This is a genomic window from Paenarthrobacter sp. NCHU4564 (genome assembly GCF_052156435.1).
Classification (GTDB): Bacteria; Actinomycetota; Actinomycetes; order Actinomycetales; family Micrococcaceae; genus Arthrobacter.
Map to the genome: position 1 here is coordinate 225971 of NZ_JBQLIS010000002.1, position 57671 is coordinate 283641.

General features: G+C 65.1%; 46 protein-coding genes (1 of these 46 cut by a window edge). 36 read left to right on the top strand and 10 right to left on the bottom strand.

Going from position 1 to position 57671, the window contains the following annotated elements; genetic code table 11:
• Positions 1–196 carry the 3' portion of a phosphoglucosamine mutase gene (gene glmM / locus ACSVIE_RS03565; protein ID WP_442423021.1) on the top strand. Its footprint begins 1169 nt before the window's first position, so 196 of the gene's 1365 nt are visible here — the last part of the coding sequence; its start codon lies off the left edge, out of view; the stop codon is at positions 194–196.
• Positions 197–261: 65 nt separating this feature from the next.
• On the opposite strand, the gene ACSVIE_RS03570 is transcribed toward glmM, so the two are convergent.
• Together ACSVIE_RS03570 and coaA are read right to left on the bottom strand one after the other, a co-directional pair.
• Entirely contained in the window at positions 262–1098 is an 837-nt protein-coding gene (locus ACSVIE_RS03570; protein WP_442423022.1) for a M15 family metallopeptidase, read from the bottom strand.
• Positions 1099–1102: 4 nt separating this feature from the next.
• Complete coding sequence (gene coaA, locus ACSVIE_RS03575) at positions 1103–2068, bottom strand: type I pantothenate kinase (protein WP_426003595.1); 966 nt, start codon at positions 2066–2068, stop codon at positions 1103–1105.
• Positions 2069–2213: 145 nt separating this feature from the next.
• Here coaA and glmS point away from each other — a divergent pair, with 145 nt between their 5' ends.
• The 8 genes from glmS to ACSVIE_RS03615 all read left to right on the top strand — a co-directional run bounded on the left by glmS (position 2214) and on the right by ACSVIE_RS03615 (position 15000).
• A complete protein-coding gene (gene glmS / locus ACSVIE_RS03580) occupies positions 2214–4097 on the top strand; it encodes a glutamine--fructose-6-phosphate transaminase (isomerizing) (protein ID WP_442423023.1) in 1884 nt (627 codons plus the stop codon).
• Positions 4098–4101: 4 nt separating this feature from the next.
• On the top strand, positions 4102–4449 hold the full coding sequence (locus ACSVIE_RS03585) for a holo-ACP synthase (RefSeq protein WP_018776647.1): 348 nt from the start codon (positions 4102–4104) through the stop codon (positions 4447–4449).
• Positions 4450–4467: 18 nt separating this feature from the next.
• Positions 4468–6045, top strand: a complete 1578-nt coding sequence (locus ACSVIE_RS03590) for an NAD(P)H-hydrate dehydratase (RefSeq protein ID WP_442423024.1) — start codon at positions 4468–4470, stop codon at positions 6043–6045.
• 70 nt (positions 6046–6115) lie between these two features.
• The gene (glgX, locus tag ACSVIE_RS03595; protein WP_442423025.1) at positions 6116–8458 is read left to right on the top strand and encodes a glycogen debranching protein GlgX; all 2343 of its coding nucleotides are present in this window, start codon (positions 6116–6118) and stop codon (positions 8456–8458) included.
• Positions 8455–10767 carry a malto-oligosyltrehalose synthase gene (treY, locus tag ACSVIE_RS03600; RefSeq protein ID WP_442423026.1) on the top strand — a complete coding sequence of 771 codons (2313 nt, stop codon included), beginning with the start codon at positions 8455–8457 and terminating at the stop codon, positions 10765–10767. Before glgX ends, treY begins: the two co-directional genes overlap by 4 nt.
• A 51-nt stretch (positions 10768–10818) precedes the next feature.
• Complete coding sequence (gene treZ / locus ACSVIE_RS03605) at positions 10819–12588, top strand: malto-oligosyltrehalose trehalohydrolase (protein WP_426003587.1); 1770 nt, start codon at positions 10819–10821, stop codon at positions 12586–12588.
• Positions 12589–12663: 75 nt separating this feature from the next.
• A complete protein-coding gene (gene mgrA, locus ACSVIE_RS03610; RefSeq protein WP_426003586.1) occupies positions 12664–13701 on the top strand; it encodes an L-glyceraldehyde 3-phosphate reductase in 1038 nt (345 codons plus the stop codon).
• 213 nt (positions 13702–13914) lie between these two features.
• A complete protein-coding gene (locus ACSVIE_RS03615; protein WP_426003585.1) occupies positions 13915–15000 on the top strand; it encodes an inositol-3-phosphate synthase in 1086 nt (361 codons plus the stop codon).
• A gap of 171 nt (positions 15001–15171) precedes the next feature.
• On the opposite strand, the gene ACSVIE_RS03620 is transcribed toward ACSVIE_RS03615, so the two are convergent.
• Together ACSVIE_RS03620 and mshA are read right to left on the bottom strand one after the other, a co-directional pair.
• Positions 15172–16860 (bottom strand): formate--tetrahydrofolate ligase, encoded by a 1689-nt coding sequence (locus ACSVIE_RS03620; RefSeq protein WP_442423027.1) that lies wholly within the window; start codon positions 16858–16860, stop codon positions 15172–15174.
• Between the two features lie 115 nt (positions 16861–16975).
• Positions 16976–18220 carry a D-inositol-3-phosphate glycosyltransferase gene (mshA, locus tag ACSVIE_RS03625; RefSeq protein WP_442423028.1) on the bottom strand — a complete coding sequence of 415 codons (1245 nt, stop codon included), beginning with the start codon at positions 18218–18220 and terminating at the stop codon, positions 16976–16978.
• A 104-nt stretch (positions 18221–18324) separates the two neighbouring features.
• On the opposite strand from mshA, the gene ACSVIE_RS03630 reads away from it, so the two are divergent.
• The gene (locus ACSVIE_RS03630; protein ID WP_442423029.1) at positions 18325–18837 is read left to right on the top strand and encodes a GNAT family N-acetyltransferase; all 513 of its coding nucleotides are present in this window, start codon (positions 18325–18327) and stop codon (positions 18835–18837) included.
• Between the two features lie 10 nt (positions 18838–18847).
• On the opposite strand, the gene ACSVIE_RS03635 is transcribed toward ACSVIE_RS03630, so the two are convergent.
• On the bottom strand, positions 18848–20221 hold the full coding sequence (locus ACSVIE_RS03635; RefSeq protein ID WP_426003580.1) for a family 4 glycosyl hydrolase: 1374 nt from the start codon (positions 20219–20221) through the stop codon (positions 18848–18850).
• Between the two features lie 46 nt (positions 20222–20267).
• Here ACSVIE_RS03635 and ACSVIE_RS03640 point away from each other — a divergent pair, with 46 nt between their 5' ends.
• From ACSVIE_RS03640 to tsaD, 6 genes are read left to right on the top strand one after another with little or no spacing between them, the layout of a single operon-like run.
• Positions 20268–21362, top strand: coding sequence for a carbohydrate kinase family protein (locus ACSVIE_RS03640; protein ID WP_426003579.1), 1095 nt, complete (start codon positions 20268–20270; stop codon positions 21360–21362).
• Positions 21363–21420: 58 nt separating this feature from the next.
• Complete coding sequence (gene alr, locus ACSVIE_RS03645; protein WP_442423030.1) at positions 21421–22662, top strand: alanine racemase; 1242 nt, start codon at positions 21421–21423, stop codon at positions 22660–22662.
• Positions 22659–23240, top strand: a complete 582-nt coding sequence (tsaE, locus tag ACSVIE_RS03650; RefSeq protein ID WP_442423031.1) for a tRNA (adenosine(37)-N6)-threonylcarbamoyltransferase complex ATPase subunit type 1 TsaE — start codon at positions 22659–22661, stop codon at positions 23238–23240. Before alr ends, tsaE begins: the two co-directional genes overlap by 4 nt.
• The gene (gene tsaB / locus ACSVIE_RS03655) at positions 23240–23911 is read left to right on the top strand and encodes a tRNA (adenosine(37)-N6)-threonylcarbamoyltransferase complex dimerization subunit type 1 TsaB (protein ID WP_442423032.1); all 672 of its coding nucleotides are present in this window, start codon (positions 23240–23242) and stop codon (positions 23909–23911) included. Before tsaE ends, tsaB begins: the two co-directional genes overlap by 1 nt.
• 7 nt (positions 23912–23918) lie before the next feature.
• Positions 23919–24422: a ribosomal protein S18-alanine N-acetyltransferase gene (gene rimI, locus ACSVIE_RS03660; RefSeq protein ID WP_442423033.1), complete on the top strand. Its 504-nt coding sequence runs from the start codon at positions 23919–23921 to the stop codon at positions 24420–24422.
• Entirely contained in the window at positions 24419–25537 is a 1119-nt protein-coding gene (gene tsaD, locus ACSVIE_RS03665) for a tRNA (adenosine(37)-N6)-threonylcarbamoyltransferase complex transferase subunit TsaD (protein ID WP_426003572.1), read from the top strand. The genes rimI and tsaD overlap by 4 nt, the downstream gene beginning before the upstream one ends.
• Before the next feature lie 39 nt (positions 25538–25576).
• Here tsaD and ACSVIE_RS03670 read toward each other — a convergent pair whose 3' ends face one another.
• Complete coding sequence (locus tag ACSVIE_RS03670; RefSeq protein WP_426003570.1) at positions 25577–26728, bottom strand: glutamate--cysteine ligase; 1152 nt, start codon at positions 26726–26728, stop codon at positions 25577–25579.
• Positions 26729–26903: 175 nt separating this feature from the next.
• Between ACSVIE_RS03670 and ACSVIE_RS03675 the strand changes: the two genes are divergently transcribed.
• Genes ACSVIE_RS03675 through ACSVIE_RS03685 form a run of 3 tightly spaced genes read left to right on the top strand, consistent with a single transcriptional unit; the run spans position 26904 to position 29070 of the window.
• The gene (locus tag ACSVIE_RS03675; protein ID WP_442423034.1) at positions 26904–28067 is read left to right on the top strand and encodes a GTP-binding protein; all 1164 of its coding nucleotides are present in this window, start codon (positions 26904–26906) and stop codon (positions 28065–28067) included.
• A 25-nt stretch (positions 28068–28092) separates the two neighbouring features.
• Positions 28093–28215 (top strand): type B 50S ribosomal protein L36, encoded by a 123-nt coding sequence (gene ykgO / locus ACSVIE_RS03680; protein WP_011693081.1) that lies wholly within the window; start codon positions 28093–28095, stop codon positions 28213–28215.
• Between the two features lie 42 nt (positions 28216–28257).
• Positions 28258–29070, top strand: a complete 813-nt coding sequence (locus ACSVIE_RS03685; protein WP_442423035.1) for a shikimate 5-dehydrogenase — start codon at positions 28258–28260, stop codon at positions 29068–29070.
• Here the strand turns inward: ACSVIE_RS03685 and ACSVIE_RS03690 are convergent.
• A complete protein-coding gene (locus tag ACSVIE_RS03690) occupies positions 29067–30314 on the bottom strand; it encodes a THUMP-like domain-containing protein (protein ID WP_442423036.1) in 1248 nt (415 codons plus the stop codon). The genes ACSVIE_RS03685 and ACSVIE_RS03690 overlap by 4 nt on opposite strands.
• A 68-nt stretch (positions 30315–30382) precedes the next feature.
• Between ACSVIE_RS03690 and ACSVIE_RS03695 the strand changes: the two genes are divergently transcribed.
• The 17 genes from ACSVIE_RS03695 (at position 30383) to ACSVIE_RS03775 (ending at position 55764) form a co-directional block, all read left to right on the top strand.
• Complete coding sequence (locus ACSVIE_RS03695) at positions 30383–30805, top strand: hypothetical protein (protein ID WP_442423037.1); 423 nt, start codon at positions 30383–30385, stop codon at positions 30803–30805.
• A gap of 193 nt (positions 30806–30998) precedes the next feature.
• Positions 30999–31295 (top strand): co-chaperone GroES, encoded by a 297-nt coding sequence (gene groES / locus ACSVIE_RS03700; RefSeq protein WP_018776625.1) that lies wholly within the window; start codon positions 30999–31001, stop codon positions 31293–31295.
• An 84-nt stretch (positions 31296–31379) separates the two neighbouring features.
• Positions 31380–32993 (top strand): chaperonin GroEL, encoded by a 1614-nt coding sequence (gene groL / locus ACSVIE_RS03705; RefSeq protein WP_426003562.1) that lies wholly within the window; start codon positions 31380–31382, stop codon positions 32991–32993.
• Positions 32994–33161: 168 nt separating this feature from the next.
• On the top strand, positions 33162–34799 hold the full coding sequence (locus tag ACSVIE_RS03710) for a LuxR C-terminal-related transcriptional regulator (RefSeq protein WP_442423038.1): 1638 nt from the start codon (positions 33162–33164) through the stop codon (positions 34797–34799).
• A 102-nt stretch (positions 34800–34901) separates the two neighbouring features.
• On the top strand, positions 34902–35291 hold the full coding sequence (locus ACSVIE_RS03715) for a hypothetical protein (protein WP_442423039.1): 390 nt from the start codon (positions 34902–34904) through the stop codon (positions 35289–35291).
• Entirely contained in the window at positions 35210–36343 is a 1134-nt protein-coding gene (locus tag ACSVIE_RS03720) for a flavin-containing monooxygenase (protein WP_442423040.1), read from the top strand. Before ACSVIE_RS03715 ends, ACSVIE_RS03720 begins: the two co-directional genes overlap by 82 nt.
• 316 nt (positions 36344–36659) lie before the next feature.
• Complete coding sequence (locus ACSVIE_RS03725) at positions 36660–38720, top strand: acyltransferase family protein (RefSeq protein ID WP_442423071.1); 2061 nt, start codon at positions 36660–36662, stop codon at positions 38718–38720.
• On the top strand, positions 38717–40750 hold the full coding sequence (locus ACSVIE_RS03730; RefSeq protein WP_442423041.1) for an acyltransferase family protein: 2034 nt from the start codon (positions 38717–38719) through the stop codon (positions 40748–40750). The genes ACSVIE_RS03725 and ACSVIE_RS03730 overlap by 4 nt, the downstream gene beginning before the upstream one ends.
• Before the next feature lie 222 nt (positions 40751–40972).
• A complete protein-coding gene (guaB, locus tag ACSVIE_RS03735) occupies positions 40973–42484 on the top strand; it encodes an IMP dehydrogenase (RefSeq protein ID WP_426003556.1) in 1512 nt (503 codons plus the stop codon).
• Positions 42485–42598: 114 nt separating this feature from the next.
• Positions 42599–44476, top strand: a complete 1878-nt coding sequence (locus ACSVIE_RS03740; protein ID WP_442423042.1) for an ABC transporter ATP-binding protein — start codon at positions 42599–42601, stop codon at positions 44474–44476.
• A 51-nt stretch (positions 44477–44527) separates the two neighbouring features.
• On the top strand, positions 44528–45664 hold the full coding sequence (locus tag ACSVIE_RS03745; RefSeq protein WP_442423043.1) for a GuaB3 family IMP dehydrogenase-related protein: 1137 nt from the start codon (positions 44528–44530) through the stop codon (positions 45662–45664).
• Positions 45665–45954: 290 nt separating this feature from the next.
• Positions 45955–47709: a glycerol-3-phosphate dehydrogenase/oxidase gene (locus ACSVIE_RS03750; protein ID WP_442423044.1), complete on the top strand. Its 1755-nt coding sequence runs from the start codon at positions 45955–45957 to the stop codon at positions 47707–47709.
• Positions 47710–47779: 70 nt separating this feature from the next.
• Positions 47780–48268 (top strand): PTS sugar transporter subunit IIA, encoded by a 489-nt coding sequence (locus ACSVIE_RS03755; protein WP_426003551.1) that lies wholly within the window; start codon positions 47780–47782, stop codon positions 48266–48268.
• Positions 48269–48338: 70 nt separating this feature from the next.
• The gene (locus tag ACSVIE_RS03760; protein WP_442423045.1) at positions 48339–49187 is read left to right on the top strand and encodes an SURF1 family protein; all 849 of its coding nucleotides are present in this window, start codon (positions 48339–48341) and stop codon (positions 49185–49187) included.
• The gene (locus ACSVIE_RS03765; protein ID WP_426003549.1) at positions 49184–49684 is read left to right on the top strand and encodes a DUF3817 domain-containing protein; all 501 of its coding nucleotides are present in this window, start codon (positions 49184–49186) and stop codon (positions 49682–49684) included. Before ACSVIE_RS03760 ends, ACSVIE_RS03765 begins: the two co-directional genes overlap by 4 nt.
• Before the next feature lie 121 nt (positions 49685–49805).
• A complete protein-coding gene (gene guaA / locus ACSVIE_RS03770; protein WP_426003548.1) occupies positions 49806–51395 on the top strand; it encodes a glutamine-hydrolyzing GMP synthase in 1590 nt (529 codons plus the stop codon).
• A 127-nt stretch (positions 51396–51522) separates the two neighbouring features.
• A complete protein-coding gene (locus ACSVIE_RS03775) occupies positions 51523–55764 on the top strand; it encodes a DUF4011 domain-containing protein (protein WP_442423046.1) in 4242 nt (1413 codons plus the stop codon).
• A gap of 22 nt (positions 55765–55786) precedes the next feature.
• Here the strand turns inward: ACSVIE_RS03775 and cpaB are convergent, their stop codons facing one another.
• From cpaB to ACSVIE_RS03790, 3 genes are all read right to left on the bottom strand, one after another.
• A complete protein-coding gene (cpaB, locus tag ACSVIE_RS03780; RefSeq protein ID WP_442423047.1) occupies positions 55787–56539 on the bottom strand; it encodes a Flp pilus assembly protein CpaB in 753 nt (250 codons plus the stop codon).
• Positions 56540–56605: 66 nt separating this feature from the next.
• Positions 56606–56881 (bottom strand): FmdB family zinc ribbon protein, encoded by a 276-nt coding sequence (locus ACSVIE_RS03785; protein WP_426003543.1) that lies wholly within the window; start codon positions 56879–56881, stop codon positions 56606–56608.
• 133 nt (positions 56882–57014) lie between these two features.
• Complete coding sequence (locus ACSVIE_RS03790; RefSeq protein WP_426003542.1) at positions 57015–57629, bottom strand: 5-formyltetrahydrofolate cyclo-ligase; 615 nt, start codon at positions 57627–57629, stop codon at positions 57015–57017.
• Positions 57630–57671: the final 42 nt, after the last annotated feature.

Consider the following 57671-nt stretch of genomic DNA (forward strand, 5'->3'; position numbering starts at 1 on the left):
CGTGGCGGCGGCTGTGGCCGCAGCCGAGGAAGAACTTGGCGAGACCGGCCGTGTGCTGCTCCGCCCGTCCGGCACCGAAGCCCTGGTTCGCGTCATGGTGGAAGCGGCAGACATGGAGACCGCTGAGCGGATCTGCAAGGGTCTCGCTGCCGTGGTCAAGGACCGCCTCGGCGCCAACAGCCAGCTCTCCGTCTAGGACAACCACAACGGCCCGTTTCCCGGCGTACCAGGGAAACGGGCCGTGTGCCTTTTAAACGCAGCTCACAGGTAGTCCGGTGCGGCTTCCAGCCCGAAGTACTCTTCCAGCGTGGAAATGCCCCGGGTGGCCATGTCGGTCGCGGCATCGACGCCGATGTACCGCAGGTGCCAGGACTCGTAGAAATAGCCCGTGGTGTCATGGAACATCCAGGGATACCGGACAACAAAGCCGTACTTGTACGCGTTGGCCTTGGCCCAGATCGCCGCAGGCTGGTCCGCGAAGCACGGTTGGAAGCTGCAGGCGCCGCCGCCGTCGGCAATGTCGAACGCCCAGCCGGTCTGGTGTTCGGAGAAGCCCGGGCGGGCCGAAGCGCGGTCCGCGGCGGCCTGGCCGCTGCCCGCCACATGGCCGTTGTACGTGGCGATCTGCGTTGTGTAGGAACGGTAGCCGGAGGCCAGGGTCATAACGACGCCCTCCGCTGCGGCAGCGCCAAACATCTTTTCTGCGGCAGCCGCCGTCGTACTGTTCACCATGCTGGCCTCGCCGCTGACGGCGAGCCGTACTGCGGGCTGGACCAGGTCCGCCGGCACGTAGTTCGGGGGATTGAGGGGGCGGTGCTTGTTGACCACCACCCACGGGCTGGCGGGATCGGTGAGGGAGAAACCTGTCGCGGCAGCGCTCGACGGCGGCGGGCTGGCCGGGGTGCTGGATGCGGCGGCCGCGGGGGTCACCGCGGCAGGCTCGGACGCCATCGCGGTACTGGGAGACGGGGTGGCCGTGGACACCTCCGGCGAGGCCGTGGAGCTTTCCGGAGTGCAGGCTGTGAGGGCGGCCAGGCCGGCCCCGGCGGTGAGGAAGCCGGCAAAGGCCCGCCGTGACGGCAGGGGACGGGACTGCACGGGGTCAGACCTTCCTGAGGAGCATGCGTCGGATGGAGTGGTCGGCGTCCTTGGTGAGCACCAGTTGCGCCCGGCCGCGGGTGGGCAGGACGTTCTCCTCCAGGTTGGGCTCATTGATGCGCTTCCAGATGCCACGCGCCGTGGATTCGGCATCGTCGTCGGACAGGGTGGCGTACCGGTGGAAGTAGGACTCCGGCTGCGCGAACGCCGTGGAGCGGAGCTTGCGGAACCTGTCGACGTACCATTCCTCGATGTAGGAGGTCTTGGCGTCCACATAGATGGAGAAGTCGAAGAAGTCGCTCAATGCGAGGCCCTGCTTGCCGTCAATGCGGGGACGCGCGGGCGCCAGAACGTTGAGGCCTTCGACAATGAGGACATCGGGACGGCGGACCACCACTTCCTTGCCGGGCACGATGTCATAGGTCACGTGCGAGTACCAGGGGGCACGGACTTCCTCGGCGCCGCCTTTGACTTCGGACACAAAACGCAACAGGGCGCGGCGGTCATAGGACTCGGGAAAACCCTTGCGTTCCAGCAGATGGCGGCGCTTCAGTTCGGCCAGCGGATAGAGGAAGCCATCGGTGGTGATGAGTTCCACATTCGGCGTTCCCGGCCAACGGCGCAGCATCTCGCGCAGCACGCGGGCAATGGTGGACTTGCCCACGGCCACCGAGCCGGCAACGCCGATGACGAACGGCGTGCGCTGCGTCTGTTCGCCCAGGAAGGTGGTGGTGGCGGCGTGAAGCTGGTGTGAGGCCTCCACATAAAGGTGCAGGAGGCGGGAAAGCGGGAGATAGACCTCCCGGACTTCCTTCATGTCAAGGGGGTCACCGAGGCCGCGGAGACGGAAAATGTCCTCCTCATTGAGGGGCTGCTCCATCTGGGCTGCGAGCCTGGACCAGGTCTGCCGGTCCAACTCAACAAAGGGGGAAGCGCCGTCGCCGTTTGCTTCGGTGCGTTGCAAAGTCACGCTCTCGATTCTGCCCTTAGCGCGGCGTAACAGGAAATGCGCGACGACCGGCAGATGAATTGTGGGTGATGCACGCCTCATGCTTGCGGCGGTGAGGGAGGACGTCCCACATCAGTTGTTTGCACCAGCCGCTAGGATTGTGCCCATGTGTGGAATCGTAGGCTATGTAGGCAATTCGTCTCGTCAGGGAGCTGGCCACAGCGCCCTTGACGTCGTTGTGGAGGGGTTGCGTCGTCTTGAGTACCGCGGCTACGACTCCGCGGGCGTCGCAGTGGTGGCTGACGGGACCATCTCCTCCCGGAAGAAGTCCGGCAAGCTGAGCAACCTGGTCAGCGAACTCGAAGCAAACCCGGTCCCGGAATCCCTGACCGGCATCGGCCACACCCGTTGGGCCACCCACGGCGGTCCCACCGACCGCAACGCCCACCCGCACCTGTCCGATGGTGGCCGCCTGGCGCTGATCCACAACGGCATCATCGAAAACTTCGCAGAGCTCAAGCAGGAGCTCATCGCCAAGGGCGTCACCTTCGAGTCCGAGACGGACACCGAAGTTGCTGCCGCCCTGCTGGGTGACATCTTCCGCAACCAGCTTAACGGCGACGCCGGCAACCTCACCCAGGCGATGCGCCTGGCCTGCCAGCGCCTGGAAGGTGCCTTCACCCTCCTGGCTGTCCACGCCGACCAGCCGGATGTTGTGGTTGCTGCCCGCCGCAACTCCCCGCTGGTGGTTGGTTTGGGCGAGGGCGAAAACTTCCTCGGCTCCGACGTCTCCGGCTTCATCGACTACACGCGCCGCGCCGTCGAACTGGGCCAGGACCAGATCGTCACCATCACCGCCGACTCGGTGGAAATCACCGACTTCTTCGGCGCTCCTGCCGAGGGCAAGGAATACCACGTCGACTGGGATCCGGCATCTGCGGAAAAGGGCGGCTTCAACTCCTTCATGGAGAAGGAAATCCACGACCAGCCGGACGCCGTTGGCCAGACGCTCCTGGGCCGCTCGGACCTCAACGGAAAGCTGACGCTGGACGAGCTCCGCATCGACCCGGAGCTGCTCAAGCAGGTGGACAAGATCATCGTCCTGGCCTGTGGCACCGCCGCTTACGCCGGCCTCGTTGCCAAGTACGCCATTGAGAACTGGTGCCGCATCCCCACCGAGGTGGAGCTTGCCCACGAGTTCCGCTACCGCGACCCGATCGTGGACGCCAAGACGCTGGTTGTTTCCATCAGCCAGTCCGGCGAGACCATGGATACCCTGATGGCTGTCCGCTACGCCCGCGAACAGGGCGCCAAGACGATTTCCATCTGCAACACCAACGGCTCCACCATCCCGCGCGAATCGGACGCCGTCCTCTACACGCATGCGGGTCCGGAAATTGCCGTTGCCTCCACCAAGGCCTTCCTTGCGCAGATCACCGCTGCCTACCTCCTGGGCCTCTACCTGGCACAGCTGCGCGGCAACATCTTCTCCGGCCAGATCAAGGATGTCCTCGCGGACCTGAACAAGATCCCCGCCAAGATCCAGACCATCCTGGACGAGTCCGGCCCGCTGCGCGAACTGGCCCGCAGCATGAAGGACGAGAAATCCGTGCTGTTCCTTGGCCGCCACGTGGGCTACCCCGTAGCGCTGGAAGGTGCCCTGAAGCTCAAGGAAATCGCGTACATCCACGCTGAAGGCTTCGCTGCCGGCGAGCTCAAGCACGGCCCGATCGCCCTGATCGACGAAGGCCAGCCCGTCTTCGTGGTGGTTCCGTCCCCGCGCGGCCGTGACTCCCTGCACTCCAAGGTGGTCAGCAACATCCAGGAAGTCCGCGCCCGTGGTGCCCGTACCCTGGTGATCGCCGAGGAAGGTGACGAGTCCGTCAAGGCCTACGCCGAGCACGTGTTCTACGTTCCCGAGACGCCCACCCTGCTCATGCCGCTCCTCACCACGGTTCCGCTGCAGATCTTTGCCGCTGAACTGGCCGGAGCCAAGGGTTACGACGTGGACCAGCCGCGTAACCTGGCCAAGAGCGTGACCGTAGAATAACGGCATGATTGTTGGCATTGGCGTAGACGTCGTAGACATCGAGCGGTTCGGTCGGCAACTGGAACGGACCCCCGGCTTGCGGGACCGTCTGTTTGTTCCTGCTGAACGGGAACTCAACACCCGGTCCCTGGCCGCCCGTTTTGCTGCCAAGGAAGCCGTCGCCAAAGTCCTGGGAGCCCCCGCGGGCATGAACTGGCAGGACTGCTGGATCGGACTCGACCAGAACGGCCCCACCATCCAGGTCAAGGGAACAGTGCTTGCTGTCGCCGAGGCCAAGGGCGTCAAGCGGTGGCACCTGTCCATGAGCCACGACGGCGGCATCGCCACGGCGACTGTCCTCGCCGAGGGATAGAACGGACACAACAGAATAATGATCAGCGCCTTCACCGGACAACAGATCAGGGATGCGGAAAAACCGTTCCTGGACGCCGGTGGGGGCGCTGTTCTCATGCAGCGGGCTGCCTACGGGCTGGCCCAGGCTGTGGTCCGGGAGGTGGGCAGGCGCCGAAAGCTGGCCGGGGCCGCCCTCACGGTCCTGGTGGGCAAGGGGAACAACGGCGGGGACGGCCTCTTCGCCGCCGCCATGTTGGCCCGCCGCGGGATGCGTACGACGGCGGTGCTCGCCTCACCGGAGGCGCACCCGGACGCTCTGGCTGCTTTTTTGGCCGCGGGTGGCCGGGTGTTGCACCTGCAGGGTGGCAATGCCGAGGAACTTGCCGTCGGAAGCGCCGGGGATGACGTAGTCATCGATGCCCTGCTGGGAACGGGGGCCCGGGGTGGCCTCCGCGGTGCGTCCGCTGAGCTCGTGGCGGCCCTGCAGGAACTGCGGCCCCGGTGCGTTGTGGCCTGTGATGTTCCCAGCGGATTGGATTCCAGTACAGGCGAAGTCCATTGGCCGGTGCTGCAGGCGGACCTCACCGTGACCTTCGGCGGGATCAAAGCGGGGCTCCTGACAGACCCCGGTGAGGGATGCGCCGGGCGGACCGTGCTGGTGGAGATCGGCATCGAGGACGCTTTGGCATCCCAGGCGCCTGAGCTGCGCCGGCTTAGAGCGCCGGATGTGGGTGCCCTCCTGCCGCATCCGCAACGCCGGTCACACAAGTACTCCCGTGGGGTGCTCGGCGTCGTCGCCGGGTCACCACGATTTGCCGGCGCCGCCGTGTTGAGCGTCCATGCCGCAGCCGTGGCCGGAGCCGGCATGGTCCGCTATGTAGGGCCTGAGGCGGCCGCACGGCAGGTCCTGGCCAGGACTCCCGAGGCCCTTTGGGAAGAGGAGACCTCCGGCAGGGTCCAGGCCTGGCTCCTGGGCCCGGGCGTTGACGGCCCCGGGCAGGAGGACCACGCCCGGACCGCTGCCCAGGCTGCCTTGGACGCCGGGCTGCCGGTCGTCGTCGATGCCGGTGCGCTGAAGCTCCTTCCGCAACGGTGCCCGCCGCAGTGGATCCTGACTCCCCATGCGGGCGAACTGGCCGTGTTGCTTGCCTCGCTCCCCTCCACGGGCGAGGTTGCCGTGACACGGGAGGACGTCGAGTCGCGGCCGCTCCACTTTGTACGGCAGGCCGCCCAACAAACGGGGGCCACCGTGTTACTGAAGGGCGCCACCACACTGGTGGCATCGCCGTCGGGCGTTGTCTTCAGCCAGTCCGACGGCACCCCCTGGATGGCCACCGCCGGAAGTGGCGACGTTCTGGCCGGGGTCCTGGGCGCCTTGCTGGCGCAGTCCACGGACGCCCTGATGGACGACGACGGAGCTTACGCCGCCTTGGGCCTGAAGCCCGAAGACCGCTGGGCTGCTGTTGCCGCGGCAGCGGCGGGGATCCATGGCCGGGCGGGTCGGGCGGCGTCGGAGGATTTTGCTGGAGGACCCCTTACAGCTTCGGCGATCATGGCTGCGGTACCCCGCGTCATTGGTTCGCTGATCGCGGAATGCGACCACGGAAAACCGTAAGGTTACTGTCCGTGTCGGGGGTCATGAGTAGGCTTGCAGCAGTTGTTCGCATCACCTAAGAGGAGAACGCATGGAAGTCTGGCCTGGATCGGCTTATCCGCTGGGCGCCACATTCGATGGCACCGGCACCAACTTTGCCCTGTTCAGTGAAAGGGCTGAACGGGTGGAACTGTGTCTCTTCGACGACGATGGCAGCGAAGTCCGCGTGGATGTCAAGGAAGTGGATGGGTACGTCTGGCACTGCTACCTGCCGCAGGTGCAGCCCGGGCAGAAGTATGGCTACCGCGTTCACGGGCCCTACGACCCCGACGCAGGCCAGCGGTTCAACCCCAACAAGCTGCTGCTTGACCCTTACGCCAAGGCAGTGCACCGGCAGATCGACTGGGATCCGTCCCTTTTCTCGTACAACCTGGGAGACCCGGACTCCCGCAATGATGAAGATTCCGCACCCCACATGATGCTGGGCGTGGTCATCAACCCGTTCTTCGACTGGGACGGGGACAAGCTCCTCCGCATCCCTTACCACAAGTCCGTGATTTACGAGGCCCACGTTAAGGGCCTTACCATGCTGCACCCGGAGGTGCCGGAAGAGCAGCGCGGTACCTATGCAGGCGTGGCGCATCCGGCCGTGATCTCGCACCTCCAGAAGCTCGGCGTCACCGCCATTGAACTCATGCCGGTGCACCAGTTCGTCAACGACGGCATCCTGCAGGACAAGGGCCTGAGCAACTACTGGGGTTACAACACCATCGGGTTCTTCGCCCCGCACAACAGCTACAGCTCAAAGGGCGATACCGGTCAGCAGGTCCAGGACTTCAAGGCCATGGTCCGTTCGCTGCACAACGCCGGTATCGAGGTCATCCTGGACGTGGTGTACAACCACACCGCTGAAGGCAACCACCTCGGTCCCACGCTGTCCTTCAAGGGCATCGACAACTCGGCCTACTACCGACTGGTGGAGGACGACCAGAAGTACTACATGGACTACACCGGCACCGGCAACTCGCTGAATGTCCGCAGCCCGCACTCCCTGCAGCTGCTTATGGACTCGCTGCGGTACTGGGTGACGGAAATGCACGTGGACGGATTCCGGTTCGACCTCGCTTCCACGCTGGCCCGCGAGTTCTACGACGTCGACAAGCTCTCAACTTTCTTCGAACTCATCCAGCAGGACCCGGTGGTGTCCCAGGTCAAGCTCATCGCCGAGCCGTGGGACGTCGGCCCCGGCGGTTACCAGGTGGGCAATTTCCCGCCGCAGTGGACCGAATGGAACGGCAAATACCGCGACACCGTCCGTGACTTCTGGCGCGGCGAACCGTCAACGCTGGGTGAGTTCGCCTCCCGCCTGACCGGATCGGCCGACCTCTACGAGCACTCGGGCCGCCGTCCTTTCGCGTCCATCAACTTCGTCACGGCGCACGACGGCTTCACGCTCATGGACCTGGTGTCCTACAACGAGAAGCACAACGAGGCCAACGGCGAGGACAACAACGACGGCGAATCCCACAACCGCTCCTGGAACTGCGGTGTTGAAGGGCCTACGGACGATCCCACGGTGCTGGGCCTGAGGGCGCGGCAGCAAAGGAACTTCATCGCGTCCCTTTTCCTGTCCCAGGGCGTGCCCATGCTGCTCCACGGGGACGAACTCGGACGCACCCAGCAGGGCAACAACAACGGCTACTGCCAGGACTCCGAACTCACGTGGATCAACTGGGACTCCGTGGACCAGCCGTTGATCGAGTTCACGGCCGCCGTCAGCGCCCTGCGCGCCAAGCATCCCACGCTCCGCCGCAGCCGGTTCTTCGATGGCCGCCCCGCTGTCCGTGGTGAGGGTGAGCGGCTTCCGGACATCGTGTGGCTGGACAAGGACGCAAGCACCATGACACCCGGGGACTGGGACACCGCCTTGGGCCGTTCGGTAGGTGTATTCCTCAACGGTGACGGCATCCGTGGGCTGGATCATCAGGGACGCCGGATTACCGACGTGAACTTCCTGCTCTACTTCAACGCCGACGTCGACGAAGTCGGATTCCGGATACCCTCGGACGAATACGCCGCAGCCTGGGACGTCATGATCGACACCGGGGGAGAAGGTGCGGAGGCTGACATCGTCAAGGCCGACCAGATCCTCATGGTGGCGGGCAAGTCCCTGGTGGTGCTCCGGGCACACAGCACTCCCGAGGTGGAACCGGACCACTCCGTGGCCGCTTCGCTGGCGGCGCTGACCCAGACCAGCACTCCGGAGACCGCCTCCATGACGGCGCCTGCAGTCACGTCGATTGCGTTGGGGTACAAGGACGACGAAGGCGCCGGAACCGGGGATACTGCCGGGGAGGAACCGGGTGGGGCGGACACTGCCGGTGCGGAGGCGGAAGCCGACTCTGAGGCAGACCAGAAGAAGGCGGACTCATGAGGACTCCAGTCTCCACATACAGGCTGCAGATCCGTCCGAGCTTCACCTTGCAGGATGCAGCGGAACTGACGGGCTACCTCAAGGACCTGGGTGTCGACTGGGTCTACGTCTCGCCCATCCTGACCGCCGAGGAAGGGTCCGATCACGGCTACGACGTCACCGATCCTTCCACGGTGGACCCGTCCCGTGGTGGGCCGGAAGGCCTGGAAGCCTTGTCCAAGGCAGCGCGGAAGGAAGGGCTGGGAGTCCTCGCGGACATCGTCCCCAACCACATGGGAGTAGCATCACCTGGCCAGAACGCCTGGTGGTGGCAGTTACTGAAGGAAGGGCGGTCGTCCAAGTACGCGGAAGCGTTCGACGTCGACTGGGACTTCGGCGGCGGCCGGATCCGCATCCCTGTGTTGGGCGGAGACGATGACCTTGACCAGCTCAGGATCGTCGACGGCGAATTGCACTTCTACGACCACCGCTTCCCTTTGGCCGACGGCACCTGGACCGAAGGGGACTCACCGCAGGACGTCCACAACCGGCAGCACTATGAGCTGGTCGGATGGCGCCGGGCCGACGCGGAACTGAACTACCGCCGGTTCTTTGCCGTCAACACCCTGGCCGGGGTGCGGGTGGAAGTACCGTGGGTCTTCGACGAAGCGCACCAGGAGATCGTCCGCTGGTTCCGTGAGGAACTGGTGGATGGACTGAGGATCGACCACCCGGACGGCCTGGCCGATCCCGAGGGCTACCTGGCCCGGCTGAAGGAGGCCACAGGTGGCGCGTACTTGCTGGTGGAGAAGATCCTGGAACCCGGGGAGAAGCTGCCGGAAACCTTCCAGTGCGAAGGCACCACCGGATACGACGCCCTGGCAGATGTGGACCGGCTCTTCGTCGACCCCGCCGCTGAAGAGTTCCTCGACGACCTCGACGCTCGGCTCCGGGACGAAGCCGAGCCTGCCAACTACCAGGTCATGATCCACGGCACCAAGCGGCGCATCGCCGACGGCATCCTCCGCTCGGAAATCCTGCGCCTGTCCCGCCTGGTGCAGGAAACCAGTGCGCTGCCGCGCTTGGACGTAGCCGATGCCCTCGCCGAGATCATCTGCTGGTTCCCCGTCTACCGGACCTACCTGCCGTACGGCCAGGAAATCCTGGAAGAATCGATCGAGCACGCGGCCAAGCACCGGCCGGAGCTGGCCGGAGTCCTGGAGGGACTTCGTCCGCTGCTGCTGGACACCACCGGCGAGCTTGCCCGGCGGTTCCAGCAGACCTCGGGCATGGTCATGGCCAAAGGCGTGGAGGACACGGCGTTCTTCCGCTACACCCGGCTCGGTACGCTCACGGAGGTGGGTGCCGATCCCACGGAGTTCGCCGTTTCTCCCGGGGAATTCCACCAGAGGATGGCCCGTCGCCAGGCGGAATTGCCGCTCTCCATGACCACGCTCAGTACCCACGACACCAAGCGCAGCGAGGACGCCAGGGCCAGGATTTCCGTGATCTCCGAGTCGGTCCCCGAGTGGGAACTCTTCCTCGGCACGGTCCAGGACCTGACGCCGATTCCTGACGGTCCGTTGTCCGCCTTGATCTGGCAGGCGATCGCCGGTGCCTGGCCGGCGGACCGCAGCCGTCTTCAGGTTTACGCCCTCAAGGCTGCCCGCGAGGCCGGCAACTCCACCAACTGGACCGACCCCAACCTGGAGTTCGAGCGGCACCTGGCTGCCGCCGTCGACTCCGTTTTCGATGTTCCGGAGGTCGGGGCCGCGTTGGAGAACTTCGTCGCGGAACTTGAGCCGTACGGTACGTCCAACTCCTTGTCCGCCAAGCTGGTGCAGCTGACCATGCCCGGCGTGCCCGACGTCTACCAGGGCACGGAATTCCGGGATGGTTCCCTGACGGACCCTGACAACAGGCGGCCTGTGGACTTCCAGGCACGGATTGATGCGCTCGCGGAACTCGATGGCGGCGCACGCCCGGCCAGGACGAACGAGGCCGCCAAACTCCTGGTGGTGTCCAGGGCCTTGCGGCTGCGGCGGGATCGTCCGGAGCTGTTCGGCGGGTACCAGCCGGTGGCTGCCACCGGCGCAGCGGCCGCCCACGTGGTGGCGTTCAGCCGTGGCGCGGACGCCCCGGGCGCAGTGACCGTTGCCACCAGGCTTCCCAAAGCCCTGGAGCGCAATGGCGGCTGGCGGGACACCGCTGTGGACCTTCCAGCCAAGAGCCGCGACGAACTGACGGGAACCACTTTCGACGCCGGTCCTGTCCCGCTGGCTACGCTGCTGGAGCACTACCCGGTGGCGCTGCTGGTCCCGGTTGACTGAAGCGCCGCGCCACACCGTTACTGCACACGCTTGAATGTATAGGGGAGCTTGATGGAGCACGCTGCTGGAAAAGAGCTTTTTGATGTGTGGGCACCGGACGCACGTTCGGTAAAGCTGCTCGCGGACGGCCGCGAGTACAGCATGGAGCAAAACAACGACGGCGGCGCGCAGGGTTGGTGGCGCGCCCCCGCCGGGGTGGCGGCCGGCGAGGCCGTCCCTTACGGCTACATCGTGGACGGCGAAGGGCCGTTCCCGGATCCCCGATCACGGCGGCAGCCCGACGGCGTTCATGGGTTGTCAGCGACTTTCGATCCCTCCGCCCACCAGTGGAAGGACCACAACTGGAAGGGCCGCAGCCTCAAGGGTGCTGTTATTTACGAGCTGCACCTTGGGACCTTTACACCGGAAGGCACCCTGGAAGCAGCCATCGGGAAGCTCGATTACCTGGTGGACCTGGGCGTGGACTTCATCGAACTGCTGCCGGTGAACGCCTTCAACGGCGTCCATAACTGGGGCTACGACGGCGTCCTCTGGTACGCCGTGCATGAGGCCTACGGCGGACCGGCGGCCTATCAGCGGTTTGTGGATGCGGCCCACGCGGCCGGGCTGGGAGTGATCCAGGACGTCGTTTACAACCATCTCGGACCCAGCGGCAACTACCTGCCCAAGTTTGGCCCGTACCTGAAGTCCGGTGAGGGGAACACCTGGGGCGACTCGGTGAATCTGGACGGTCCCGGCTCGGACGACGTTCGGCGCTACATTCTGGAAAACGCCGCCATGTGGCTCCGGGATTACCACGTGGATGGTTTGCGGCTGGATGCAGTTCATGCGCTCCGGGATGAGCGCGCCGTGCACATCCTGGAAGAATTTGGCGCACTCGGTGATGCCGTCGAAGCGGAAACCGGCATCCCGCGGACCATGATTGCCGAGTCGGACCTCAACAACCCGCGGCTGATCTACCCCCGCAGGGACAACGGGTATGGGCTCGAAGGCCAGTGGAGCGATGACTTCCACCATGCCCTCCACGTCAACCTCAGTGGCGAGACCACCGGCTACTACGGCGACTTCGATTCCCTGGCTGTTCTGGCCAAGGTCCTGGAACACGGCTTCCTGCACGATGGCAGCTACTCAAGCTTCCGCGGACGTCACCACGGCCGGCCCATCCGGCGGGACCTGGCACACCCCTCGGCGTTGGTGGTCTGCCTGCAGAACCATGACCAGATCGGCAACCGTGCGATTGGCGACCGCCTGACGGCATCGCTGTCCTACGGCCAGTTGGCCATCGGTGCCGTGGTCACCATGACGTCGCCGTTCACGCCCATGCTGTTCATGGGCGAGGAGTTCGGGGCTTCAACCCCCTGGCAGTTTTTCACCTCCCATCCGGAACCGGACTTGGGGGAAGCCACGGCGAAGGGCCGGATCAAGGAATTCGAGCGGATGGGATGGGACCCGGACGTGGTTCCCGATCCGCAGGACCCGGAGACGTTCCGCCGCTCAAAACTCAACTGGGAGGAAGCATCCGACGGCCACCACGCCAAGTTGCTGGCACTGTACCGCGATTTAGCACAGCTGCGCCGAAACAATCCTGTCCTGGCAGACGGTGGGTTCGCGGACACCTCCGTGGAATACGACGATGAGGAGCACTGGCTCGAAATGACCCGCGGAGACCTTCGCGTGGTGTGCAACTTCGGGTCGGAAACGCTCGATACCCCGGTGGAAGGGGCGATGCTGCTGGCAACGGACGCACAAGCAGCCCTGGATAACGGCACGTTGACGCTTCCCGGCGCCAGCGCCGCCGTCGTGCGCGTCAACCAAGGCTAGCTGCTCCAAAGGTGACGGCGCCCACATGACGGACGGCGCCGTCACCCGGAGCGACACGGTGGCAGGATGGTACGTATGACTTATTCGGCCGCGGAAAACCGCTACGAAACCATGCCCTACCGCCGCGTCGGACGCAGTGGACTGAAGCTTCCCGCGATCTCGCTGGGGCTTTGGCACAACTTCGGCGATGACAAGCGGTTCGACGAACAGCGCGCCATCCTGCGCCGTGCGTTCGACCTCGGCGTCAACCACTTTGACCTCGCCAACAACTACGGACCCCCGGACGGCTCGGCCGAGACCAACTTTGGCCGGCATCTGAAGGAAGACTTCAAGCCCTACCGCGATGAACTGGTCATCTCCACCAAGGCCGGCTACTACATGTGGCCCGGCCCGTACGGTGAGTGGGGTTCCCGGAAGTACCTCATTTCCAGCCTGGACCAGTCGCTGGAGCGCATGGGCCTGGACTACGTGGATATTTTCTACAGCCACCGGCCTGATCCTGAGACTCCGCTGGAGGAGACCATGGGCGCGCTCGATTACGCTGTTCGGTCCGGCAAGGCGCTGTATGCAGGCATCTCCTCCTACACTCCTGAGCAGACACTGGAGGCAGCCCGGATCCTGAAGGAACTCGGCACGCCATTGCTCATCCACCAACCCAGCTATTCCATGCTCAACCGCTGGACTGAGAACGGCAGCCCCAACCTTTATGAGGCCCTGGACCAGGTGGGCGCCGGGTCCATTGCCTTCTCGCCGCTGGCCCAGGGAATGTTGACGGACCGGTACCTCAACGGTGTGCCTGCGGATTCCCGTGCAGCCAAGGAAAGGTTCCTGTCGGAATCGGCTCTGACAGAAGACAAACTCGACCGGGTCCGCGGGCTGAACGCCATCGCGCAGGGACGAGGTCAGACGCTCGCGCAGATGGCGGTGGCCTGGATCCTGCGGGACCAGCCGAAGGGGTCGCCCGTCACTTCTGCGCTGATCGGCGCCTCCAGTGTCCGCCAGCTCGAGGACACGCTCAGCGCCATCAACAACCTGGACTTCACCGATGAGGAGCTGACGGCGATCGATGAATTCGCCGTCGAGTCCGACATCAACCTGTGGGCCCAGAAGTAACCAGCCCCACCCATCCACTCTCACGTCCCGCCGGGTGCCGTCGATTGGGTTTAAGCTGCTGACATATTGCGAGGGGCCAGCCGGGAATAACGGCGGCCCCTCGTGTGTTGGTTAGAATGCAAAAGTGTGCGCCGAATGGCGCCGTGCCAATCTGCCGCTCTCCGGGCTCAGCCGGGGCATCGCGTGGCACTGAGGTTTTCCCAAAGGAGTTCCGTGTCTTCACATCCGATTCGTGTTGCCATTGTCGGCGTAGGAAACTGCGCCGCATCGTTGGTCCAAGGTGTCGAGTACTACCGCGACGCTGACCCGAAGTCCACGATTCCCGGTCTGATGCACGTTGAGTTCGGCCAGTACCACGTCAACGACGTCGAGTTCGTTGCCGCTTTCGATGTCGACAGCAAGAAGGTTGGCCTGGACCTCGCCGACGCCATCGGGGCCAGCGAGAACAATACGATCAAGATCGCCGACGTTCCGGCCACCGGTGTGAAGGTTCAGCGCGGTCACACCCTCGACGGACTGGGCCGCTACTACCGCGAGACAATCGTCGAGGCTCCGGAAGAAGCCGTTGATGTCGTAGCAGCGTTGCGGGAAGCCAAAGCTGACGTCATGGTCTGCTACCTGCCTGTTGGCTCGGACCAGGCTGCCAAGTTCTACGCCCAGTGCGCCATCGACGCCGGCGTCGCCTTTGTCAACGCACTTCCTGTCTTCATTGCCGGCACCAAGGAATGGGCCGACAAGTTCACCGAGGCCGGCATCCCCATTGTTGGCGACGACATCAAGAGCCAGATCGGTGCAACCATCACGCACCGCGTCATGGCCAAGCTGTTCGAAGACCGCGGCGTCACGCTGGACCGGACCTACCAGTTGAACGTTGGCGGCAACATGGACTTCAAGAACATGCTTGAGCGCGACCGCCTGGAGTCCAAGAAGATCTCCAAGACCCAGGCCGTGACCTCCAACGTCGAGGCCGAATTGCACGCTGATGACGTCCACATCGGCCCGTCCGACTACGTGGCCTGGCTCGACGACCGCAAGTGGGCCTTTGTCCGTTTGGAAGGCCGCAACTTCGGCGATGCCCCCGTTTCGCTTGAGTACAAGCTCGAGGTCTGGGACTCCCCGAACTCCGCAGGCGTGATCATTGACGCCATCCGCGCCGCCAAGATCGGCCTGGACCGCGGCATTGGCGGTCCGCTGCTCTCCGCATCCAGCTACTTCATGAAGTCCCCGCCGGAGCAGTTCAACGACGACATCGCCCGCGAGAAGGTTGAAGCCTTCATCCGCGGCGACATCGAGCGCTAAACCGCCAAAGCGACGAGCGGCCCTCCTGGTAACCAACCACCGGGAGGGCCGCTCGCCTTTTAAGCGCCCCCACCTTCCCCGACGCTCTCTCACCTTTTACCCCCTTTTGGCGATCCCTCTCGCACCCGGTGAGAGAGGGATTGCCAAAAGGGGGATTTTGGTGAGAGAGGATCAGAAGAGGCCGGTGGGTTTGCCGGAAGCGTCCACGTCCATCCGCATGGCCGCCGGCTCCTTGGGCAGGCCGGGCATGGTCATCACAGCGCCGGTCAACGCCACGATGAAGCCCGCCCCCGTCTTGGGAATGAGCTCGCGGACGTGCACCTTGAACCCTTTGGGAGCACCCAGCCTGGAGGCGTCGTCGGTGAACGAGTATTGCGTCTTGGCCATGCAGACCGGAAAGCCGGACCAACCGTTCCGCTCGATCTCGGCGAGCCGCTTCTCCGCGGGGACGGAAAACTCCACGGTATCTGCGCCGTAGATTTCCTGGGCGATGGTCCGGATCTTGTCCTCCACCGGCATCCCGAGCGGGTACAGGTGGCGGAAGCTGGACGGGCCCTGGAGCGCGGCGGCCACCTTGGCAGCGAGCTCGTCGCCGCCGTCGCCTCCACCACCGCGTCCCCAGACATCGGCGACGGCGGCCTCCACGCCTTCCGCTGCGCACCAGGCGAGCAGCCATTCGAGTTCTTCCGGGGTGTCCGTGGCGAACCTGTTGATGGCCACCACCGGTGTGACGCCGAACCTCGCCACGTTCTGCACGTGCCGTTTGAGGTTTTCAACCCCGGCGGCAACAGCCTCCACGTCGGGGCGGGCCAGGTCCTCCTTGGGAACACCGCCGTGCATCTTCAGCGCGCGGATGGTGGCAACCACCACGACGGCGGAAGGCGCCACGTCTGCGAAGCGCGCCTTGATGTCCATGTACTTTTCGGCCCCGAGGTCCGCGCCGAAGCCGGCCTCGGTCACCACGATGTCCGCCAGTTCCTGCGCAGTCCGGGTGGCGATGATCGAGTTGCAGCCGTGGGCAATGTTGGCGAAGGGGCCGCCGTGGACGAGCGCCGGCGTTCCGGCGATGGTTTGGACCAGGTTCGGCTTGATGGCGTCCTTCAGGAGCAGGGTCAGTGCCCCCTGGACGCCAAGGTCGGCGACGGTCATCGGCCGCCGGTCGTGGGTGTAGCCGAAGGTGATCCTGCCCAGCCGGGTGCGGAGGTCTTCCAGATCCGATGCCAGACAGAAGATTGCCATAATCTCCGAGGCCACGGTGATGTCGAAGCCGTCCTGCCGGGGGACACCCTGTGCGGGACCGCCCAGGCCGATCACCACTTCCCGGAGCGCCCTGTCGTTCATGTCCAGGACGCGTTTGAACGTCATGCGGCGCGGGTCGATTCCCAGCTGGTTTCCCTGGAAGATGTGGTTGTCCACCAACGCCATGAGGGCATTGTTGGCCGAGGTGATGGCGTGGAAGTCTCCGGTGAAGTGCAGGTTGATGTCGTCCATGGGCAGCACCTGCGAGTACCCGCCGCCCGTGGCACCGCCTTTCATGCCGAGGATGGGCCCCAAGGACGGTTCCCGGAGGGCAATCATCACTTTGTGCCCGGCACGGGCCAGGGAATCGGCGAGTCCCACGGTGGTGGTGGACTTGCCCTCGCCGGCGGGAGTGGGGGACATGGCCGAGACCAGGACCACCTGTCCTGCAGGCTTCCCCGGTTCAGGGAGCAGCCGGGCGGGATCGACCTTCGCCTTGTACCGCCCGTACAGTTCCAGAGCATCCCGGGGTATTCCGGCCCGCTCAGCGACCTGTTCGATCGGCAGCAGCGTGGCCTGCTGGGCTATTTCAAGATCGGTCAGGACCTTGTTCTCAGACATCGTTGTCCTTCGGCTCGGTGGCGGTTCGGTGCGTGCCCGGGATGTGGGCCTGCGCCGTGCGCGCCAATCTACCAGCCGGGGCCGGGCATGCAGCGGAAGCCCTGCCGCCAAGACATCACCTGCCAGGTACCAGCAGGTCTGACACCGACTCCTTGTAGCTCTCCAGGGTGATGGCGGCGGTCCGCTGCCATCCGAACGACTCAGCGTGTGTTGCCGCAGCCCTGCCCATGTCTTCGCGCGTGCGGACGTCGTCGTACAGGTCCTCCAGGGCATCGGCCCAATCCGAAGGATCGTGCCCCTCGACCAGTATTCCGGTCCTGCCATCGGAGACGGCACGGGTCAGGCCGCCAACCTTGGTCGCGACCACAGGTGTGCCGCACGCCTGTGCTTCCAACGCCACGAGCCCGAACGACTCGCTGAAGGAAGGCATGACCACCACGTCCGCGGACCGGAACCAGCCGGCAAGTTCCGGGGCCACTACAGGTGGGCGGTGCGTGACGATGTCGCTGAGCCCTGCGTCCTGGATGACCTGCTGCAGGTTGAAGTCCTTGGCACCGCTCAACGAGCCGAGGATGGTCATCTCAAGATCGATGTCCGGACGGCGCTTGCGGAGGATTCCCGCCGCCTTGACGAATACCTGCGGTCCCTTGAGCCGTTGGATACGCCCGGCAAAAACAATGTGGAAGCTCTCAGGCCGGACACCCCGCTCCCTGCGCGCCTTCCGCCGGAACGATGGCGTGAACACGTTCAGGTCAACGCCGGGCGGCGCGACATCGATCCGGTCCGGGTCGGCGCCGTAGTGCGAGACCAGTTCTTCGGCCTCAGCGGGGGTGTTGGCAATCAGGCGGGACGCGCCGTCGACGATCCTTTGTTCCCCTTCTTCCCGCCGTCGGGGCTCGGGGCGCTCGCCGGACTCCAGGACCAGGTTCTTGACCTTCGCCATGGTGTGCATGGTGTGGACCAGCGGCACGTTCCACAGCTCCGCAAGTTCAAGGCCCGCCACGCCCGACACCCAGTAGTGCGAGTGGATGGCGTCGTACCGTCCGTGCGGCTGGCTGCGGCGGATGGCATCGATCTGCTCCACCATTTGGTGGAGCAGGGCGGGAAGTTCTTCTTTGGGCAGCTTCCGGCGGGGACCGGCCATGACGTTGTGGACGCAGACTCCGGGACCGGGATGTTCGACGGCGGGTTGCCCGGCTTTGGTGGAACGGGTGAAGATCTCCACCTCCACGCCGTTTTCCGCCAGCGCCATGGCCAGCGCACGGACGTAGACGTTCATCCCGCCGGCATCCCCGGCACCGGGTTGCTCCATGGGCGAGGTATGCAGGGACAGGAGCGCCACACGGCGAATCAACGGCACAGCGTTCCTCCTGCCTTAATCCCACACAGCTTTGCCTGCAGAAAACACTACTCCTGCCTTGGGCGTGGCGTGATCCCGGTGCCGGGGCTGCTAGCGTTTCCGCTGTGAGCCGCGACAAGAATTTCCACATCCGCCCCGCCGCCCCCGATGACTGGCCCGGCATCTGGGCCGTCATGGAGCCCGTCATCCGCGAGGGTGAGACCTTCACCTGGGACCGTGACACCGCTGAAGACGCAGCACGGGACAAATGGACCAAGGATGCCCCGGGCCAGACCTTCGTGGCTGTGGCTGACGATGGCGAGGTCCTGGGTACCGGGGAATTCCACGCCAACCAGGCCGGCGGCGGCAGCCATGTTGCCAACGCCGGCTACATGGTGGGGTCCAGGCATTCCGGCAGGGGCATCGCCCGCGCCTTGTGCGAGTACTCCCTGAAGGAGGCCAAAACCGCAGGGTTCCGTGCCATGCAGTTCAACGCCGTGGTGGAAAGCAATGTCCGGGCTGTGTGGTTGTGGCAGTCCATGGGGTTCCGGATCCTGGCCACCGTTCCCGAGGCCTTCAATCATCCCGAGATTGGTTTCGTAGGACTGCACGTCATGTACCAGGAGCTCAGGAAATAACCCGGCGACGTCACTTCCACAGCCCCCGGACTTCGGGAAAGGCCTGTTCGTAGCCTTCCACCAACCGCTGGCCGAGGTCCTCCGAACCCACCAGCGGGTGGGCGGCGAAGGCCCGGACCGCTGCGTCGCGGGAGCCGTCCCGGACGGCCTGGATGGTGAGCCGTTCAGCGTCCTTGACGTGGCGCATCAGTGTGAGGAAGCGCCCGCCGGGGCGGTCCTGCGGAAGCGGCAACGCGCCGTCGGGCGTCACAGAACAGGGAACCTCGACGACGGCGTCACCCGGCAACCCGGGCACGGCAACCAATGCGGGACCCGCCCCGGTGACGGCAACGGGGGAGTTGGGCACGTTGAGGATCAGCTCGGCCGGCCCGCCGCCAAACAGCGCCCGGATCACGGCCAGTGCCACCCGCTCGTAGCCACCGCCGGCGAGGTCTTCCTCGTCCCGCTGTCCGCCGTCGGTGCGTGCCTCGGCGAGGTAGCCTTCTTCCCGCGACCGCCTGGCTGCGTCCCAGCGGGCATAGGCGCCGGACGCGCCGGCGAGCTCCGGATACAGTGAGCGCTGCTGCTCGTGGATGGACGCGCCGCGGGTCTCCGTCTGGTCGCGGATCGCACCGGTCGCGTTTTCTGTGTCGTAGTAGTAATAGAGGTATTCGTTGGGCAAGGCCCGCACCCGCTGCAGGGTGTGCAGGGAAAACAGCCTGCCCTCCTCAAAAGAACGGAGCGCAGCTTCATCCGCCAGCAGTCCGGGCAGCAGGTCCCTCCCGCGCGGTGCCAGGCGGTAGAGCCAGCCGAGGTGGTTCAGCCCGAAGTAGCCCACGCCGTCGAGCTTTCCGTCCGGAAGGGGTGCACCCGCGGCCGCCGCGGCGCGCTTGACCAGGCCCCCGGCAGAGTCGCAGATGCCGATCACGCGGCGTCCCAAAACAGGAACCAATGCCTCGGTGACCATACCTGCCGGGTTGGTGAAATTGATGAGCCAGGCATCGGGACAGAGGCGGCGCATTGCGTGGGCCAGGCGCAGCATCTCCGGAATGGACCTCAACGCATAGGAGATTCCGCCCGCACCCGTGGTCTCCTGCCCCAGCAGCCCGAGGTCCAGGGCAACCCGTTCATCCACCACGCGCCCGGCCGTCCCACCGGGCCGGATCGCGGCAAAGACGGCATCGACGCCGGCCAGCGCCCGTTCCAGGTCAGTGGAAACAGTGACCTGCGGGGCCGGTCCGCCACCTGGCATGTCGCGCAGGACGGCCTCGATTCCGGCAAGCCGGGAAGCGTCCACGTCATACAGAACCAGTTCATCCACCAGCCCCGCGAAGGGACCCGAACGCAGGGCGCGGTAGACAAGGGGAACCCGGAATCCGCCGCCTCCGGCGATCATGAGCCGCATGCCTTGAGTCTATGCAGCCCAAGGCCTGCGGCGTAGTCTGCCGTGCATGGACGCCATGCCCCAGCGACGCTTCGACCCCCTTGCCTCCGTCCGGTCCGACGGCAGCAACCAGTGCGACCTCCTGCTCACCGGAACCGTCTTCCAGGACATCATCTTCACGGGACTGCCCCATTCGCCCGAACCCGGAACCGAAGTCTGGAGCGAAGGCATGGGAAGTTGCCCCGGGGGCGTGGCCAACCAGGCGATCGCCGCAGCCAGGCTGGGGCTCCGGACCAACCTGGCCGCCACTTTCGGCGACGACGGCTACGGCGACTACAACTGGCAGATCCTCGAAACCCAGGAGCACGTTGACCTGTCCTTGTCCCGCAGGGTTCCGGGATGGCATTCGCCGGTGACCGTTTCCCTGTGCGTGAACCAGGACCGCTCCATGATCACCCACGGGCATCCGGCACCGGTCAACACTTCGGAGTTGATCGGGAAGCCGCCCAGGGCGCTCGCCGCCGTCGCGGACCTGGGGGAGGAACTGGAACCATGGGCTCTTGCGGCAAAAGAGTCCGGGACCAAGTTGTTCGGCGTGGTGGGCTGGGATCCCAGCGGTGAATGGTCCCAAAAACGGCTTGAGCAGCTGGAACATTTCCACGCCTTCATCCCCAACGCCCCTGAAGCCATGGCATTCACTGGGAAATCCGATCCGTGGGCTGCGTTGTATTCGTTGGCGGACCGGGTACCGGTAGCCGTGGTGACGTTGGGAGCCCAGGGGGCCATGGCCGTGGATTCGGACACGGGCGAGGAAGAATGGGTTCCTTCCCTGCCGGTGTCTGCCTCTGATCCCACCGGCGCAGGCGACTGCTTTGACGCAGCCTTCATCGTCGGAAGCCTGGCGGGGTGGAAGCTGGGGGACCGCCTCAGGTTCGCGAACCTGTGTGCCTCGCTGGCCGTTCAGCAGGTGGGTGGATCGCTGGCGGCACCCGGATGGGGCGACATCGCGGATTGGTGGCAGCGCGCCAACGCCAGGAAGGAACGCCAGTCCAGCCAATGGCTGCGCCGCTTCGCCTTCCTGGAGCCGATCGTGAAGGATATTCCAGCCGAAGCCCAACGGCGTGCCCGCGCCACCATTGCCCACCTGTCAGACGCGCACTGACCTGCGGAGTGCCCCCTCCAATTAACCGGCCCTCACCGGCGCTACTAGAATCTCTTAGGTGACTTACGAAGCAGCGGCAGACATTGGGATCGGTTCCAGGCCCTCCATAGCAAAATCGGCAGTACTGGAACGATCTGCCGTGATCGACCTCGAAGCTATCCGGCACAACGTCCGCCAGTTCGTCGCCATCGCCTCTCCGGCCGCCGTCATGGCCGTGGTCAAAGCCGATGCCTACGGCCACGGTGCCGTGCAGGTAGCCCGTGCCGCCCTGGAGGCAGGAGCCCGCTGGCTTGGCGTGGCGCACATTTCGGAGGCCCTGGCCCTCCGCGCTGCCGGTATCGATGCCCCGTTGCTCGCCTGGCTGCACACCCGCGAAAGCAACTTCCAGGCGGCAGTGGCCGCCGGCGTCGACGTCGGAATTTCCGGGTGGGAGCTGGATGCTGTTGTGGCTGCGGCCCGCGAGCAGGAACGCCCCGCCCGGGTCCACCTCAAGGTGGACACCGGCCTGGGCCGCAATGGCTGCACCATGGCTGACTGGGACCAACTAGTGGGACAGGCCATGGAATACCAGGATGAGGGCCTGCTGCGCGTAGTGGGGATCTTCTCGCACCTGGCAGTGGCGGACGAGCCGCAACGGCCGGAGACCGACCAGCAGTTGCAGGTGTTCCGTGAAGCACTGGCCATCGCCGAAGACGCCGGCGTGGACACCGAAGTCAGGCACATCGCCAACACGCCCGCAGCACTGTCCAGGCCGGATTCGCATTTCGACCTCATCCGCGTGGGGCTTGGGATCTACGGATTGTCGCCTTTCGCCGGCGCCACCTCCACCGAACTCGGCCTGCACCCCGCCATGACCGTGCGGACCCTGCTGTCCAACTGCAAGAAAGTCCCCGAAGGCCAGGGGGTGTCCTACGGTCTCCACTACCACACCAGCGAAGAGAGCACGCTGGGCCTGGTACCGCTGGGCTACGCTGACGGGGTACCGCGGGTGGCTACCGGCGGACCGGTCCGCGTCAACGGCGTCAACTACCCCGTGGTGGGCCGGATCGCCATGGACCAGATGGTGATCGACCTGGGCCCCCTGACGGCTGAGCAAACAGCTCAACTCAAGGGCAGCGAAGCCGTGATGTTCGGTGATGGCGCCGACGGCGGACCCACCGCAGACGACTGGGCGGCGGCCGCGGGAACCATCAACTACGAGATCGTCACCCGCATCAGCCCCAGGGTACCGCGCAGTTACGTCAATGAAGCTCCCTCCGGCACCGATGCCCAGGTGGAACCGGAAGCGGCGGCGCTGTGAGCGGGCCCCAGTGGGAGCGCACCCTGAGAGTTACGACGGCGGAGGAGACCCACGCCGTCGCGGCGGCACTGGGCGGTGTCCTTGAGGCGGGCGACCTCTTGGTGCTCAGCGGCGAACTGGGTGCCGGGAAGACGACCTTCACGCAAGGACTCGGCGAGGGACTCGGTGTGCGTGCCGGGATCATCTCGCCCACTTTCGTCCTGGTGCGGATCCACCCGAACCTTCCGGACGGTCCGCGGCCAGGCGGGCCGGACCTGGTCCATGTGGATGCCTACAGGCTGGAATCGTCCGCGGAGATCGACGACATCGACCTGGAAAACACCATGGACACGGCCGTGACCGTGGTGGAGTGGGGCCGTGACCGGGTGGAGCACCTTTCCGCCAGCAGGCTCGACGTGGAACTGCACAGGGCTGTGGGCGGGGGTGCCCCCGGTGCAGGTGGCACCACCACCGACGCCGTGCTGGACTTCGATACCGAAGACGACGACGAGCCACGCACCATCATTTTCCGCGGCTTTGGTCCCCGCTGGGCCGAAGCCCCGCCCATGCTCGAAACAAGCCAGGAAGGAGACCGCTGATGCTGATCCTCGCCATCGACACCTCCGCCGTGGCCAGCGCTGCCCTGATCTCCGATGCCGCCATGGAATCGGTGGTCGATTCCTTCGCCACCGAGGACACCCGAAGCCATGCCGAGGTCCTGGCGCCGGGCATCGACAAGCTCCTGGCCGGTGCGGGCGTCACCGGTGCGGACATCGATGCGATCGTGACCGGCGTGGGACCGGGACCCTTCACCGGACTTCGGTCCGGGATCGCTACCGCGCGCACCTTGGCGTTTGTCTGGAACAAGCCCTTGTACGGCCTGATGAGTCTGGATGCGATCGCGCTGGAAGTCGCTGAGTCCACGGCCGCTGTCCCGGAATTCCTGGTCGCCACGGATGCACGGCGCAAGGAGGTCTACTGGGCCCGCTACACGCTCCCGGATGGGCAGCTGCCGCAGCTGGCCGACGGCCCGCATGTGGGCTTCGCGTCCGGCTTGCCGGACCTTCCGGTCTTTGGTGCCGGTGCCGGGCTTTACGCTGACGATCTCAATGCCGTGGAAGATTTTGCGCTGGCGCAGCCGGACGCTGCGTCCCTGGGCCAGTTCGCCCTGGCGAAGCTGGCGGCGGGGGAGCAGCTCCTGGACTCCACGCCTTTGTACCTGAGGGAATCCGATGCCCAGGTTCCCGGGCCCCGCAAGCGGGCGTTGTGAGGTGGCAGTGAAGCTCTCTCCCAGGCTTGAAAGCGCGGGGATCTCCCTGCGGGACATGACCGAGGCCGATATCCCGGCCGTGGAGGCACTGGAGCGCCGGTTGTTTCCGGTTGACGCATGGCCGGTGCAGATGTTTTTCGACGAGTTGTCCCAGCCGGAAACCCGCCGCTACGTGGTGGCGGAGGCAGCCGGCCGGATCGTGGCGTATGCGGGCTTGATGTGCATCGAGCCCATAGCGGATGTCCAAACGATCGCCGTCGTTCCTGAATACGAAGGCAAAGGGATCGGCTCCGCGGTCCTGACCGAACTTATCGAGGAAGCCCGGCGCCGCCGCGCGGCAGACGTCCTGCTGGAGGTCCGGGCTGACAATCCGCGGGCCCAGCAGCTGTACCTGCGTTTTGGGTTTGAACAGATCCATGTCAGGCCCCGGTACTACCGCGACGGCACCGACGCCTTGATCATGCGTCTGCCCCTCACCGAACCACACCTCACAGAAGGAACCGAAGCGTGAGCGTTTCCTCCCCGCAGCATCCGTTGGTCCTGGGCATCGAGTCCTCCTGCGACGAGACCGGCGTCGGGATCGTGCGCGGAACCACGTTGCTGACCAACACGGTGTCTTCCTCCATGGATGAGCACGTCCGCTTTGGCGGTGTGATCCCCGAGATCGCCTCCCGGGCCCACCTGGACGCTTTCGTGCCCACGCTGCGGGAGTCGTTGCAGGAGGCCGGCGTAACCCTGGACGAGATCGACGCGATCGCAGTCACCTCCGGGCCGGGCCTGGCGGGAGCGCTCATGGTGGGCGTGTGCGCAGCCAAGGCGCTCGCGGTGGCCACGGGCAAACCGCTGTACGCCATCAACCATCTGGTGGCCCACGTGGGTGTGGGGCTGCTGGACAAGGCGCCCGACGCCGGTGCTGCCGCCGGCCTGGGTGCCGGCGACCTGCCGGAGAACCTTGGAGCACTCCTGGTGTCCGGGGGCCATACGGAGATCCTGCGCATCCGGAGCATCACTGACGATGTTGAGTTGCTGGGTTCGACCATTGATGACGCCGCAGGCGAAGCGTACGACAAGGTCGCCCGCATCCTAGGACTCGGTTACCCGGGCGGTCCCGCGATCGACAAAATGGCCCGGCAGGGAAACCCGAAGTCCATCCGCTTCCCGCGTGGATTGACGCAGCCCAAGTACATGGGAACGGCCGGGGAGCATGGCCCGCACCGGTATGACTGGTCCTTCAGCGGCTTGAAGACCGCTGTGGCACGGTGCGTGGAGCAGTTTGAAGCCCGGGGCGAAGAGATCCCCGTGGCTGACATCGCAGCGGCTTTCCAGGAAGCCGTGGTGGACGTCATCAGCTACAAGGCCGTGCTCGCGTGCAAGGAGAACGGGATCACCGATGTCCTGCTCGGGGGCGGCGTTGCGGCCAACTCGAGGCTCCGGGAGCTGACTGGCCAGCGCTGCGCTTCTGCGGGCATCAAACTGCACGTGCCGCCGCTGGGCTTGTGCACGGACAACGGTGCCATGGTCGCGGCACTGGGCGCCCAGCTGATCATGGCAGGGATCGGACCCAGCGGCCTTTCCTTCGCCCCGGATTCATCGCTGCCCGTCACCACGGTGTCAGTACCTGCCTGATCCGGACGTGGGCGTGCTGCCCATGTCCGGTTGGCCGGATCAGGCGTCGGGACCTTTGCGCATCTGCTGGACCAGGTCCATCACCACTGCCTGGAGATCGCCGTTGTGTTCGGCGGCTACGCGGCGCTGGCGCTGGTAGCTGGCGCCCCGCTCGATGATCCTGGTGACGTCGGCCAGTTCCTCGGAGCACCCGAGCTTTGCTGCCACGGGTTCCAGCCTCTTGATGGTTTCGGCCAGGTGGTCGGTGACCAGCTGTTCGTTCCCGGCGGCGTCGAGGATGATGATGGCTTCCATCCCGTAGCGGGCGGCGCGCCACTTGTTTTCCTGGACGTGCCATGGCGGCATGGTGGGGATGGTTCCGCCGGCGTCCAGGATGGAGGAGAACTCGTCCACCAGGCACTGGGTGAGCGCCGCGATGGCGCCGACTTCCTCCAGCGTGGCCAGGCCGTCACAGATCCGCATTTCAATGGTTCCCAGTGCCGCGACCGGGCGGATGTCCCAGCGGATCTCTGAAATGGCATCGATCACGCCGGTGGTGAACATGTCCTGGACGTAGGACTCGTAGGCTTCCCACGTATCGAACTGGAAGGGCAGGCCCGCCGTGGGGAGCTGCTGGAACATCAGTGCGCGCTGGGATGCGTAGCCGGTCTCTTCCCCCGCCCAGAAGGGGCTGGAAGCGGACAGAGCCTGGAAATGCGGGAAGTAGTTCACCAGGCCGTCCAGGATGGGAAGGACTTTGTCCCGGCGGTCAATGCCCACGTGGACGTGGACGCCGTAGATCACCATCTGCCGGCCCCACCACTGGGTGCGCTCGATCAGCTTGGCGTAGCGTTCCTTGTCGGTGACCGGCTGGAGCAGGGGAGGGCTGAACGGGTGGCTGCCTGCGCAGAAGACCTCCACGCCCAAAGAGTCGGTGACCGAGCGGACGGCGGAGAGTGACCGGTTGAGGTCCTCCTTGGCCTCCTTGACCGTGGTGCAGACGCCGGTGACGAGTTCCACCGTGTTCAGCAGTAGTTCGCGCTTGATGTGCGGGTGTTCGTCGTCCTCGTTGAGGCCTGGGTGGTTGGCGGCGACGCCCTTGAGGACCTCGTTGGCTACAGAGACCAGTTCCCCCGTTTGTGCATTGACCAGCGCCAATTCCCATTCCACACCCAGTGTCGACTGCCTGGATGGCGCAAACTCAATCTGCACGTAGTCCCCTCGTTGTGTCTTCAGGCCGGGGGAGTCCCGGCCCGGCGTTGCCCCGCTGCGGGGCCGCCAGCGGTCGGCACAAGTCTAGTGCAGCGGAGCGGCCCGGCATGCGGCGGCGCCGGACATTAAGTCCGATTGAATTGATAATGCGAATGATTCGCAATAGACTGCCTGCATGCACCTCACCATCGTCAGCTCCCTCGACAGCCAATGCCGTGAAGCCGCCGCTGCGCGGCTGGGAAACACGCATGCGAACTCCGCCGTCGTCCTCCATGACCTCCTCGATGGTTCCCTGGTCCTGCGCCGCGTCTACAGGGACGGCAAGCTCTTCGAGCGTGAAACCACGGTGCTGGAACACGGCTGCCTCAGCTGTACTGTGCGCCTGGACGTGGTTCCTACGGCAGAACGCCTGGCCTCCTGCGGCTTCGACCACGTAGTCCTGGGCCTCCCGCCCGGAGTGGCTTCCGGGATGGCTGTGACCGAGTTGCGGCAAGGACTCAGCAGGCCTGCTGTGATCGACAATGCCGTCCTGTCCCTCGATCCCGCAGACCTGGACGACCACATCTGGGACCGCCACACCCTGTTCGAGTCAGGCTTTACGTCCATGCAGCAGGACGACCGGACCAGCGGCGAGTTCCTGATCGGTGAGTTCGGGCAAGTGGATACCGTCATGATGCATGCAGGCCTCGGTGCCGAGCTGACAGGACATGCCGGCAGCGGATCCGATGCCTGGCGCAGCGGCATGGAACTGCTGGGACAACTGGCACCGCACGCCGCCGCCGTGGGAACCGGCGACGACTTCCTGCCAGGATGCTTCGATGACGCAGGGGCCCAGGCAAGAACCAGGCCCGGAACCGTGCGCCTGCCGTTGACCGATGCCGTGGGTTCCTACCGCACCGTGCTGCACAAAGCCCCCAGGCCGCTGCACCCCGGTCGCTTCCGTGACGCCCTGCCCAAGCTGGCGGCGGGAAGCCACTGGATGCGGGGACGACTGTGGATCGCCTCGGCAGCCACTACGCGCATCGCCGTCCAAGGCATCGGCCCCCGTGTTTGGCTGGAGAGCACCGGCACCTGGCTGGCCGACGCCCAGGCCACAAGCTCAAAGGCGGGTCGCACCGCACTGGTGCCGCCCGGCGTCGAACCCGTCCTGGACTGGCATCCCGAGTACGGCGACCGTGGCACCGTACTGGCGGTGACCGGACGCTCGGAGGACGTCGATCCCGCGGAAATCGGGCGCCTGCTGGAAGGCTGCCAGCTCAGCGACGCCGAGATGGCACGCGACGGCGCGGTCTGGGAGGACCCGCTGGACCTCAGCGACGCCCTCCAAAGCCCCCATTGATGGAACCAAAGAAAAGGAGCACCACATGAAGGTCCGGAACTCGCTGCGAGCCCTGAAGAAGATCCCCGGCGCCCAGATTGTCCGCCGCCGCGGCCGCACGTTCGTCATCAACAAGAAGAACCCCCGGATGAAGGCCCGCCAGGGCTGACCGTTGCGGGCCGGGCACTGCCGGACGCTGTTTAATGGGTTCATGCCCATCCTGAACAAAGACATGTCCCTGTGCATATCGCTGGCGGCCCGGCCCAGCAACATCGGAACCCGGTTCCACAACTACCTCTACGATCTGCTGGGCCTGAACTTTGTTTACAAGGCATTCGCCCCCGCGGACATCACCATGGCAGTTGCCGGCATCCGTGGCCTGCCTATCCGCGGCGCAGCTGTTTCCATGCCGTACAAGGAAGCCGTGATCCCGCTGGTGGACGTCATGGACCCCTCGGCGCTGGCCATCGACTCCGTCAACACCATCGTCAACGACCACGGCGTGCTGACCGCCTACAACACGGACTACATCGCCATCGCCCGGCTCCTGGCGGACCACAAGGTCCCCTCAACGCACTCAGTGCTCCTCCGTGGAGCCGGCGGCATGGCCAAGGCCGTCGCCGCGGCGCTCCGGGATGCCGGTTTCACCACGGTGACCATCGTGGCCCGCAATGAAGCCAAAGGCAGGGCGCTCGCGGATCTCTACGGTTTCGGCTGGCAGGACGATGTCAACGGTTCCACGGCGGACCTCATCATCAATGTGACACCCCTGGGAATGGCCGGCGCCGACGAGACCGCCCAGTCCTTCAACGACCCGACCATCGCCGCGGCCCAGGTGGTGTTCGACGTCGTGGCCCTGCCCGCTGAGACTCCGCTGATTTCGGCTGCGCGGTCGGCAGGCAAGCCGGTCATCACTGGCGCGGAAGTGATCGCCATCCAGGCAGAGGAACAGTTCGTCCTGTACACAGGCGTCCGTCCCACGCCGGAACAGGTACGCGAGGCATCGGAGTTTTCCCGGCGCTAGCCTGCCTGCTGTGCGTGCGTTGCCGGTTCCACCACGATTGCCACTCTGTCCTCGCCGATCCGGGTGAGGACCAGGGTGGCTGTTTTGCCGCCCTTGGACTTTGCGGCGGGTTTGCCGGGCAGCAACTGCTTCCTCAGTTCCTCCGGGGTGACTGCTGTTCCCCGCTTCTTGATGTCCAGCACGGTGATGCCATTCGCTTTTACCCAGGCCTTCAGCGCCTTGACGTTGTACGGCATGGTCTCGATGACTTTGTAGGCGCGGGCGAACGGTGAGTCGTGCAGTTCCGGGGCGAAGATGTAGGCGATGTGTTCATCCGCCAGGTGCCCGCCCAGCCGTTCGGCGACGTCGGCCACCAGTCCTGCGCGGATCACCGCACCGTCCGGTTCGTACAGGTAGCCTTCAACAGGCCCGACGGCGGCTGCCGGACCGCCGTCGAAATCCTCGCCGCTGGTGATCTCCGCGGCGCCCTGCGGCCCGATCACGAGGGCGGCCCGGCGTACCCCGGGGCGGGCGACGGCGTTGAACCACAGGGTCACCTCCGTGACGTCACCGCTTACCGAAACCCACTGGGCCTCGCAGCCCTCAGGGACCGAATCATGCGGAATGCCCGGGCCCATCTTGACTCCCACGGATCGTCCGGTGGAGGCAAGGTGTTCCACGAACGACAGTGGGGGAGAGAAGGCCTCAGGGTCCCAGATCCTGGTGGTGCCGGACGTGGAGGTGGTGCGCCGGGCGGGATCCAGCCAGACACCGTCCACTCCATCCAGCTCAACGGAGGCAGCGTCGGCGTGCACCACCACTGCGTGGGGGAACGGCATGAGGTTGATGGTGGCACAGGCGGCCGTGGTTTCATCCATCTCCACGGCGGTAACTGCGATATCCATCGACGCCAGGGCCAGGGAATCGGCTCCGAGCCCGCAGCCCAGGTCGGCAACATGGGTGACACCGGCCTTGGCGAAGCGCTCGGCGTGGCGCGCGGCGACATTGAGGCGCGTAGCCTGTTCCAGGCCTGCCTGGGTGAAGAGCATCCGGTGGGCGAACTCGCCGAACTTCGCCTCGGCCTTGGTGCGCAGGCGGGACTGGGTCAGGACGGCCGCCACGAGTTCGGGGGAGTGCCCGGCCTTGCGCAGATCCGCGTTCAGGGCCAGGGCGTCGGCTTCCCGGTACGGTCCGAGCGACGCCAGGAGCTCCCATCCTTCGGTAGTCAGCAAAGGTGCAAGGTGTTCCTGGGGAGCGTTGGGCATGGCATCCAGCCTAACGTTTTCGCGTCCCGGACCGGGACGATGGTGATCAGCCCGATAGGGTTGATTTCATGGAAGACACCGCAGCTCCGCAGCCCTCCGACACCAACAACACCGGCGGAAACCAATCCGTCCGGCCCGGAGCCGATGGACATTCCGCCGGCCGGTCCCTTTCCACTTATGCCCGTCCTGCCCTGATCGCCGGCGTGGTGATCGCCGTGATCTGCATCGGCCTGCTCATCGTCATTTTTGCCTTGGATTCCTTTAATGCCGCCGCCTACTCGGTGACGGGCAAGAGCGTCAACGATGCCACCGACGAGGCCCGTGACATCCGGGAGTTGTATACGGGTGCCCGCACGGGCGGGACCATCGGCCTGGTGGTTTCCGGCGTCGTGGCTGTTTCGTCGGGGATTGCGCTGTACCTCAACCGCGGGGCTGCGGCGGTGGACGGCGATGACGAGGATTACGATCTGGACGATCTCCGGGACCAGTAGCGGGTTCACCCATGACGAAATGCTGGCACTCGCCTTGACCGAGTGCTAACGGCTTACATAGAGTCTGTGTTAGCACTCTCCCCGTGAGGCTGCTAACCACGCCAGGTAAGCTGCCGGCACCGCGACGACGGTTGCACGCCTCGGCACCCTTGTACTTAGTCCATGAATCAGCTCATGAAAAGGAGAGATCCGAGTGTCGGTCTCGATTAAGCCTCTTGAGGATCGTATTGTTGTTCGCCCGCTCGAAGCAGAGCAGACCACGGCTTCCGGCCTGGTCATTCCGGACTCCGCACAGGAGAAGCCGCAGGAAGGCGAAGTTGTTGCAATCGGCCCCGGCCGCTTCGATGACAACGGCAACCGCGTTCCGGTTGACGTAGCTGTTGGCGACGTCGTCATCTACTCCAAGTACGGCGGAACCGAAGTCAAGACCGGTGGCAGCGAGTACCTCGTTCTGTCCGCCCGCGACGTCCTCGCGATCGTCGTTAAGTAACTTCCTGGATTCCCGCACCGCAGCCACTTTGGAAACACTCCGAGCCGCCGCGGTGCGGGTTTTCCGTCTTGAAAGGACACAACCATGGCAAAGCAGCTTGCATTCAACGATGCTGCCCGCCGGTCTCTTGAGGCCGGTATCGACAAGCTCGCCAACACTGTCAAGGTGACGCTGGGCCCGCGCGGCCGCAACGTCGTACTGGACAAGAAGTGGGGCGCGCCCACGATCACCAACGACGGCGTGACCATCGCCCGTGAGGTGGAGCTTGACGACCCGTACGAGAACCTTGGCGCACAGCTGGCCAAGGAAGTAGCCACCAAGACCAACGATGTCGCCGGTGACGGCACCACCACGGCCACCGTCCTGGCCCAGGCCCTGGTCAAGGAAGGCCTCCGCAACGTCGCAGCCGGCGCAGCTCCGGGCGAGATCAAGCGCGGCATCGAGGTTTCCGTGGAAGCCATCGCCGCCCGGCTCCTGGAGAACGCCCGCGAGGTCGAAGGCACCCAGGTCGCCAACGTTGCCGCCATCTCCGCGCAGAGCGATGAGGTTGGAGAGCTTCTTGCAGAAGCTTTCGGCAAGGTGGGCAAGGATGGCGTCATCACCATCGAAGAGTCCTCCACCACCCAGACCGAACTGGTCCTCACCGAGGGCATGCAGTTCGACAAGGGCTACCTGTCGCCGTACTTCGTCACGGACGCAGAGCGTCAGGAAGCCGTCCTCGAAGACGCGCTGATCCTGATCAACCAGGGCAAGATCTCCTCCCTGCAGGAATTCCTGCCGCTGCTGGAGAAGGCCCTCCAGGCTTCCAAGCCGCTCTTCATTATCGCCGAGGACATTGAAGGCGAAGCCCTGTCCACGCTGATCGTCAACCGTATCCGCGGAACGCTCAACGTTGTGGCCGTCAAGGCACCGGGCTTCGGTGACCGCCGCAAGGCCATGCTCCAGGACATCGCCACCCTCACCGGTGCGCAGGTTGTCTCCCCGGACCTGGGCCTCAGCCTGGACACCGTTGGCCTTGAGGTGCTGGGTACTGCCCGCCGCATCACGGTTACCAAGGACAACACCACCATCGTTGACGGCGCCGGCACGGAGCAGGACGTGGCCGACCGCGTTGCACAGCTCCGCGCAGAGCTCGCCCGCACCGACTCCGACTGGGACCGCGAGAAGCTGCAGGAACGCCTGGCCAAGCTGGCCGGCGGCATCGGCGTGATCAAGGTTGGCGCAGCCACCGAGGTTGAGCTCAAGGAAAAGAAGCACCGCATCGAGGACGCTGTGTCCTCCACGCGTGCTGCCCTCGAAGAAGGCATCGTCTCCGGTGGCGGCTCCGCCCTCGTCCACGCCCTGAAGGCACTGGATGAGTCCCCGGAGGTCAAGGCACTGGAAGGTGACGCAGCTGCCGCTGTCGGCATCGTGCGCCGCGCTCTGGTCCAGCCCCTTCGCTGGATCGCCCAGAACGCCGGCTTCGACGGTTTCGTGGTTGTTTCCCGCGTGTCCGACCTTGAGGCCAACCACGGCTTCAACGCCAAGTCCGGCGAGTACGAGGACCTGATCGCCGCAGGCGTGATCGACCCCGTCAAGGTCACCCGCTCCGCACTCCGCAACGCCGCTTCCATTGCAGCCCTGGTCCTCACCACCGAGACCCTGGTTGCCGAGAAGCCGGCCGAGGAAGAAGACGCACACGCAGGTCACCAGCACTAAGCTGACTGCATCAAAGAGCCCCGGTCACGTGCGCGTGGCCGGGGCTTCTTGCTGCCTTCACCCGGGTGCGCTGCCGCTATTGTGAGCGTCCGACGGCGGCGGTACCCTGTCGCTTATACGGCGGCTTGGGCGGGCCAATCCCGGCTGCTTGAGGCCGCGGGGTAAGTCATGTCAGTACCGGCCACAGCCTTGGACCAGGGCCGCTCAGCGTATTCGGAACACCGCTGGAGCGAGGCCTTGGAGTGCCTTGCCCGGGCGGACGCAGAGGGCGGCCTTCCTGCCGAGGACCTCGAAACGTTGGCATCGGTGGCCATGCTGCTGGGCAAGGACTCCCAGGGGGAGGAATACCTGACCCGGGCCCATGATGACTTTCTGGCCATGGGGGATGTACCGGGGGCCGCGAGATGCGCCGCCTGGATGGTCCTCTACCTGATGGACATCGGCGAAAGTTCCCACGGTTCAGCGTGGATGTCCAGGGCCACGCAACTGGTCGAGTCAATGAACGGTGCCGGCCCGGCGGAGGGTTACCTCCTGATTCCGTCGGCGCTCGGGGCGCTCTACCACGGGAGCCCGGCGAAGAGCGAGGAACTCTTTACCCGCGCCTTGGGTATTGGACGGCGTTTCCAGGACCGGGACCTCATGGCCTTGGGGCAGCTTGGCCTGGGCACGGCCCGGTTGACCCTGGGTTTTCCCGACGAGGGGCTGCAGCTCCTGGATGGGGTGATGTTGTCTGTCACCGCGGGCGGGATATCCCCGATTCCCACCGGGATCATTTACTGTGCAGTGATCGGCAGTTGCCGGCTTGCCTACGATGTGCGCCGGGCCCGGGAATGGACCACGTCGCTGGAGCGCTGGTGCGGGGACCGCCCGGATATGGTGATGTTCAGTGGCCAATGCCAGAACCACCGGGCTGAGCTGTTTATCCTCCACGGTGCATGGGACGACGCCCTTGATGCCGCCCGCATCGCGCAGGACCGCTCGCGCCGGGGAGATCCTGAAGCCCTCTACGGGGCGTGGTACCAGCAAGGCGAGGTGCTTCGGCTCAGGGGAGATTGGGAAGCAGCCGAAGCAGCGTACGCAAAAGCCGGGGAAACAGGGTTTGAACCGCTGCCGGGCTTGGCGCTGATGCGGGTTGCCCAGGGCAGGATTTCCCAGGCGCAGGCCATGATGCGCCGCGCGGTTGCCGCAGCCGATCCAGCCAACAGGTACCGCCTGCTGCCGGCGCTGGTGGAAGTGGAACTCGCTGCGAAGGACGCCGGAGCGGCAAGGGAAGCCGCCGATGAGTTCTCAACCCGGGCGGGGGAGTCCGTCAGGCCGTTGGAGCACGCCTTGGCAGCGCAGGCGGAGGCCGGGGTGTTCCTGGCCGAAAGCCGCCCGCTCGAGACGTTGGCGGCGGCACGGAAAGCCTGGCGGATCTGGTACAGCCTGGAGGCGCCCTTCGATGCCGCCCGTTGCCGCGTCTTGGTAGGACGCGCCTGCGCCGGGCTTGGCGACCAGGATTCAGCGGCGATGGAGTTCGAGGCAGCCAAGGCCGAATTCTCCGGGCTGGGCGCTCATCCTTCCCTCCGCGACGTCCTGGAGGTCAGCGCATCTCCGGCTGGCTCCGGCACCTCGCCGCTGAGCGCCAGGGAGTTGGAAGTCCTGCGGCTCGTTGCCGGGGGCAATCCCAACAAGGCCATCGCCCGTTCGCTCTACCTGAGCGAAAAGACCGTGGCTCATCACGTCAGCAACATCCTGACCAAGTTGTCCGTGCCGTCCCGTGCGGCGGCCACCAGTTACGCCTACGAGCACCGGTTGCTGGACTGACGCCCCAATACCGGGCTATGGGCATAAGTACCCATGCCCTGACGGGAAGGATGGGTCATGCTCCCGAGGCGGTGTCCCGGGCTGGAACCATAGCGTGGCTGTATGAACATTCCACTGCTGGCCGGGACCGTCTCCACGGTGCTCTTCGCAGCCAGCATGCTCCCCATGCTGGCCAAGGCCGTCCGCACCAAGGACCTGGCCTCCTACAGCCTGGGCAATATTGCCCTGACCAACGTCGCGAACGCCGTTCACTCTCTGTACGTCTTCGATCTGCCGGCTGGACCGGTATGGCTGTTGCACTCCTTCTATGTGGTTGCTTCGGCGCTGATGCTGGCCTGGTGCTTGCGGTACCGGAAATCAACACGTGAAGCGAAAGGGACCGGACGATGGAACCGGAAAATAGCAAAGCTGTGGAAACGATCATCGTGGGAGGCGGGCAGTCAGGGCTTGCGCTGGGCTACTGGCTGGCGCGGTCAGGCCACGACTTCCTGATCCTTGACGAGCACGCCAGGAGCGGTGACGCCTGGCGGCAGAGGTGGGATTCCTTGCGCCTCTTTACCCCGGCCAAGTATGACGGCCTGCCCGGAGCACCCTTCCCCGGAGACAGGGTGGCCTTCCCTTCCAAGGACGAGCTGGCGGACTACCTCGAAAAGTACGCCCGGACCTTCAATCTTCCCGTTGAGCACCGCACCCGGGTAGAGGGGATTGAAAAGATGGAAAACCCTGCGGGGACCGGGCCGCACGGGTCCCGTTTCACGGTGCGCTCGGGTAGCCGTACGTGGCATGCCCGGAACGTGGTGATTGCCACCGGCGGGTACGGGATCCCCCGGCGTCCGGAGTTCGCGGACGCCCTCCACCCGGGAATCCACCACTTCCATTCGGTCGATTACAGGAACCCCGCGCAACTCCAGCCGGGTGGGGTGCTGGTGGTGGGGCTCGGAAATTCCGGGGCGGAAATTGCCCTGGAGGCAAGCCGTACGCACCCCACGTCGGTGGCAGGGAAGCCCGGCGGTGAGATTCCGGTGCGCCACGGACGGTTCGCTGCCCGCACCGTGCTGCCTGTCATACGGTTCCTGGGGATGTACGTCCTGACCGTGGATAATCCCGTTGGCAGGAAGGCCGCTGCAGCCTTCCACTCCATGGCCACGCCCTTGATCCGGACCCGAACCAAGGAACTCCGCGCAGCCGGCGTCAACGTCTTGCCCCGTGTAGCGGGGACACACCATGGGCGGCCGGTGCTGGCGGACGGGCGCGTCCTGGACATCGCCAACGTCATCTGGTGCACCGGCTACCGGGAGGACTACTCATGGGTCAAGCTGCCCCGGGGCGTGCAGCTTGAAGGCCTGATCGGTCGACGGGGAGTGGTGGACCCGGTCCCGGGTCTTTACGTCCTCGGCCGGGAGTTCCAGTTTGCTGCTGCATCAGCCACGCTGCCCGGCATCGGGCGGGACGCCCGGTACACGGCGGAGCATCTCTTGAGGGCCCAACACGATTCCTCCCACAGTGTGATACCTCACACCGAGTCCTTGGGGGCGGCCGGCTGAACGGGCCGCTCCCGGAGCGGGCCCAGGTACTCCAGGCAGCCCATCGGAGCGCCGACGGCGGTTGCGCGCTTAATCGCCCTGTGGCCTGCAGGGACGTAACGTGGCGACGCACATCCGAACAGGGGAGGGGACGTCCCGCGACAGGCGCCCGGCCACAGCCCGCACACAGGTCAGGGCAGGGAAATTCACAACCCGGTATGGGCTGATTGAACCCTGGACAGCGGCGAAAACGGTACTTTTGACTGGGTCGCATGCTCGAAACCGCATATGATGGATGCTTTGTAATGAGCCTTATGAGGAACCGCCTAACGTGACTATGCCAACGATCCCCACGCCCGCCCGGCCAACCAGGCGGGCTTCAGGACCCGTTGCCAAGTCAAAGTTCCGCCCCGAAATCCAGGGTTTGCGGTCGCTTGCCGTGCTCATGGTGGTCACCTACCACGTCTGGATCGGGCGGGTGTCCGGGGGCGTGGACGTTTTCCTCCTGATCTCCGCATTCCTCATGACCCTGCAGTTCACCGGACGCTATAAGCAACGGCGCTCCATGGACCTGCTGCGGCACTGGCTGCATCTGTTCAGGCGCTTGCTGCCAGGGGTGGTGGTGGTCCTTCTCGGGACCATGGCGGCAACTTTTGCCTTCCTTCCGCCCACCCGGTGGGTGGAAGTGGTCCACCAGGCCTGGGCATCCCTGTTCTACTTTGAAAACTGGCTCCTCCAGACGCTGGCGGTCAATTACTACGCCACGGACCACAGCCTTGCCAGCCCCCTCCAGCACTTCTGGTCGTTGTCCATCCAGGGCCAGGTGTTCATCCTTTGGCCTGTGATCTTTGCCGTCATGGCAGTGGTCTGCCGGAAATTCGATCTCCGGTACCGGGCGTCCCTTGCCTACGTCTTCGCCCTGATTTTTGTGGCGTCGCTGGCGTACTCCGTCATTTTCACGGCAACCAACCAGGCTGTGGCGTACTTCGATACATTTGCCCGGCTCTGGGAATTCGCGTTGGGCTCCTTGGTGGCCCTGATCCTCCCTGCGCTGAACTTCTCCAGGCCCGTTCGCGTGGTGATGGGCTGGGTGGGCGTCGTGGCCATGCTGAGCTGCGGCATCCTCCTCCAGGTCCAGACCGCCTTTCCGGGATTCGTTGCACTGTGGCCGACCCTCGCGGCCGTTGCCGTCATCGCCGCCGGGCAGACCGGCAGCCGCTTCGGGGTGGACCGCATCCTGAGCTCCCGGTTCCTGGTCCGCCTGGGTGACAACTCCTACGCGCTCTATCTCTGGCACTGGCCGATCCTGGTCATTGCCCTGGCCTGGAGCGGCAAGGACCACGCCGGTTGGTTGTCCGGAACAGTGATCATTGCACTGTCCCTGGTTCTGGCCTTCCTGACCACCAAGTATGTGGAGAAGCCGTTCCGCGAGTGGGCGTGGCCTGAAGTGAAGCGCCGCCGTGCTGCCGTCGCCATTGCCGTATGCCTGGCCGTGGCGTGCACACCCCTCCTTGGCTTCCAGTACAAGCAGTATCTGGACCAGAAAGCGGCCGCCACCCAGGCTTTCAACGACAACCCCGGCGCCCACGCCCTCCTGCCCGGGTACGTGGATCTTGTCAGCGCTGACGCCAAGACCCTGCCCACGGCCGAACAGCTCCCCGAAGACTGGGCCCGGCTTTCGGGCCCGTGCGAGGGAGGCGCCAAGCCCGACGAGAAGATCCTGCAGGAGAATTGCCAGCAGAACAGCGTTCCGGACGAAGAATCGGTCAAGGACATCGTGGTGCTGGGCGACTCCCACTCACAGCAGTGGCTCGCCGCGCTGGGACCCCTCGCCGAGGCCCAGCGCTGGAAAGTGACCGCCCTCCTCTTGGGCGGATGCCATTTCATGCCGGACAACGCCGACGCCGACGAGGGCTGCAACGATTTCAATGCGGAGGCCGCCAAGTACGTTTCCGCCCAGGGCCCGGATGCCGTGTTCATGGTCGGCACCCAGGCATCGCCGTCGTCGCCCGATGAACAGCTGGTCTACGGCTTCGAACAAACCGTGACCAACTTCAATGACCTCGGCATCCAGGTGGTGGCCATCCGGGACAATCCGCGGTATGACTACAACGTCACCGAATGCGCCCTGGCCAAGGGCGTGGACAGCGCCGACTGCAAGTCGGACCAGCAGGATGTGCTGGCAGCAGAAAGCCCGTTCGCAGCGGTGCAGGGCATGTTCGGGAACGCAGCATTCCTGGACATGACGGACCTGCTCTGCAACGGCGTCCAGTGCCCCAGCGTCGTGGGCAACATGTTCGTCTACCTGGACGACAACCACCTGTCCCGGACTTACGTCACCAGCATGGGGGACATGTTTGCCGAGAGGTGGTTTGCCGCGACGGGGTGGGCCCGATGAAGCCCGCACGCACTTTCCGTCCCGAGGTGCAGGGCCTGCGGGCCCTGGCAGTGCTCATGGTGGCGGCCTACCACATCTGGCTCGGCCGGGTTTCCGGGGGAGTGGATGTCTTCCTGCTGATCTCGGCCTTCCTGCTGACGCTCTCCTTCACGCGGAAGCTCGAAGACGGCAAACCGCTCAAACTGTTGCGGCACTGGCTGCACGTTTTCAAGCGGCTGCTGCCCGCCGTCGTCGTGGTCCTCCTGGCGGTCCTGACCGCCACGTGGGCCTTCATCCCGCAGAGCCGGTGGCCCGACGTTCTGGCCGAGGCGTGGGCGTCGCTGTTCTACCGGCAGAACTGGCAGTTGGCGGAGTCGGCCGTGGATTACTACGCGCAGGACCATTCGGGGGCCAGCCCCTTGCAGCACTTCTGGTCGCTGTCCGTCCAAGGGCAGGTGTTCATCCTGTGGCCGTTGGTGTTCGCCGCGGTGGCAGCGCTCCAGCCGTTGCTGCGGCGGTGGTTCCCCCGCAGCCGGGCCGTCAGCCACCGTGCGATGCTCACAGCGGTTTTCGCGCTGGTTTTTGTGGTCTCCCTGGCCTATTCGATTGAACAAACGGCCAGCAACCAGGAGTTCGCCTACTTCGACACCCGCACGCGGCTGTGGGAGTTTGCGCTCGGTTCCCTCCTGGCGCTGGTGCTGCCCTACCTCAGGCCGGGCCGTATCCTCCGCGTCGTCCTCGGCTGGACAGGTATTGCCGCCATGCTCGCCTGCGGACTGCTGCTCACCGTGGACCGCTCGTTCCCTGGCTTCGTGGCGCTGTGGCCAACCCTTGCCGCCGCGGCTGTGATCGTCGCCGGACAGAGCGGCAGCAGGTTCGGCGTCGACCGCCTGTTGGGCTCCAGGCCGCTGGTTGCCGTGGGAAACAACTCCTACGCGCTCTACCTGTGGCACTGGCCTGTCCTGGTGTTCTTCCTCCTGGTGACGGAGACCAGTGCTCCGAACCTCCTCCAGGGCCTCGGCATCATGGCGGTGTCCCTGGCGCTGGCCGTCGCCACTACCCGCTTCGTCGAGCAGCCGCTGCGCCGCTGGGAGTGGCCGGACGTCCGGTCCTGGCGTGCCGCCGTCGTGATTGCTTCCTGCGGGGCGCTGCTGGCTCTGCCGGTCACCGCCTGGCAGGGCGCCATTGCGGCCGAAGGTGCGGCGATTGCCGAACAGCCGCGGGAGCTGACCCCGGGTGCTGCAGCGTTGGCACCGGAATACGCGGGCCAGCCCACCCCGGAAGCCATGATCATTCCCGCGCCCGCTGCGATGAACGATGAGTGGGCTGACATCGACGGCCTGTGTACCGGCGACAACGTACCGACCGATCCTTTGCTGCAGGGCTGCCTGCAGAACGAGGAGCCTGAGACGGTCACCAAGGAGATCGTGGTCCTGGGGGATTCGCACGCCCAGCAGTACATGGCGGCCCTGGGGCCGATTGCCAAGGCACACGGCTGGGAAGTGGTGACCCTGCTCAAGGGCAGCTGCCGCTTTGGTGCGGAGTCTGCCGAACGCAATGACGAATGCAACGAATTCAACAAGGCAAGTGCCGCGTACGTCATGGAGCATAAACCCGATGCCGTCTTTACGGTCGCGTCCCTGACGCATGTTTCGGCGCCCTTTGAGACCGAGGTTCCCGGCTACCTGGAAGGCATCAAACCCTTCACGGACGCCGGAATCGACGTGGTAGGCATCCGGGACAACCCCCGCTTCACCATCAACATGCCTGAATGCGTCCAGAAGAAGGGCGCCGAATCGCCCGACTGCAACGCCTCGCTGGAAGAATCCCTCGCGGCGTCATCACCGCTTGACGATTACGTGGGCAAGGTTGACCGCCTGCACCTGATGGACATGAGCGACTTTATCTGCGGGCAGGGAACCTGCCCCGCAGTAGTGGGCAACGTCTATGTCTACAAGGACGACAACCACCTCACCAAGACGTACGTGCAGAGCATGATTCCCATGTTCGAGGAGCGGCTGCTGGCAGCCACCGGCTGGGCCGGCCGCTAGGAGGCGGCACCTTCCGGACGGGCGGCCCGGGTACGTGGGGTACGACGGCGGCCTGCCGCCAGTGCTGTTGCTCACACTCAGGGGGCGCGGAATATGGCGACGGGCGCGAAGGTTCTAGTATTTATCCAACACCTGCACAGGCCAGTCCCGTAATGACGGGCTGGTCATCAGTTGCAACCCCTACCAGCTACAGCCCGCAAAACCCAGGTAAGAGGCGCACTCATGACCCAGCCCGAACACGATCCCTTTGGCTTCGTAGGCCTGACCTACGACGACGTCCTGCTGCTTCCCGGCCACACGGACGTTATTCCGTCGGAAGCCGACACTTCTTCCCGCATCTCCAAGCGCATCACGGTCCAGACCCCGCTGCTGTCCGCGGCCATGGATACCGTCACCGAGTCCCGCATGGCCATCGCCATGGCACGCCAGGGTGGCTTGGGCGTGGTGCACCGCAACCTTTCCATTGACGACCAGGCCGAGCACGTGGACCGCGTCAAGCGCAGCGAATCGGGCATGATCACCAACCCGCTGACGATCAACCCGGAAGCCACGCTGCAGGAACTCGACGAGCTGTGTTCCCGCTACCGCGTATCCGGGCTTCCTGTGGTGGATCCCGATGGCCGCCTGCTGGGTATTGTCACCAACCGCGACACCCGCTTCATTCCGGAGTCGGAGTTCCCAACCCGCCGGGTCAGCGATGCCATGACCAAAATGCCGCTGGTTACCGGCCACGTGGGCATCAGCCGCGAAGAAGCCTCGCACAAGCTGGCCACCAACAAGATCGAGAAGCTCCCGCTGGTGGATGACCAGGGCCGCCTCAAGGGCCTGATCACCACCAAGGACTTCACCAAGGCTGAGCAGTACCCGCTGGCCACCAAGGACGAGGAAGGCCGCCTGCGCGTCGGTGCTGCCATCGGCTTCTTCGGTGACGGCTGGGAACGCGCCATGAAGCTGATCGACGCCGGCGTGGATGCCCTTTTCGTCGACACCGCCAACGGCCACTCGCAGGGTGTGCTGGACATGATCTCCCGCCTTAAGTCCGATCCCGTGGCTGCCCACGTGGACATCATCGGCGGCCAGGCCGCCACCCGCGAGGGTGCACAGGCGTTGATCGACGCCGGCGCCGACGGCATCAAGGTGGGCGTCGGACCCGGTTCCATCTGCACCACCCGCGTGGTGGCCGGTGTGGGCGTTCCGCAGATCACGGCCATCTACGAATCCGCCAAGGCTGCCATTCCGGCCGGCGTCCCGCTGATCGCCGACGGCGGCCTGCAGTACTCGGGCGACATCGGCAAGGCGCTGGTGGCAGGCGCGGATACCGTGATGCTTGGCTCCCTGCTGGCAGGTTGCGAAGAATCCCCGGGCGACCTGATCTTCGTCAACGGCAAACAGTTCAAGAGCTACCGCGGCATGGGATCCCTGGGCGCCATGCAGTCCCGTGGCAAGAACACGTCCTATTCCAAGGACCGTTACTTCCAGGCCGACGTGTCCGGTGATGACAAGCTCATCCCGGAGGGCATCGAAGGCCGGGTGGCCTACCGCGGCCCGCTGGCCTCCGTGGCCTACCAGCTGGTGGGCGGCCTCCGCCAGACCATGTTCTACACGGGCGCACCCACCATCGGTGAGCTCAAGGCACGCGGCAAGTTCGTCCGCATCACCCCGGCCGGGCTCAAGGAATCGCATCCGCACGACATCCAGATGACGGTCGAAGCGCCCAACTACAACTCGCGCTGACGTTTTCCGGCAGACGGTCCGTGGCATGTCCACGGGCCGTCTGCTTTTTTCTGCGCCCCGCACTCCTCAACCTGCGCAGGCCATAATGTCGGTGCCGGGGAATAGGCTGGGGACATGTCCGAAAAGCCAGCCCAGCCGCGGCACCCCGAGTCAGTCCGGGTGACCAAGGCACCGCCCCGCAAGCTGGCGCTCCGCCCGTATGCACGCGCCGTCGGGCAGGTCCTCAAGGTGAGTTTCAAGGCCTCGCCCGCGGCAGTCATCATGAAGGTGGCCGGTTCCCTGATTTCGGCCACCCTTCCGCTGGTGACCACCTACTTTGCGGCCCTGACCACCACGGAACTTGCCGCCGGCTACGCGGGAGACCCGGGGGCCGGTCCCCGCGCCATCCTGTACGTGGTCATCACGGCCGCTTTAGGGCTCTTTTGGGGTGGGTTTACCAGCGTGGACCGCTACATCCAGCAGCTCATGAGCTTCAAAGTCGGCGCAATCGTGGGCGACATGATGTACCAGAGGTTCCTGGCCCTGGAGTTCTGGCGCTATGACGACAAGGAAACGGTGGACCTCTACGACCGCGCCAAGCGGTTTTCCGACTCCTACGCCCGGGTCCTGGACCGGATCGCCGCCATCTTCACGCAACTCGTCTCGGTCGTCCTCGCCGTGGGTGCACTGCTGTTGGTCAGCTGGTGGATCGCGGTCATTGTGCTCATTGCGATTGTCCCCAGCGTCTACCTGCAGTTCAAGCTTTCCAGGGAACAGATCGCCCATTGGAACACGCAGGTGGATTCGCGCCGCCAACGGCGGATGATCGAGCAGAACCTCCTCCGCCCCCAACACATCGCCGAGATGCGCCTCTACGGAATCGTCGGCTACCTCATGGACCTGCGCTCCCGGCTCCGGGATGCCGATGAACGGCGGCGGCTTGACTTCCAAAAGCGCTACATTCCCAAGCAACTCGCAGCAGACGCCCTGCAATACGGCGCCGAGGTAGTATCGCTGATCTGGGTCGTGGGCCAGATCATTGCGCGGGCCCAGCCCGTAGGCCAGTTCCTATACGTCCAGCAGATCGTCAGCAGGGCGTTGTCCACCGCCAACAACCTCGTGTCCTCCCTCAGCTCCATTGACGAGGACCTCGCCAACCTCAAGGACTACGAGCTGTTCATGGCGCTTCCGGTGCCCACAGGCCATGAACCGCCCCTGGCCAAGGCTCCGTCAACGGTTGAACTGCGGAACATCCGCTTCAGCTACACCGGCAGCGACATCGAGGTCATCAAGGGCATCTCGATGACCATCACCGCGGGACAACACATCGCGATCGTGGGCGAGAACGGGGCCGGCAAATCCACGTTGATCCGCATCCTCGCCGGTCTGTACCGGCCGGATTCGGGCCAGGTGTTGCTGGACGGCGCAGACCTCGCAGGGATCGATGTCACCAGCTGGCACCGGCACCTCGCTGTGCTGAGCCAGGAATTCCTCAAGTACGAGTTCGCCACAGCCGCGGAGAACATCTACCTGGGTGACGTGGCCCAGGAGCGGGACGACGCCCGGGTCCGGCGCGCAGCGGCCGATGCCGAGGCCATGGAGTTCATCAACAAGCTGCCCAACGGCTTGGAAAACCATGTCAGCAACTGGATGGAAGACCCGCGCGGCCGGAAGGGAAGCGGGCTGTCCGGAGGCCAATGGCAGCGGCTGGCCATGGCCCGGAACTTCTACCGCGATGCTTCGTTCATGGTCATGGACGAGCCCACCTCGGCCATCGACGCCCTGGCCGAGCACCGCATCTTCACCCGTCTCTTCGCTGACCGGAGCAGCACGATCATCGCCATCAGCCACCGCCTGGCAACCATCGAGAAAGCGGACATCATCTACATGCTGGAGGATGGGCGGATCGCAGAGCAGGGCACCCACAAGGAGCTGGTCGCACTCCGGGGCCGTTATTACCGGATGTTTGAATCCCAGCTGGGCGCGGAGGAGACCTCGCGGAACGCCCCGTAGCACGGCCGGGGACAGACCGGGAGGGTGGTGCCGGTGGGATAAACTCAAGCAGTGACTTACGAGATTGAGATTGGCCGTGGCAAGCGTGGGCGTCGTGCCTACTCCCTGGATGACATCGCGATCGTTCCGAATCGCCGGACGCGTGACCCGAAGGACGTCTCTGTCTCTTGGCAGATCGACGCGTACAAGTTCGATATGCCTGTCATTGCGGCTCCCATGGACTCGGTGATGTCTCCGGATACCGCGATTGCCCTGGGCCGCTTGGGCGGTCTTGGCGTGCTTGATCTCGAGGGCCTCTGGACCCGGTACGAGAACCCGCAAAAGGTCCTGGACGAGATCGCCGGACTGGCAGACGAAACCAGCAGTCCCGCCGTCACCCGCCGGATGCAGGACCTGTACCAGGCACCCGTCCAGCCGGAACTCATCAGCTCCCGCCTGGCCGAGATCCGCGCCGCAGGCGTGACCGTGGCAGGTTCCCTTACCCCGCAGCGCACCCAGGAACACTACAAGACCGTGGTGGCTGCAGGCGTCGATATCTTTGTAATCCGCGGCACAACAGTCTCCGCCGAGCACGTCTCCAAGAACCACGAGCCACTCAACCTCAAGCAGTTCATCTACGAGCTCGATGTTCCCGTCATCGTCGGTGGCGCGGCCGGATACACCCCCGCCCTGCACCTGATGCGGACCGGCGCGGCCGGCGTCCTGGTCGGCTTCGGCGGCGGCGCCACGACCACCACCCGCCGCGCCCTGGGCATCCACTCGCCCATGGCATCCGCTATCTCGGACGTCGCCGCCGCGCGCCGCGACTACATGGATGAATCCGGCGGACGCTACGTCCATGTCATTGCCGACGGCGGCATGGGCAGCTCGGGCGACATCGTCAAAGCGATCGCCATGGGTGCAGACGCCGTCATGCTCGGCAGTGCCCTGGCCCGGGCAGAAGAAGCTCCCGGCCGTGGCTGGCACTGGGGTCCCGAGGCGCACCACCTCGAGTCACCCCGCGGCGACCGCGTCAACGTGGGCACCGTTGGGCCACTGGAGGAGGTCCTTCATGGCCCGGGCCACCACACCGACGGAACGTCCAACCTCATCGGCGCCCTCCGCCGTTCGATGGCCACTACCGGCTACTCGGACCTCAAGGAGTTCCAGCGCGTGGATGTCGTGGTTTCGCCCTACGAAGGCAACTGAATCCTTGGCCCAAGACGCCCCTGCTGTCCCGGATCTTTTCCGGTCCGGCAGGGGCGTTTTCCACTTGCCCGGGAAGTTCTCCCCATCGCTAGGCATCGGGACGGATCCTCAACTGCGCGGATACCCGGAGCACTTGGCCCTGACGTGGAGGACAGCAAGGGCGGCAAGGCGTTCGGTCCTCTCTGACGATCCGCGGATCTGTGGGGCTGGGGGGAAACGGGCACTGCCGCGGGCGGCGACCAGCCAGTAGGGTAGTGGACTACCAGCTGTTGCGTTTGAGGAGGAGTCCGATGAGCAATATCGCAGGCGGTTCCCAGGTGAATCCTGCGGGAGCCCTAAGCCCCGAGTCCCGTGCCGCATCCATTGAGGCGCTGAAAGCCACTGCCCAGGCAGGCAAGGAACTGGACATCCTGATTGTCGGTGGGGGCGTCGTAGGCGCCGGTGCCGCTCTTGATGCCGTGACCCGCGGCTTGACGGTGGGCATCGTCGAGGCCCGGGACTGGGCGTCGGGGACATCGTCGCGATCCTCCAAACTCATCCACGGTGGCCTGCGCTACCTGGAGATGCTGGACTTCGGCCTCGTCCAGGAAGCGCTGCAGGAACGCGGACTCCTGATCCAGACCATCGCACCGCATCTGGTCCGGCCCGTACCGTTCCTGTACCCGCTGACCCGCAGGATCTGGGAACGGCCCTACGTAGGCGCCGGCATCATGCTGTACGACACGCTGGGCATCACGTCCGGGCACAGCCGGGGCGTGCCCATGCACAAACACCTCTTCAAACGCGGAACCCTGCGCGCCGCACCGAGCCTGAAGGACGATGCGTTCGTCGGCTCCATCCGGTACTACGACGCCCAGGTGGATGACGCCAGGTTGGTGGTCAACGTCGTCAGGACAGCCGCCCACTACGGCGCCCATGCGGCAAACCGCGTGCGGGTTGTAGATTTCCTCCGCGAGGGTGAGCGTGTGGTGGGGGCCAAGCTGGAAAACCAGGAGGACGGCAGCGTCTTTGAGGTCCGCGCCAAGCAGGTGGTCAACGCCACGGGCGTCTGGACCGATGAAACCCAGGCCATGGTGACGGACCGCGGACAGCTCAAAGTCCGGGCGTCAAAAGGCATCCACCTGGTAGTGCCCCGGGACCGTTTCCAGTCCACGGTCGGGCTGATCCTCCGCACGGAGAAGTCCGTGCTGTTCGTCATTCCGTGGGGCCGGCACTGGATCATCGGAACCACGGATACCGACTGGAAGCTGGACAAGGCCCACCCTGCGGCGTCCAGCAAGGACATCGACTACGTCCTTGAACACGTCAACCGGGTCCTCAAGCGCCCCCTGACCCGTGAGGACGTGGAAGGCGTCTACGCCGGACTCCGCCCCCTCCTGGCCGGGGACAATGACTCCACGGCCAAACTGTCCCGGGAACACGTGGTGGCTCACCCCGTGCCTGGGCTGGTAGTGGTGGCCGGCGGTAAGTACACCACGTACCGGGTGATGGCCAAGGACGCTGTGGATGAGGCTACCCGCGCCATGGACGAGCGGGTGCCGCCCAGCTGCACCGAAACCATTCCGCTGCTCGGGGCCGAGGGTTTCAAGGCGGCCTGGAACTGTCGAGCCCGGTCGGCGGAGGAGGCCGGGGTCCACGTGGCGAGGGTGGAGCATCTGCTCAACCGCTTCGGATCCATGGCCTCGGAAGTCCTGGACCTCATCAAAGAACGCCCTGAGCTCGCCGAACCCCTGCCCGGTGCGGACGACTACCTGGCAGCCGAGGTGGTTTATGCCACCACACACGAGGGCGCACGCCACGTCCATGACGTACTGACCCGGCGTACCCGGATTTCCATCGAGGCATGGGACCGGGGTGTGTCGGCGGTGCCCGTAGTAGCTAAGCTGATGGGTGGGATCCTTGGCTGGAGCGAGACCCAAAGGGAAAGCGAAGTACGGCACTACCTGGCGAGGGTGGAAGCTGAACGGCTAAGCCAGCAACAGCCCGACGACGAGTCGGCAGACGCCGCGCGCATGGGAGTAGATGACATCATGCCCCTTCGCTGAGCTTCACGAGGCCTTCTTCGCAAGCACTACAGGAACCGTGCGCCGGAAGGCCGCACTGGAGGGACAACACGTGGCTGAACCACTTGACCGGTATGACGCGGAACTGACCACGCCGGACATGGTCATTCTGGAACTCGAGGCCGGGGACAAGATCGACGCTGCGGCGCAACTGGCCGGACGGCTCCACGCCGCGGGGCGTATCTCCAACCTGGAGGGCTTCCTGGAACAGGTCCACTCACGCGAGCACCAATTGGCCACCGGCCTGCCCGGTGGGATTGGCCTGCCCCATGCGCGCAGTGAATACGTGGACCGGATTTCGATCGCCGTGGGAGTGACCAAGTTCGGCCATGCCCTGGACTTCGGAGCCAGCGACGGACCGGCCACGGTCATCCTGCTCATCGCAACCCCGGCAAGTTCCTTTTCGGACCACCTGGAAGTCCTTGCGACCCTGGCCCGGTCGCTGTCCAAGGAGTCGTTCAGGGAATCTCTGCGCCGTGCCCACGACCCGGAAGTCATCTCGGAGCTCATCAACTCCAGCCTGGTTTTCTTCGACCACTGATTGCCCGCCGGTGGCCGGCAATCCGGCCCCCGGTTCGTTGTTCTACAGCCGGACGAAGTACGGTTAACAGGTGCTGAAAACCGCGTTGAAACCCCGCTGGATCGCAGGACTTGTCTTTGCGCTGGTCCTGTCCGGGGTGTTTGTGCTGCTCAGCCAGTGGCAACTCAGCCGGTCCACCCAGCATGAGCCTCCCGCGCCCTCCAGCCTCGAAGAAGTCAAGCCGCTGGTGGACGTACTCCAGCCCGGCCAGTTCTTTCCCGGGTCTGTTTCGGACCAGATGGTCAGCGCGACCGGCAGTTATGACCCGGCCAAACAGGTCCTCGTCGAAGGCCGCCTGCACGACGGCCACAAGGGCTACTGGATCGTTTCCGCCTTTGCGGTCGAGAACGCGCCCACCATCACCGGTGCTGCAGCGTCGCCGCAAACCTGGATCCCCGTGGCACGGGGCTGGGTCGCCCAACCCGCCCAAGCCGGCCCGCCGCCGTCGGGCACCCTTACGGTGACCGGTCGACTGCTGCCGTCCGAAGCGCCCCTGCCCAACGTCGACGCCGGTGAAGGCCGCGCGTCGGCCGTGGCCGTTGCCGAACTGATCAACAAGTGGGAAGTTTCCAGCTACCCCGGCTTCATCGCCGCGACCTCCGAAGCGGCCGGCGGCGCCACTGTACCGCTCGACGACGCGGTGAAGCCCCTCAATGTCCCCGCCCAACCGCCCGCGCAGCAAATCAACTGGTTGAACCTCTTCTACTCGGTGGAGTGGGTTGTCTTTGCAGGCTTCGCGCTCTACATCTGGTGGCGGATGGTGGCCGACGACCACCGCCGGGACCTCGAAGAGGATGACGACGAGTACGACGACGACGTCCACCCTGACACTCCTGAAAACCCAGCAAGCCCTGAGCCAGAACAAAAGGTGCAGCAATGATTGAGCCCAAACCGGCCATCCAGCCCGAACAGTCCGGACCCAAGCCAAAGAAGCGCAGGTTCGGGGGGACCGAAGCCCAGATCCGTTCGGCGTTGAAGTTCTACAAGGTCATGGCCTACCTGACCGGTGCCATGCTCCTGCTCCTGTGCGCTGAACTTATTGCCCGCTACGGCTTTGGTGTTTCCCTGTTTGCAGGGGGAACCAACGCTGCCACCGGCCAGCCGTTCGGTTTCGGGTTCGCCTCTTCCGAGCCCAAGGGCGTGATTGGCGGATTCAACATCTCCACCACCGTGCTGATCGTGCATGGCTGGATGTACGTGGTGTACCTGGTCTCCAACTTCCGCCTGTGGTCCCTGATGCGCTGGCCCTTCTCCAAGCTCGTCCTGCTGGCCCTGGGCGGTGTTGTTCCTCTCCTGTCCTTCATTGTGGAGAAGAAATTCCACGCACAGGTTGAGGCAGAACTGGCGGCCAACCCCCAGGCATCCAAGCGCTACTGACACCTGACCGGCCGGCCCAGGAGTCCATTGGATGTGAGATGCCTAACGGCGGGCCCCGAAATGGCCATGGACCGCCTCCGCCAACGTGCACCGGGGTGGTCCGGCCAAGTAGTCTTGTCTGGTGACTACTCCCACCGCACCCCAAACTTCCCAGAAGCCGGTGCTGGTTGTTGACTACGGTGCCCAGTACGCGCAGCTGATTGCACGCCGCGTCCGCGAAGCCAATGTGTATTCGGAAATTGTTCCGCACACCTTCACCACCGAGCAGCTTCTGGCCAAGAACCCGGCAGCCATCATCCTTTCCGGCGGACCCTCCAGCGTTTACGCTGACGGTGCCCCCAACGTCGGAGCGGACCTCTTCGAAGCCGGTGTGCCGGTGTTCGGCATCTGCTATGGCTTCCAGGCCATGGCCAATGCGCTGGGCGGCAAGGTAGCCCGGACCGGCCTGCGGGAGTACGGGGCAACCGAAGCACTCCTGGTAGGCGACGCCCGCTCCATCCTGGATGGCGTCCCCGCCACCCAGAACACGTGGATGAGCCACGGCGACTCCGTGCACGAGGCACCTGAAGGCTTCGAAGTACTGGCCACCACGGCAGGTGCGCCGGTCGCAGCTTTCGCCAACGAAGAAAAGCGCCTTTACGGTGTGCAGTGGCACCCCGAGGTCAAGCACTCCGTCCTCGGGCAGCACGTGCTGGAAAACTTCCTGTTCAAGGGTGCGGGCCTGAGCCCCAACTGGACCACGGGCAACATCCTCGAAGAGCAGGTGGAACGCATCCGCCAGCAGATCGGCGATTCCCGGGTCATCTGCGGCCTCTCGGGCGGCGTTGATTCGGCCGTGGCAGCTGCACTGGTGCAGCGGGCCGTGGGCGACCAGCTGACCTGTGTCTTCGTGGATCACGGGCTCCTCCGTGAAGGTGAAGCAGAGCAGGTGGAACGGGACTTCGTAGCCGCCACCGGCGTGAACCTCTACGTCGCGAACGAGCAGGAGCGCTTCCTTTCCGCCTTGGCCGGTGTCTCCGACCCCGAGACCAAGCGCAAGATCATTGGACGCGAATTCATCCGTGCCTTCGAGGAAGCCGAACGGGCCATCATCGCCCAGGCAGCGGCCGAAGGGGAGAAGATCAAGTTCCTGGTCCAGGGAACCCTTTACCCGGACGTTGTCGAGTCCGGCGGTGGCGAAGGCGCAGCCAACATCAAGAGCCACCACAACGTCGGTGGTCTTCCCGAGGACCTGCAGTTCGAACTCGTCGAGCCGCTCCGAGCGTTGTTCAAGGATGAGGTCCGCGCAGTGGGCGCGCAGCTTGGCCTGCCGCAGGAGATCGTGGGCCGCCAGCCGTTCCCTGGCCCTGGCCTGGGTATCCGCATCGTCGGCGAAGTCACCAAGGACCGCCTGGACCTGCTCCGCAAGGCCGACGCCATTGCCCGTGCTGAACTCACCGCCGCCGGCCTGGACAACGATGTGTGGCAGATGCCCGTGGTCCTGCTCGCGGATGTGCGCAGCGTTGGTGTCCAAGGTGATGGCCGCACCTACGGCCACCCGATCGTCCTGCGTCCGGTGTCTTCCGAGGACGCCATGACGGCGGACTGGTCACGTTTGCCGTATGACCTCCTGGCCCGGATTTCCAACCGGATCACCAACGAGGTGGACGGTGTGAACCGCGTGGTACTGGACGTCACCAGCAAGCCGCCGGGAACCATCGAGTGGGAATAGCAGTGTGAGTGGCCGGTCTCCTTCGGGAGGCCGGCCACTGTGCGTTTGACCGGAAATGGCGGCTAATTTCGCCTCGGCGCAGTGTTGCGGAGCGGGGAGCACGGGTATTCCAGCTACCCTCGAAAGTATGCCGGTATGGTCCAAGGCGTCTAAAGCTAGTACAGAAAAGAAGGCAGCAGTTGTGTCAGTAGGTCAAAGCCAGGAAGAGGGCTCGGAAGAGCTGCGGAAATGGCTCGCCGGTCTCAAGCCCGTCACTGGTGCGGACACGATGCTGCGTTTCGTCAAGACGCCCGAAGGCGCCATTGATCTCAGCAATGCGCACCCGTCCGGGTTGGCGCAGTTGCTCGCGGGACGCAGGACGCGCCTGTCGACGCTCATCAGGGACCGCCAACAGTACCTCGTAGCTGCCCGTGCCGCCCGGAATATCCGCTCCAAGATTTTCGAGCTCAGCAATGACCGGGGCATCGATGCCGGTTATCTGACCGCTGGCACCGTAGTGTGGACGTCGGCTGTTGGCGGCAAGCCGCAGCGGGTTTCCGCCCCTGTGATGTTGACGTCCATTGCCTTGACTGTCCGCCCGGGTGAGGACGACTTTGAGCTGCAGCTCACCGAGCAGGCCCGGATCAACCCGGCCCTTGTACGGCACCTGAAGACGGTGCACGGGATCGTCTTCGACGTCAACGCAGTTGCCCGCATGGCCTACAACACGGCCCGCCTGGATCCCCAGCCCGTCCTCGACCGCCTTGCTACGCTCGTCCAGCCCATCCATGGCGCCGAGGTTGAGTTCAACCTGCTGGTTACCACGCTGGCAGACCTTTCCGGCAACCTCGATGACCCGTGGATCAATGCGAATAACAAGATTGTGTCCGCCTTGGCCACGGCGGCAACCGGCGGCGATATTGAGCCTGACTCCATCAAGGCCGGCCGCTTTCCCGGCCTGGACGAACGCGACCCCGCCGACGAACTCCTGCTGCTGGACGCCGACACCGACCAGCAGTATGTAGTGGATGCCGTGCGTGCCGGCGACTCGCTGGTTGTCAGCACCCCGCCGGGCAGCGGCCAGACCCAGACAGCCATCAATGCCATTGGCACGCTGGTGAACGAGGGCAAGTCTGTTTTGGTGGTGGGGGAGCGCCAATCAAGTCTGGCCGGGCTCTCAGCCCATCTGGAGACCCTCGGCCTTGACTCCATGCTCTTCCGCCCGGGGAACGGTACAACACCGCAGCAGCTGAAGGGCCAGTTGGTCCGCGCCATCATGCGCAATGAGAAAGCCCTCGAGCCGCAACTGGGTAATCTCCACCAAACACTCACCGGCCACCGCCATGCCCTGATGGACCATGTGGCGTCGCTGCACAACGTCCGCGAACGCTGGGGGTGCTCGCCCTACCAGGCCATGCAGTCGCTGGCGGAACTGACCTCCATCCATCCTGCGCCTGCCACCACCGTGCGCCTGAAGCGCAGTGTCCTGGACAACATCAAGGACCGCGAGGAATTGGCAGGCAGGCTCCGTCGCGCTGCGGAGCTGGGCAGTTTCAGCAGGGCATCCACGTCCAGTCCCTGGTACGGAGCCCGCTTGGTCAACCGCAAGGAGACCGAGGAAGCCCAGGAGCTGGCCCGGCTGGCTGAGAAGAAAGTCCCCGAACTCCGCGAGCGGATGAAGCAGTTGTCGGACCATGCGGAGATCCGTCTGGGCGGGACGTTCAGGGAGTGGGGTGCACAGCTTGAACTGCTGATCGCCGTGCGCGAAAGCCTGGACAAGTTCACTCCCGATATCTTCGATCGTCCCGTGCACGACCTCATTTCCGCGACGGCCAGTTCTGCGTGGCGGCGGGAGCGCAACTTGGAGATGCCGTCCATGCAGCGCTCCAGGCTTCGCCGCGTTGCCAAGGAATACGTGCGGCCCGGCGTTCACATTGCCGACCTCCACAGCTCGCTGGCGCTGGTCCAGGAACAGCGTGCCCTGTGGGCGGAGTACGCCACCACGCAGAGGCACCCGGCTGTTCCCTCCGGGCTGGCGGACCTGGGCGCCCTGTACCGGGAAATAGACGGCGAACTGCACCGGCTCGGCGAAGCCCTCAAACACACCGCTGCCGGTGGTGACCTGCACGCGACGCCGTATCAGGAATTGATGGAGCGGCTCGAGCGCCTTGTGGCAGACACCGCGACCCTTGAGACCCTTCCCGAGCGCACGCTCCTCATCGAGGAAATGCGGGAGCACGGACTCGGGGAGTTGCTGGCCGACCTTGCGGCGAGGGAGGTGCCAGCGGGATCCGTCGCGGCAGAACTCGACCTGGCGTGGTGGCAGTCGGCCCTGGAAGCCATGATCAGTGGCGATGACTACCTCGCCATGTCCGACGGCGACTCCCTGCGGCGACTGGAGGCTGAATTCCGCCTTGCCGACCAAGCACACATTGCCAGCGGTGCTGCGCGCCTGCGGTGGCAGCTGGCCGGCAAATGGCGCCAAGGGATCGTGGAGCATCCCCGCCAGGCGGAACTGCTCCGTGCCCTCCTCAAGGACGGGCGCGTCACGCTTCCGGCACTGAGTGCCCAGGCTCCTGACCTGGTTCCGCTGCTGGTGCCCGTATGGTCTGTCAGTCCTTATCTCCTTACCGGTGTGCTTCCGGCGGAGCAGAAGTTCGATGCCGTTGTCATCATCGATGCAGAATCGACGTCCCTCCAGGCGGTGCTGCCGGCCATTGCACGGGCAAGCCAGGTGGTGGCGTTTGGCGACGCCAGGATCGCCAGTGCGCGGACGTTCAGCGTCGCAGTGGAGCCGCCAGTAGCAGGAGTGGCAAGTCACGAAACAGTGGACAGTGCCTTCAACGCCTTGGCGCGGGTGCTGCCTACCTGGCAGTTGAACTGGGTCTACCGGGCGGTGGATGAGGACCTCATCCTGCAGCTCAGCAAGAACTATTACGACGGCGGACTGCGCCGGTTGCCCGATGGCAGCTCCGTGACGGGGCTGGACCGCTCGATCCTGGTGGAGTACATTCCTGACGGCACCGGCTTGCCCGGCGCCGACCACGAGGGCGTCGAATCGGTCACCGCAGAAGTGAACCGCGTGGTGGACCTGGTCTTCGAACATGCGAGGCTGCGGCCCCGCACGTCCCTGGCCGTGGTCACTGCCAGCCTCCGCCATGCAGCGCGCATCGGGGAGGCCATCCGGCTTCAACTGCCCAACCATCCCACGCTGTCCGGATTCTTTGGAGCCGGCCCCGAATCGTTCCGGGTAGTGGACCTGGAGCGCGCCCAGGGCCTGGTTCGGGACCACGTGATTTTCTCGCTCGGCTACGGCCGGACGCCCCACGGCCGGGCGCTGCATTCGTTCGGGCCATTGTCGGTGGAGGGCGGACGCAACCGCTTCGCGTTGGCCATGACCAGGGCCCGGCGCTCCATGCACGTGCTCAGCTGCTTCCGGCCCGAGGATCTTGACCTGGACCGTTTGTCCCACGGCGCAGTGGACTTCTACGAACTGCTTGACCGTGAGTTGTCCGGAAACAGCAACCTGGGAACCCCGGCGTCCCGCGCCGTAGCCAGCGAGCAGGCGTTGGGCGAGGACCCCCTGGTTGCTGACCTGGGCGAACGGCTCCGGGCGAGGGGAGCCCGCGTGTGGCACCTCTACGATGGCGTGCTGGACATTGCTGCCGCTGCCGACCCTGTCCATACCATTGGCCGGGAAGGCGCTGAGGTCCCCACTCCAGTGGCCATCGAATCCGACGGCACCGAACGGTATCGGCGGATGAGTGTCCGTGAACGCAGCAGGTTGCGTCCCCAGCTCCTGGAGCGCATGGGCTGGCGCTACATATCCCTCTGGACCATTGAGGTCTTCACCGATCCGTCGTCCTGCGCGGACCGTATCGGCTCGTACCTTGGCCTTGAGAACCATGTGGCGCACCCGGGAGCGTCCAGCCACACTGGCTTCTTGGACATGGACGTTGAACAATTGGGCGCGGACGGCAGTTCGGCTTATGGCCGCAGTGCCGCTCCCACCCGCGGTCAGCAGGCTGCGGAGGACGTGTCGACGCCCCGGCCCGGCATCGGGGAAGACAGGAAAGAACCAAGCATGACCAATCAGGAAACCGGCGGCGAAGACGTAGCCCGGGCGGAACATGCCCAGGGAAACGGTCCTGCAGGGGATCCGACGCAGGGGGACAGTGAACCGGCGGAGCAGGCGGCGGATGCAGCAGCCGAGGTGGAAACCGGATCCGGAGCAGCTGAAGAGGCTATACCCGAAAAGTCGGCACGGGCATCCTCCGGGGGCATCCTTCCAAACAAGGCTTCCGAAGACGATCCCCGGCGCTGGAACGACGACGAAGGCTACGATCACGACCAGTGGCTGAAGGAGCAGAAGCCCCCTCATTGGGGCTGACCCTTCCCGGGAACGCCGCCCTTCATGAGGGGTTCACCAGCACAAAGAAAAGCTTGCCTTGCGTAGACGCGCCGGCAAGCTTTTCTGCTTGCGCCGGGTCCGCGGCGACAACAACCAAACCCTCGGTTTCGCTGGTCCCAAGCCACTGCCCGGACGTGCCTCCTTGGGCGGAAGTCCAGAGCACCGGGACGGACGCTGCCAGTATGCGGTTGTCCCTGGATTCGTCATACGATCCCGCAGCGGTGAGGACAACGTTGACCAGCTGGCCGGGGGAGAGCAGTTGGATGGATGAAGGATCCGCCATGCGGAGCGGTACGGCGGCCGTCCCCGGGGGCGCTCCTGTCAGGAGGCCGGGGCCCAGAAGGTTTGCTTCGGTGGGCAGTTGGCCCTTGGACAAGGGTGATGCCAGCTGGCGTCCGGCCACGGATGCGGGGTCCTGGAGCATTCCGTCCAGGGCGAGGTCGGGCGGGACGCCGACAGAAGTGAAGTCTGCTTCCGTGAGGCTGGATCCTGCCGGGAGGTCGCGGGCCGCTGCCAGAATGCTGACGCGCTGTTCCGATGCCGGGGTGAGCTGCTGGACGGCGATCCCGGTGGCCAGGCAGAGCAGCAGTGCAACAGTGAGGCGGCGGTTCCTTGCAACCAGGGATCCAAGTCTGAGCCGGCGGGCCGGGTTGCGACTGGTGTACCGGGAAGGCCGGGGGGAAGTAACGGAGGCTCCGCCGACGTACGGTGTTGGACGACGGACTATCAGGGATCCGGATGTTTTTGGTGGCATACAGCCACGTTAAACACCGGAACCGGCCGCTAAACAGCGGCCGGTTGCCTTATGTGGATAATGCGGTCAGCTTGCCGCTGCGGCGGGTGCCGGGGTGGCGGCAGGCGCCGGAGCAGCGGCCGGTGCTGCAGCTGATGGAGCGGCAGAGACCGTACTTCCCTTGGAGTCGCGTGAGTCGGTGCGGTAGAAGCCTGAACCCTTGAAGACAACGCCTACGCTGTTGAACTTCTTGCGCAGCGAGCCCTGGCATTCCGGGCACTCCGTCAGGGAGCTGTCAGAAAAGGACTGGACGATGTCGAACGCGTGGTCGCAGTCTTTGCAGGCGTACGCATATGTGGGCACTGAATTCCTCCTTCAGAACAAAGTACAGGTCCTGATGGATGCTCTGCGGAAAAACCCGCATTAGCAGTCACAGGGCCTGAGTGCCAATTCTAGCATCTGAAGGGGCGCAACCCGCCATGGAATGTGCAGGACCTCACACACCGCCGCCCAAGGCGCCCAAGGTGTGTATGCCGGACGGTGTCAGTGCTTCCGGGACCGGCTGGTCGAATTCTTCGGCGGGGATTGCACCGGAAGGCAACAGGTCGTCGTCGTACACCACCGCAATGGTGGGCGGACGCCCGCCCGAAGCGTCGAATCCCTGCAGGAGGCGGTCGTAGTAGCCGCCACCTTGTCCAATGCGGTTTCCGTCCCTGTCCACCGCGGTGGCCGGCATGAAGATGCCGGCCACGCCCGCTGCCACGCTGCTGTCCAGGCGCTCGCCTTCGGGTTCGTCGATTGGTGCGAAGTCGGACCGCACGAAGGCGGTGTCCGGAGTCCAGTAGACCCAGCTCAGCCGCCGTCCCGCCTCGCAGACGGGCAGCAGCACCCGGTGGCCGGCGTCGTACAGGGAAGCAATGAGCGGCAGCGTTGGTGGCTCGTGGGCCACCCCGACATAGATGGCAAAAGAAGCCTCCGTGCCGTTGGACCGCTTCTCCGCCCACGCCATGCCATGCCCGGCTATCGAAGCGCCGGCGGCGGCCATCTGTTCCGGTGTGAGCGTGCGCCGGTGAAGCCGGCGGCTTCGGCGGATGTCTTCCTTCGTTGCCATCTCAATCCCGTCCGGGCCCCGGTCAACGCAGCAACATCGGCG

What these genes read in the sequence shown, in the direction of transcription:
- glmS (WP_442423023.1), top strand. Translation starts at nt 2,214, where the DNA reads ATGTGTGGAATCGTAGGCTATGTAGGCAATTCGTCTCGTCAGGGAGCT.
- ACSVIE_RS03585 (WP_018776647.1), top strand. Translation starts at nt 4,102, where the DNA reads ATGATTGTTGGCATTGGCGTAGACGTCGTAGACATCGAGCGGTTCGGT.
- ACSVIE_RS03590 (WP_442423024.1), top strand. Translation starts at nt 4,468, where the DNA reads ATGATCAGCGCCTTCACCGGACAACAGATCAGGGATGCGGAAAAACCG.
- glgX (WP_442423025.1), top strand. Translation starts at nt 6,116, where the DNA reads ATGGAAGTCTGGCCTGGATCGGCTTATCCGCTGGGCGCCACATTCGAT.
- treY (WP_442423026.1), top strand. Translation starts at nt 8,455, where the DNA reads ATGAGGACTCCAGTCTCCACATACAGGCTGCAGATCCGTCCGAGCTTC.
- treZ (WP_426003587.1), top strand. Translation starts at nt 10,819, where the DNA reads ATGGAGCACGCTGCTGGAAAAGAGCTTTTTGATGTGTGGGCACCGGAC.
- mgrA (WP_426003586.1), top strand. Translation starts at nt 12,664, where the DNA reads ATGACTTATTCGGCCGCGGAAAACCGCTACGAAACCATGCCCTACCGC.
- ACSVIE_RS03620 (WP_442423027.1), bottom strand. Translation starts at nt 16,860, where the DNA reads ATGTCTGAGAACAAGGTCCTGACCGATCTTGAAATAGCCCAGCAGGCC.
- ACSVIE_RS03635 (WP_426003580.1), bottom strand. Translation starts at nt 20,221, where the DNA reads ATGCGGCTCATGATCGCCGGAGGCGGCGGATTCCGGGTTCCCCTTGTC.
- ACSVIE_RS03640 (WP_426003579.1), top strand. Translation starts at nt 20,268, where the DNA reads ATGGACGCCATGCCCCAGCGACGCTTCGACCCCCTTGCCTCCGTCCGG.
- tsaB (WP_442423032.1), top strand. Translation starts at nt 23,240, where the DNA reads ATGCTGATCCTCGCCATCGACACCTCCGCCGTGGCCAGCGCTGCCCTG.
- ACSVIE_RS03675 (WP_442423034.1), top strand. Translation starts at nt 26,904, where the DNA reads ATGCACCTCACCATCGTCAGCTCCCTCGACAGCCAATGCCGTGAAGCC.
- ykgO (WP_011693081.1), top strand. Translation starts at nt 28,093, where the DNA reads ATGAAGGTCCGGAACTCGCTGCGAGCCCTGAAGAAGATCCCCGGCGCC.
- ACSVIE_RS03685 (WP_442423035.1), top strand. Translation starts at nt 28,258, where the DNA reads ATGCCCATCCTGAACAAAGACATGTCCCTGTGCATATCGCTGGCGGCC.
- ACSVIE_RS03690 (WP_442423036.1), bottom strand. Translation starts at nt 30,314, where the DNA reads ATGCCCAACGCTCCCCAGGAACACCTTGCACCTTTGCTGACTACCGAA.
- ACSVIE_RS03695 (WP_442423037.1), top strand. Translation starts at nt 30,383, where the DNA reads ATGGAAGACACCGCAGCTCCGCAGCCCTCCGACACCAACAACACCGGC.
- groL (WP_426003562.1), top strand. Translation starts at nt 31,380, where the DNA reads ATGGCAAAGCAGCTTGCATTCAACGATGCTGCCCGCCGGTCTCTTGAG.
- ACSVIE_RS03710 (WP_442423038.1), top strand. Translation starts at nt 33,162, where the DNA reads ATGTCAGTACCGGCCACAGCCTTGGACCAGGGCCGCTCAGCGTATTCG.
- ACSVIE_RS03715 (WP_442423039.1), top strand. Translation starts at nt 34,902, where the DNA reads ATGAACATTCCACTGCTGGCCGGGACCGTCTCCACGGTGCTCTTCGCA.
- ACSVIE_RS03725 (WP_442423071.1), top strand. Translation starts at nt 36,660, where the DNA reads ATGCCAACGATCCCCACGCCCGCCCGGCCAACCAGGCGGGCTTCAGGA.
- ACSVIE_RS03730 (WP_442423041.1), top strand. Translation starts at nt 38,717, where the DNA reads ATGAAGCCCGCACGCACTTTCCGTCCCGAGGTGCAGGGCCTGCGGGCC.
- guaB (WP_426003556.1), top strand. Translation starts at nt 40,973, where the DNA reads ATGACCCAGCCCGAACACGATCCCTTTGGCTTCGTAGGCCTGACCTAC.
- ACSVIE_RS03740 (WP_442423042.1), top strand. Translation starts at nt 42,599, where the DNA reads ATGTCCGAAAAGCCAGCCCAGCCGCGGCACCCCGAGTCAGTCCGGGTG.
- ACSVIE_RS03750 (WP_442423044.1), top strand. Translation starts at nt 45,955, where the DNA reads ATGAGCAATATCGCAGGCGGTTCCCAGGTGAATCCTGCGGGAGCCCTA.
- ACSVIE_RS03765 (WP_426003549.1), top strand. Translation starts at nt 49,184, where the DNA reads ATGATTGAGCCCAAACCGGCCATCCAGCCCGAACAGTCCGGACCCAAG.
- ACSVIE_RS03775 (WP_442423046.1), top strand. Translation starts at nt 51,523, where the DNA reads ATGCCGGTATGGTCCAAGGCGTCTAAAGCTAGTACAGAAAAGAAGGCA.
- cpaB (WP_442423047.1), bottom strand. Translation starts at nt 56,539, where the DNA reads ATGCCACCAAAAACATCCGGATCCCTGATAGTCCGTCGTCCAACACCG.
- ACSVIE_RS03790 (WP_426003542.1), bottom strand. Translation starts at nt 57,629, where the DNA reads ATGGCAACGAAGGAAGACATCCGCCGAAGCCGCCGGCTTCACCGGCGC.